This window comes from Mesorhizobium sp. PL10 (assembly GCF_053714315.1).
Genome location: NZ_JBSKBR010000007.1, coordinates 1 through 56,764 on the forward strand (window position 1 = coordinate 1; position 56,764 = coordinate 56,764).

Annotated in this window: 51 protein-coding genes and 1 pseudogene (1 of these 52 cut by a window edge); 16 read left to right on the forward strand and 36 right to left on the reverse strand. The window is 63.8% G+C overall.

Features of this window, described 5'->3' with window-relative positions; translation table 11 throughout:
• Together ACWGTO_RS12950 and msuE are read right to left on the reverse strand one after the other, a co-directional pair.
• A pseudogene (locus tag ACWGTO_RS12950) lies at positions 1-259 on the reverse strand (nitrilotriacetate monooxygenase); the annotation flags it as partial.
• Positions 260-308: 49 nt separating this feature from the next.
• The gene (msuE, locus tag ACWGTO_RS12955) at positions 309-866 is read right to left on the reverse strand and encodes an FMN reductase (RefSeq protein WP_454575228.1); all 558 of its coding nucleotides are present in this window, start codon (positions 864-866) and stop codon (positions 309-311) included.
• A 409-nt stretch (positions 867-1,275) separates the two neighbouring features.
• Here msuE and ACWGTO_RS12960 point away from each other — a divergent pair, with 409 nt between their 5' ends.
• Positions 1,276-2,295 carry an LLM class flavin-dependent oxidoreductase gene (locus ACWGTO_RS12960; RefSeq protein WP_454575229.1) on the forward strand — a complete coding sequence of 340 codons (1,020 nt, stop codon included), beginning with the start codon at positions 1,276-1,278 and terminating at the stop codon, positions 2,293-2,295.
• A gap of 96 nt (positions 2,296-2,391) precedes the next feature.
• On the opposite strand, the gene ACWGTO_RS12965 is transcribed toward ACWGTO_RS12960, so the two are convergent.
• The 5 genes from ACWGTO_RS12965 to ACWGTO_RS12985 form a co-directional block, all read right to left on the reverse strand.
• Positions 2,392-3,237, reverse strand: a complete 846-nt coding sequence (locus ACWGTO_RS12965) for a fumarylacetoacetate hydrolase family protein (protein ID WP_454575230.1) — start codon at positions 3,235-3,237, stop codon at positions 2,392-2,394.
• A 146-nt stretch (positions 3,238-3,383) separates the two neighbouring features.
• Positions 3,384-4,115 carry an SDR family oxidoreductase gene (locus ACWGTO_RS12970; RefSeq protein WP_454575231.1) on the reverse strand — a complete coding sequence of 244 codons (732 nt, stop codon included), beginning with the start codon at positions 4,113-4,115 and terminating at the stop codon, positions 3,384-3,386.
• 283 nt (positions 4,116-4,398) lie between these two features.
• Positions 4,399-6,774: an aldehyde dehydrogenase family protein gene (locus tag ACWGTO_RS12975; RefSeq protein WP_454575232.1), complete on the reverse strand. Its 2,376-nt coding sequence runs from the start codon at positions 6,772-6,774 to the stop codon at positions 4,399-4,401.
• Positions 6,775-6,841: 67 nt separating this feature from the next.
• Positions 6,842-7,891, reverse strand: a complete 1,050-nt coding sequence (gene deoC / locus ACWGTO_RS12980; RefSeq protein WP_454575233.1) for a deoxyribose-phosphate aldolase — start codon at positions 7,889-7,891, stop codon at positions 6,842-6,844.
• A 212-nt stretch (positions 7,892-8,103) separates the two neighbouring features.
• Complete coding sequence (locus tag ACWGTO_RS12985; RefSeq protein ID WP_454575234.1) at positions 8,104-8,931, reverse strand: ferredoxin--NADP reductase; 828 nt, start codon at positions 8,929-8,931, stop codon at positions 8,104-8,106.
• A gap of 221 nt (positions 8,932-9,152) precedes the next feature.
• Between ACWGTO_RS12985 and ACWGTO_RS12990 the strand changes: the two genes are divergently transcribed.
• Together ACWGTO_RS12990 and ACWGTO_RS12995 are read left to right on the forward strand one after the other, a co-directional pair.
• Entirely contained in the window at positions 9,153-11,237 is a 2,085-nt protein-coding gene (locus ACWGTO_RS12990; RefSeq protein WP_454575235.1) for a hydantoinase/oxoprolinase family protein, read from the forward strand.
• 1 nt (position 11,238) lies between these two features.
• A complete protein-coding gene (locus ACWGTO_RS12995; RefSeq protein ID WP_454575236.1) occupies positions 11,239-12,921 on the forward strand; it encodes a hydantoinase B/oxoprolinase family protein in 1,683 nt (560 codons plus the stop codon).
• A gap of 31 nt (positions 12,922-12,952) precedes the next feature.
• Here ACWGTO_RS12995 and ACWGTO_RS13000 read toward each other — a convergent pair whose 3' ends face one another.
• Positions 12,953-13,843 (reverse strand): SGNH/GDSL hydrolase family protein, encoded by an 891-nt coding sequence (locus ACWGTO_RS13000; protein ID WP_454575237.1) that lies wholly within the window; start codon positions 13,841-13,843, stop codon positions 12,953-12,955.
• A 200-nt stretch (positions 13,844-14,043) separates the two neighbouring features.
• Here ACWGTO_RS13000 and ACWGTO_RS13005 point away from each other — a divergent pair, with 200 nt between their 5' ends.
• Both ACWGTO_RS13005 and ACWGTO_RS13010 read left to right on the forward strand, forming a co-directional pair.
• Positions 14,044-14,814, forward strand: a complete 771-nt coding sequence (locus ACWGTO_RS13005) for an ABC transporter substrate-binding protein (RefSeq protein ID WP_454575238.1) — start codon at positions 14,044-14,046, stop codon at positions 14,812-14,814.
• A gap of 68 nt (positions 14,815-14,882) precedes the next feature.
• Positions 14,883-15,998: an aminomethyltransferase family protein gene (locus ACWGTO_RS13010; protein ID WP_454575239.1), complete on the forward strand. Its 1,116-nt coding sequence runs from the start codon at positions 14,883-14,885 to the stop codon at positions 15,996-15,998.
• Positions 15,999-16,001: 3 nt separating this feature from the next.
• Here ACWGTO_RS13010 and ACWGTO_RS13015 read toward each other — a convergent pair whose 3' ends face one another.
• From ACWGTO_RS13015 to ACWGTO_RS13040, 6 genes are read right to left on the reverse strand one after another with little or no spacing between them, the layout of a single operon-like run.
• Positions 16,002-16,463: a MarR family winged helix-turn-helix transcriptional regulator gene (locus tag ACWGTO_RS13015; RefSeq protein ID WP_454575240.1), complete on the reverse strand. Its 462-nt coding sequence runs from the start codon at positions 16,461-16,463 to the stop codon at positions 16,002-16,004.
• Complete coding sequence (locus ACWGTO_RS13020) at positions 16,460-17,044, reverse strand: amino acid synthesis family protein (RefSeq protein WP_454575241.1); 585 nt, start codon at positions 17,042-17,044, stop codon at positions 16,460-16,462. The genes ACWGTO_RS13015 and ACWGTO_RS13020 overlap by 4 nt, the downstream gene beginning before the upstream one ends.
• Entirely contained in the window at positions 17,037-17,921 is an 885-nt protein-coding gene (locus tag ACWGTO_RS13025; RefSeq protein ID WP_454575242.1) for a UPF0280 family protein, read from the reverse strand. The genes ACWGTO_RS13020 and ACWGTO_RS13025 overlap by 8 nt, the downstream gene beginning before the upstream one ends.
• Positions 17,921-19,462 (reverse strand): 6-hydroxynicotinate reductase, encoded by a 1,542-nt coding sequence (locus ACWGTO_RS13030; protein ID WP_454575243.1) that lies wholly within the window; start codon positions 19,460-19,462, stop codon positions 17,921-17,923. Before ACWGTO_RS13030 ends, ACWGTO_RS13025 begins: the two co-directional genes overlap by 1 nt.
• On the reverse strand, positions 19,459-22,278 hold the full coding sequence (locus ACWGTO_RS13035; RefSeq protein ID WP_454575244.1) for a molybdopterin-dependent oxidoreductase: 2,820 nt from the start codon (positions 22,276-22,278) through the stop codon (positions 19,459-19,461). Before ACWGTO_RS13035 ends, ACWGTO_RS13030 begins: the two co-directional genes overlap by 4 nt.
• Positions 22,275-23,138: an FAD binding domain-containing protein gene (locus ACWGTO_RS13040; protein ID WP_454575245.1), complete on the reverse strand. Its 864-nt coding sequence runs from the start codon at positions 23,136-23,138 to the stop codon at positions 22,275-22,277. Before ACWGTO_RS13040 ends, ACWGTO_RS13035 begins: the two co-directional genes overlap by 4 nt.
• A 253-nt stretch (positions 23,139-23,391) precedes the next feature.
• Between ACWGTO_RS13040 and pncA the strand changes: the two genes are divergently transcribed.
• Together pncA and ACWGTO_RS13050 are read left to right on the forward strand one after the other, a co-directional pair.
• A complete protein-coding gene (gene pncA / locus ACWGTO_RS13045) occupies positions 23,392-24,006 on the forward strand; it encodes a bifunctional nicotinamidase/pyrazinamidase (protein WP_454575246.1) in 615 nt (204 codons plus the stop codon).
• Between the two features lie 123 nt (positions 24,007-24,129).
• Positions 24,130-25,455: a sodium:proton antiporter gene (locus ACWGTO_RS13050; protein ID WP_454575500.1), complete on the forward strand. Its 1,326-nt coding sequence runs from the start codon at positions 24,130-24,132 to the stop codon at positions 25,453-25,455.
• A gap of 41 nt (positions 25,456-25,496) precedes the next feature.
• Here ACWGTO_RS13050 and ACWGTO_RS13055 read toward each other — a convergent pair whose 3' ends face one another.
• From ACWGTO_RS13055 to gcvA, 8 genes are all read right to left on the reverse strand, one after another.
• Positions 25,497-26,222, reverse strand: coding sequence for an ABC transporter ATP-binding protein (locus ACWGTO_RS13055; RefSeq protein WP_454575247.1), 726 nt, complete (start codon positions 26,220-26,222; stop codon positions 25,497-25,499).
• The gene (locus ACWGTO_RS13060; RefSeq protein ID WP_454575248.1) at positions 26,219-26,944 is read right to left on the reverse strand and encodes an ABC transporter ATP-binding protein; all 726 of its coding nucleotides are present in this window, start codon (positions 26,942-26,944) and stop codon (positions 26,219-26,221) included. The genes ACWGTO_RS13055 and ACWGTO_RS13060 overlap by 4 nt, the downstream gene beginning before the upstream one ends.
• Positions 26,941-27,903: a branched-chain amino acid ABC transporter permease gene (locus ACWGTO_RS13065; protein ID WP_454575249.1), complete on the reverse strand. Its 963-nt coding sequence runs from the start codon at positions 27,901-27,903 to the stop codon at positions 26,941-26,943. The genes ACWGTO_RS13060 and ACWGTO_RS13065 overlap by 4 nt, the downstream gene beginning before the upstream one ends.
• Entirely contained in the window at positions 27,900-28,781 is an 882-nt protein-coding gene (locus ACWGTO_RS13070) for a branched-chain amino acid ABC transporter permease (protein ID WP_454575250.1), read from the reverse strand. Before ACWGTO_RS13070 ends, ACWGTO_RS13065 begins: the two co-directional genes overlap by 4 nt.
• Positions 28,782-29,066: 285 nt before the next feature.
• Positions 29,067-30,371: an ABC transporter substrate-binding protein gene (locus ACWGTO_RS13075; RefSeq protein WP_454575251.1), complete on the reverse strand. Its 1,305-nt coding sequence runs from the start codon at positions 30,369-30,371 to the stop codon at positions 29,067-29,069.
• Between the two features lie 255 nt (positions 30,372-30,626).
• The gene (locus ACWGTO_RS13080; protein ID WP_454575252.1) at positions 30,627-32,063 is read right to left on the reverse strand and encodes a hypothetical protein; all 1,437 of its coding nucleotides are present in this window, start codon (positions 32,061-32,063) and stop codon (positions 30,627-30,629) included.
• A 189-nt stretch (positions 32,064-32,252) separates the two neighbouring features.
• Entirely contained in the window at positions 32,253-33,557 is a 1,305-nt protein-coding gene (gene pncB / locus ACWGTO_RS13085) for a nicotinate phosphoribosyltransferase (protein ID WP_454575253.1), read from the reverse strand.
• A gap of 196 nt (positions 33,558-33,753) precedes the next feature.
• On the reverse strand, positions 33,754-34,728 hold the full coding sequence (gene gcvA / locus ACWGTO_RS13090) for a transcriptional regulator GcvA (protein WP_454575254.1): 975 nt from the start codon (positions 34,726-34,728) through the stop codon (positions 33,754-33,756).
• A gap of 211 nt (positions 34,729-34,939) precedes the next feature.
• Here gcvA and speB point away from each other — a divergent pair, with 211 nt between their 5' ends.
• The 8 genes from speB (at position 34,940) to ACWGTO_RS13130 (ending at position 42,214) form a co-directional block, all read left to right on the forward strand.
• Positions 34,940-36,001 (forward strand): agmatinase, encoded by a 1,062-nt coding sequence (gene speB, locus ACWGTO_RS13095; protein ID WP_454575255.1) that lies wholly within the window; start codon positions 34,940-34,942, stop codon positions 35,999-36,001.
• Positions 36,002-36,082: 81 nt separating this feature from the next.
• Positions 36,083-36,883 (forward strand): transporter substrate-binding domain-containing protein, encoded by an 801-nt coding sequence (locus ACWGTO_RS13100; RefSeq protein WP_454575256.1) that lies wholly within the window; start codon positions 36,083-36,085, stop codon positions 36,881-36,883.
• A gap of 6 nt (positions 36,884-36,889) precedes the next feature.
• On the forward strand, positions 36,890-37,546 hold the full coding sequence (locus ACWGTO_RS13105) for an amino acid ABC transporter permease (RefSeq protein ID WP_454575257.1): 657 nt from the start codon (positions 36,890-36,892) through the stop codon (positions 37,544-37,546).
• Positions 37,543-38,190: an amino acid ABC transporter permease gene (locus ACWGTO_RS13110; protein WP_454575258.1), complete on the forward strand. Its 648-nt coding sequence runs from the start codon at positions 37,543-37,545 to the stop codon at positions 38,188-38,190. Before ACWGTO_RS13105 ends, ACWGTO_RS13110 begins: the two co-directional genes overlap by 4 nt.
• Before the next feature lie 68 nt (positions 38,191-38,258).
• Positions 38,259-39,347, forward strand: coding sequence for an ABC transporter substrate-binding protein (locus ACWGTO_RS13115; RefSeq protein ID WP_454575259.1), 1,089 nt, complete (start codon positions 38,259-38,261; stop codon positions 39,345-39,347).
• Positions 39,348-39,525: 178 nt separating this feature from the next.
• A complete protein-coding gene (locus ACWGTO_RS13120) occupies positions 39,526-40,563 on the forward strand; it encodes an ABC transporter ATP-binding protein (protein WP_454575260.1) in 1,038 nt (345 codons plus the stop codon).
• A complete protein-coding gene (locus tag ACWGTO_RS13125; RefSeq protein WP_454575261.1) occupies positions 40,560-41,414 on the forward strand; it encodes an ABC transporter permease in 855 nt (284 codons plus the stop codon). The genes ACWGTO_RS13120 and ACWGTO_RS13125 overlap by 4 nt, the downstream gene beginning before the upstream one ends.
• Positions 41,411-42,214: an ABC transporter permease gene (locus ACWGTO_RS13130; RefSeq protein WP_454575262.1), complete on the forward strand. Its 804-nt coding sequence runs from the start codon at positions 41,411-41,413 to the stop codon at positions 42,212-42,214. Before ACWGTO_RS13125 ends, ACWGTO_RS13130 begins: the two co-directional genes overlap by 4 nt.
• Before the next feature lie 49 nt (positions 42,215-42,263).
• On the opposite strand, the gene ACWGTO_RS13135 is transcribed toward ACWGTO_RS13130, so the two are convergent.
• The 11 genes from ACWGTO_RS13135 to ACWGTO_RS13185 form a co-directional block, all read right to left on the reverse strand.
• Positions 42,264-43,181: an NADP-dependent oxidoreductase gene (locus ACWGTO_RS13135; RefSeq protein ID WP_454575263.1), complete on the reverse strand. Its 918-nt coding sequence runs from the start codon at positions 43,179-43,181 to the stop codon at positions 42,264-42,266.
• A 120-nt stretch (positions 43,182-43,301) separates the two neighbouring features.
• Complete coding sequence (locus ACWGTO_RS13140) at positions 43,302-43,559, reverse strand: hypothetical protein (RefSeq protein ID WP_454575264.1); 258 nt, start codon at positions 43,557-43,559, stop codon at positions 43,302-43,304.
• A gap of 28 nt (positions 43,560-43,587) precedes the next feature.
• Positions 43,588-43,746 (reverse strand): DUF1127 domain-containing protein, encoded by a 159-nt coding sequence (locus ACWGTO_RS13145; RefSeq protein ID WP_454575265.1) that lies wholly within the window; start codon positions 43,744-43,746, stop codon positions 43,588-43,590.
• 127 nt (positions 43,747-43,873) lie between these two features.
• Entirely contained in the window at positions 43,874-44,170 is a 297-nt protein-coding gene (locus ACWGTO_RS13150) for a nickel-binding protein (protein ID WP_056595260.1), read from the reverse strand.
• 234 nt (positions 44,171-44,404) lie between these two features.
• Entirely contained in the window at positions 44,405-46,159 is a 1,755-nt protein-coding gene (locus tag ACWGTO_RS13155; RefSeq protein WP_454575266.1) for a winged helix-turn-helix domain-containing protein, read from the reverse strand.
• Between the two features lie 151 nt (positions 46,160-46,310).
• Positions 46,311-47,714, reverse strand: coding sequence for an MATE family efflux transporter (locus ACWGTO_RS13160; protein ID WP_454575267.1), 1,404 nt, complete (start codon positions 47,712-47,714; stop codon positions 46,311-46,313).
• A 189-nt stretch (positions 47,715-47,903) separates the two neighbouring features.
• Positions 47,904-48,665 carry an SDR family NAD(P)-dependent oxidoreductase gene (locus ACWGTO_RS13165; protein ID WP_454575501.1) on the reverse strand — a complete coding sequence of 254 codons (762 nt, stop codon included), beginning with the start codon at positions 48,663-48,665 and terminating at the stop codon, positions 47,904-47,906.
• A gap of 11 nt (positions 48,666-48,676) precedes the next feature.
• Positions 48,677-49,489: an ABC transporter permease gene (locus ACWGTO_RS13170; RefSeq protein WP_454575268.1), complete on the reverse strand. Its 813-nt coding sequence runs from the start codon at positions 49,487-49,489 to the stop codon at positions 48,677-48,679.
• Complete coding sequence (locus tag ACWGTO_RS13175) at positions 49,489-50,352, reverse strand: ABC transporter permease (protein WP_454575502.1); 864 nt, start codon at positions 50,350-50,352, stop codon at positions 49,489-49,491. The genes ACWGTO_RS13170 and ACWGTO_RS13175 overlap by 1 nt, the downstream gene beginning before the upstream one ends.
• A gap of 62 nt (positions 50,353-50,414) precedes the next feature.
• Positions 50,415-51,578 (reverse strand): ABC transporter substrate-binding protein, encoded by a 1,164-nt coding sequence (locus tag ACWGTO_RS13180; protein WP_454575269.1) that lies wholly within the window; start codon positions 51,576-51,578, stop codon positions 50,415-50,417.
• Complete coding sequence (locus tag ACWGTO_RS13185; RefSeq protein ID WP_454575270.1) at positions 51,559-52,695, reverse strand: ABC transporter ATP-binding protein; 1,137 nt, start codon at positions 52,693-52,695, stop codon at positions 51,559-51,561. Before ACWGTO_RS13185 ends, ACWGTO_RS13180 begins: the two co-directional genes overlap by 20 nt.
• A gap of 113 nt (positions 52,696-52,808) precedes the next feature.
• Between ACWGTO_RS13185 and ACWGTO_RS13190 the strand changes: the two genes are divergently transcribed.
• Entirely contained in the window at positions 52,809-53,618 is an 810-nt protein-coding gene (locus ACWGTO_RS13190) for a LuxR C-terminal-related transcriptional regulator (protein WP_454575271.1), read from the forward strand.
• A 102-nt stretch (positions 53,619-53,720) separates the two neighbouring features.
• Here the strand turns inward: ACWGTO_RS13190 and ACWGTO_RS13195 are convergent, their stop codons facing one another.
• The 3 genes in view from ACWGTO_RS13195 to ACWGTO_RS13205 are tightly spaced (at most 11 nt apart) and all read right to left on the reverse strand, a layout consistent with a single transcriptional unit that may run on beyond the window.
• Entirely contained in the window at positions 53,721-55,307 is a 1,587-nt protein-coding gene (locus ACWGTO_RS13195; RefSeq protein ID WP_454575272.1) for an FGGY-family carbohydrate kinase, read from the reverse strand.
• Positions 55,304-55,987, reverse strand: a complete 684-nt coding sequence (locus tag ACWGTO_RS13200) for an HAD family hydrolase (protein ID WP_454575273.1) — start codon at positions 55,985-55,987, stop codon at positions 55,304-55,306. Before ACWGTO_RS13200 ends, ACWGTO_RS13195 begins: the two co-directional genes overlap by 4 nt.
• Positions 55,988-55,998: 11 nt before the next feature.
• A protein-coding gene (locus ACWGTO_RS13205; RefSeq protein WP_454575274.1) for a mannitol dehydrogenase family protein crosses the window boundary here: on the reverse strand, positions 55,999-56,764 show its 3' portion. The gene runs 713 nt beyond the window's last position; 766 of the gene's 1,479 nt are visible here — the last part of the coding sequence; its start codon lies beyond the right edge, outside the window — the gene reads right to left on this strand; it ends in the stop codon at positions 55,999-56,001.

Here is a 56,764-nt window from a genome sequence, read left to right on the forward strand (position 1 = left end):
CCGGCTCGAAGCCGGCGATCTTGGCATTGCCGCCTTCGCGGGCGCCGAGGCCGACGGTCAGGTTGTCAGCCAGGAAGTAGGCGTCGAACAGGCCGCGCTCGGCGGTCAGCGCCAGTTGCTTGTGGAACTCGAAATTGGTGGCACCGTCGGCCGGCGCATCGGGATGGCGCCAGGCGGCGATATGCTGTCCGCCGCCGGGCAGGAAGGCGCCGAGCTTGATCTGCCGCGGCTTGCCCTGGGATTTGCTGGCTCTGGTCATGTGCAGGCGTCCTCTGGTCTGTGCGGGAAAGGGGATGTCGCGTTCCGGATCAGGCGGCCAGGTCGACCCTGTAGGGCACGCCGGCAACCCGGCATGCCTCGGCCACTGCCTGCCGGGCTCGCGCCTGGACGGCTTCGGACACCAGCACGCCATTGGCGAAATCCTTGTCCGAGGCGTAGATCGCGGTCGGCAAGGTCTGCGCCTCGAAGAAGCCGAACAGCGGCCGCAGCTGGTGTTCGACGACAAGCGAATGCCGCTCGCCGCCGCCGGTCGCTGCGAGGATGACCGGCTTGCCGCGCAACGATGTCGGGTCGAGCAGGTCGAAGAAGTGCTTGAACAGCCCGGTATAGCTGCCCTTGAAGGTCGGCGTGCCGACCACCAGCACATCGGCGTCGAGCAGCTGCTCGACGATGCTGCGCGCCAACGGATCGAGGTCGCCAAACTGTCTTGCGGGCGGAAAGGACGGGCCGAGGTCGTCGATGTCGAAAACAACAGAAGCCGCGCCGGCACGGCTCGCCACCTCACCGGCGATGTGGCTGACGAACGCCTTGGTCTTGGACGGACGGGTCAGGTTGCCAGACAAACCCACCACCAGCTTTTTTGACATCCGAGGCTCCTTCTCGCACAACTTGCTATCCGCATTAAGCCTACCGATTTTGTAGAATTAAATGAGCGAGAAGATTTCAAAACCGGGCGATGAAGCGAATGGAGTTTGCGGCAGAGCGTGTTTGATTGGTTCATTTGCGCCAAAAGACGCGAAGCGGCAGATGCTGGCCTAGGCCCAACCGCCCAGCGAAGAGAGGAGCCATGGCCAGTTTGGGAGTGTGCTTGAACGGTATTCAAGTCGTCACCAGCATGCCGACTGGCAGCTACACCAATCCTGGCGCCCTGCATGCCGTTGGGTATCATCGCGAAACCGTCAAGGGTCGGCGCCATTGACACTGCGTTGCGTGAGATTCGATTGAACCCGATCGCACGGGCGACGAAGTAGGGACCTGCAAGAACAGGATGCGCGCATGAAAAAGATCGGTTTTCTTTCCTTCGGCCATTGGTCGCCCTCATCGCAGTCGCAGACGCGCTCGGCCGCCGATGCGCTTTTGCAGTCGATCGACCTGGCGGTGGCGGCCGAGGAGTTGGGCGCGGACGGCGCCTATTTCCGGGTGCATCACTTTGCCCGCCAGCTCGCTTCGCCCTATCCGCTTCTGGCCGCGGTCGGCGCCCGCACCAGCCGCATCGAGATCGGCACCGCCGTCATCGACATGCGTTACGAGAATCCGCTGTATATGGCCGAGGATGCCGGTGCTGCCGACCTGATCGCTGGCGGCCGGCTGCAGCTCGGCATCAGCCGCGGCTCGCCTGAGCAGGTGATCGACGGCTGGCGCTACTTCGGCTACGTGCCGCAGGAAGGCCAGAGCGACGCGGATATGGCGCGCAGCCATGCCGAAGTGTTCCTGAACGTGCTGCGTGGCGAAGGCTTTGCGCAGCCCAATCCGCGGCCGATGTTTCCCAATCCGCCCGGAATGCTGCGCCTCGAACCGTTCTCGGACGGTCTGCGTGACCGCATCTGGTGGGGCGCCGCCACCAACGCCACCGCCGTATGGGCGGCCAAGCTCGGCATGAACCTGCAGAGCTCGACGCTGAAGTTCGACGAGAGCGGGCAGCCGCTTCACATCCAGCAGGCCGAACAGATCCGCGCCTTCCGCGCGGCGTGGAAGGAAGCCGGGCACGCGCGCGAGCCGCGCGTGTCGGTCAGCCGTAGCATCTTCGCGCTGGTCGATGACCGCGACCGCGCCTATTTCGGCGGCAACGCCTCAGAGGACCATTTCGGTTATATCGAGCCCGAGAAGCGGGCCGTTTTCGGACGTACCTACGCCGCCGAACCGGATGTGCTGGTCGACCAGTTGAAAGAGGACGAAGCGATCGCCGAGGCCGACACGCTGCTTCTAACCGTCCCCAACCAGCTGGGCGTGGAATATAACGCCCATGTCATCGAGGCGATCCTGAAGCACGTCGCGCCGGCTCTCGGCTGGCCCTAACAACCAATAGCCGTTGTTCAAGCAAATACGGCCGGGCAGTCATTAGCGATGACGGCCCGGCCGATTGGTTAATGCATCTCCTGAGAGATGACGCTGTTACACGTCTGCCTTGAAGGTCTGTTTCTGCTGACCTAGCCCTTCGATGCCCAGTTCCACCACGTCGCCCGCCTTCAAAAATGCCGGCGGCTTCATGCCGAGGCCGACGCCGGGCGGCGTGCCGGTGGAGATAATGTCGCCGGGGTGCAGCGACATGAACTGGCTGAGATAGGAGACGAGATAGGCAACGCCGTAGACCATGGTCTTGGTCGAGCCGTTCTGCATGGTCTTGCCGTTGACGGTCAGCCACATTTTCAGGTTCTGCGGGTCGGCCACTTCATCCTTGGTGACCAGCCACGGGCCGGTCGGGCCGAATGTGTCGCAGGACTTGCCCTTGGTCCACTGGCCCTGGCGCTCGGCCTGGAAGGCGCGCTCGGACACGTCATGGGCGACGGCATAGCCGGCGACATAGTCCAGCGCCTCGGCCTCGCTGACATATTTTGCTTTTCTGCCGATGATCACGGCGAGCTCGACCTCCCAGTCGGTCTTTTCCGAGCCGCGCGGGATCAGCACGTCGTCATCCGGGCCGACGATGGCCGAGCTGGCCTTCATGAAAATGATCGGCTCCGGCGGCACGGTGGCGCCGGTCTCGGCGGCGTGGTCGGAATAGTTCAGCCCGATGCAGATGAACTTGCCGGTGCCGGCAACGCAGGCGCCGAGCCGTGGCTTGCCCGACACCGCCGGCAGCGACTTCGGATCGAGCTTCGACAATGTCTCGAGCGACGCCGGATCGAGCGCCTTGCCGGCAATGTCGGAGACATGACCTGAAAGATCGCGGATCGTTCCATCCGCATCGAGCAGACCGGGGTGTTCATTGCCTATCTCGCCATAGCGCAGCAGTTTCATCTTGCTCTCCAAATTGCGGCCCAGGGCCGTTTTCAAACTCATTCTTGCCAAAGCGACGAGGAACTGGGGCGGACTCTGGCCATCGGATCCGACCTAGGGCAAGCCGCACTTTAGGACTGCTCGATACCGCGGATCGTGACTATTGCTCAGATCGACCAGCCGCCGTCGATATTGTAGGCCTGCCCCGACGTGTAGGTGGCGCCGGCGAGATAGACGGCAAGGTCGGCGATTTCCTCGGGCGTGCCGAGACGGCCCATTGGCTGGCGGGCGATGAAGGCGGCCCGCGCCGCGTCATAGTCGCCCTGCGCATGCATACGGTCCTGCAGCGACGGGCTTTCGACAGTGCCGGGGCAGATGGCGTTGCAGCGAATCCCCTTGGCCACATAGTCGGCGGCGATTGCCTTGGTGAGTCCGATCACGGCCGCCTTGGTGACGCCATAGGCGAAGCGGTTGGGAACGCCCTTGCCGGCGCCGGCAACCGAAGACATGTTGATGATCGAGCCGTCGCCGCGCTCGAGCATTCCGGGCAGCACGGCGCGAATGGTGCGGATCATGGCGCGGACATTGAGGTTGAAGGCGAAATCGAGGTCGGCGTCCTTCATCTCCAGGATCGAGCCTGAATGAACGAAGCCGGCGCAGTTGAACAGCACGTCGACGCGGCCGATTTCGGCGAAGCCCGATGTCACGGCATCATCATTGAGAACGTCGAGCTTGCGTGTCTTGATCCCGGATGACCTGGCGAGTTCGGCCAGCAGCGCCTCGTTGATGTCGGTGGCATGGACGATGGCGCCTGCCTTGGCGAAGGCCAGCGCGCTCGCCTTGCCGATGCCTTGCGCCGCCGCCGTGACGACAACGACCTTGCCCGCCAGATCCGCCATGCTTTTCTCCTCGCCTCTTGGTCAACCGGATTTACGGAAGGCTGACCGGGGCGTCCTGTGCCAGACAGGCGCGACTATGCGGCCTGCGCTATCCATCGGTCCACGAATATAAATGTTTTTTCTGGTTAAAGAACACTTGCCCGGGCGTCAAGCCCCGAACGTGATCACCTTCGTGACCGCCATGTAATGGATATCGCTTGCTCTGGCGCAACAACATGTATGACAACAGGACAATGAGTTACGCTGCCCTGTTTTGTTGAGGCACGAAGCGCCTCAGCGCCTATTAGTCGCCGTAAGGCACCCAGACGTTCTTGACCTCGATGGCGCGGCGCAGCAAGGCATCGCCGGCGGCCTCATCGGACGTCCAGTCGAGGCTGCGGCCATTGCCCGTCCAGACCCGCTTGAGATTGCCGATGGAGTCGGCTTCCGCCTTAGCGCAGGTGTCGGCGTCGGCGAAAACCCAGAGCCCGTCGACATCGTCGTGCTTGGCCAGCACGCCGGCAAGTTCCGCCGTGCGGCCAGTGACGATGTTGATGGCGCCGGCCGGAACGTCGGAATATTCGATCACCTGATAGAGATCGGTGGCGAGCAGCGGGTACTTTTCCGACGGCACTGCGACCACGGTGTTGCCCATGGCGAGTGCGGGCGCCACCAGCGAGATCAGGCCGAGCAGCGGCGCGCTGTCGGGTGCGACGATGCCGACGACACCGACCGGCTCGTGCAGAGCGAGCGTGACGGCGCGGGCGGGCGGCTGATGCACCCTGCCCTCCAACTTGTCGGCGAGGCCGGCATAGAGGAAGAGGCGCTCTATGGACTGTTCCACTTCTTCCCGCGCGGCCTTGGCGTGGGCGCCGGTGAGTTCGGCAAGCCGGGCGGCGAACTCATTGGCTCGGCCGGACAGATTTTCAGCCAGGTAATAGAGCACCTGGGAGCGGTTGTAGGCGGTCGCCTCCGGCCAGGCCTTGCAGGCGCGCGCCGCCGCAACGGCATCGCGGATGTCCTTGCGGCTGCCCAGCCCGACTTCGCCGGCGAGCTTGCCCTTGGCGGTGGCGACGGCAAGCGAATAATTGCCATCGGGCCGCACCTGCTTGCCGCCGATGAACAGCTTTGCCGTGCGATCGATGGCGCCGCCATCCGATTGCTCGATAGGCTGTGCCGAAGACGCCGCCGCTGGCTTGATCACCGGGCCAAGCGGCAGCTTTGCCGTGAGATATTCGAACATGCCCTCACGCCCGCCTTCACGGCCAAAGCCGCTTTCGCGGTAGCCGCCGAAGCCGCAGGCGGCGTCGAACATGTTGGTGCCGTTGACCCAGACGACGCCGGCCTTCAGCTGCGGCGCGACATGCAGCGCAAGGTTGATGTTCTCGCTCCACACCGAGGCGGCGAGACCATAGCGCGTGTTGTTGGCGAGCTCGATCGCTTCCTCGGTGTTGCGGAAGGTCATGGTCGCCAGAACCGGGCCGAACACTTCCTCCTGCGCCAGGATATTAGCCGGCGAAACGCCGGTGGCGAGCGTCGGCAGATGGAAATAGCCGGAGGAGGGCAGCACGGCATCCGGCTGCCAGCAGACGGCGCCCTGTTTTGCGCCTTCGGCGACCAAGCCTTCGACCCGGTCGAGCTGGGTGGCGTCGACCAGCGGGCCGATATCAGTGTTCTTGTCCAGCGGGCTGCCTACGCGCAGCCGGCTCATCCTGACCTTGACCTTGGCGATCAAGGCATCGGCGATGCCTTCCTGCACCAGTAGCCGCGACCCGGCGCAGCAGACCTGGCCCTGGTTGAACCAGATGCCGTCGACGAGGCCTTCCACGGCGCTGTCGAGATCGGCGTCCTCGAAGACGATGAAGGCCGACTTGCCGCCGAGTTCCAGTGACAGTTTCTTGCCCGATCCAGCCGTGGCTTTCCGAATGATCTTGCCGACCTCGGAGGAGCCGGTGAAGGCGATCTTCTGGATGCCGGGATGGTTGACGATCGCCGCGCCCGCTTCAGGCCCGCCCTGGACGATGTTGACGACGCCTTTGGGCACGCCGGCACGCTCGCAGATTTCGGCGAAAAGGATAGCGGTGAGCGGCGTGAACTCGGCCGGCTTCAGCACCACAGTGCAGCCGGCGGCAAGCGCCGGCGCAATCTTCCAGGCCAGCATCAAGAGCGGAAAATTCCACGGGATGATCTGGCCGACGACACCGACACCCTTGTGGCCGGGGAAATCCTTGTCCAGCGCCTGCGCCCAGCCGGCATGATGGATGAAATGGCGGATGGCCAGCGGCACGTCGATGTCGCGGCTTTCGCGGATCGGCTTGCCGTTGTCGATTGTCTCAAGCACCGCGAACAGGCGCTGATGCCGCTGCATGGCGCGGCCGATGGCGTAGAGCACTTTGGCGCGCTGGTAGCCAGAGGACGCCGACCATTTCGGCAGCGCCTTGGTCGCTGCGGCAACGGCCGCGTCGATATCAGCGGCGCCGGCATCCGACACCTTGGCCAGCAGCTTGCCGGATGACGGCTCGCTGGTGTCAAAGGTCTTGCCGCCCGCAGCGGCCTTCCAGGCACCGTCGATGAACAGCGCCTTGCCGAAGTCGCGCGCGGCGAGCCAGGCATCGGCCTCGTTGCGGGCTTCCGGCGCCGGGCCGTATTCCATGGCGTGATAGCGTTCAAGGATGTTCATGTGGTGCCTCCTTCACCCTCCCCCTTGTGGGGAGGGTCGATCGGCAAAGCCGATCGGGGTGGGGGTTTTACGCCATCGCGTGGCGATGATTGGCCGAATAGTGCCCCGTCAGATGATGCTCAAGCTGGCGCTCTATGTCGGTGAGCAGGCTGGAGGCGCCGATGCGGAACAGGTCCGGCTCCAGCCACGGCCGTCCGAGCTCCTCCTTCATCAGCACCAGCCAGTCGAGCGAAGCCTTGGCGGTGGAAATGCCGCCGGCCGGCTTGAAGCCGATGAGAAAGCCGGTCTCCTCGAAATAGGCCCTGATGGCGCGCACCATGGCCAGCCCAACGGGCAGCGTGGCGTTGACGCTCTCCTTGCCGGTCGAGGTCTTGATGAAGTCGGCGCCCGCCATCATCGCCACCATCGATGCCAGCATGACATTGCGCAGCGTGGCGAGATCGCCGGTGCCGAGGATGACCTTCAAATGCGCATCGCCGCAGGCTTCGCGCATCGAGACGATCTCGTTGTAGAGCTCCTGCCATTTGGCGCCGAAGACCAGGCCGCGCGGGATGACCACGTCGATCTCGTCGGCGCCGTCGCGAACCGATGCCTCGATCTCCTGCAGGCGCGTCGACAGCGGCGCGAGGCCATGCGGGAAGGCGGTGGAGACGGCGGCGACATGGATGCCGGTGCCGCGCACGGCGTCAACAGCCGTAGCGACAAAGGGATGATAGACGCAGACAGCCGCCGGACGGATCTTCTCGCCTTCAATGCCGAGGCCTTCGACAATGTCGCGGCGGAACGGGTTGATCGCCTTGGCGCAGAGCCGGCGCACGCGCTCTTCGGTGTCGTTGGAATTCAGCGTCGTCAAATCCATGCAGGAGACGGCGCGCAGCAGCCAGGCGGCCTGGTTGTCGGCCTTGATCGAGCGGCGCTTGGTCAGGCTGGCGACGCGGCGCTCCAGCGCCGAGCGGTTGACTGAGCGCACCGATTCCATGAAGCCCAGATCGAGCCGCATGCCGGTGTTGCGGGCAATGCCGTGCGACTGTGGGACAGGGGTGTTGGCTGCCGCCCGCGCCGGCAACGGCGTGACCTTGGACGCGCCGAGATCGGCTTCGCGGATTGTGCTGCTCATCTCCTGCCCTTTCGCTCGACGATTTTACGCCGTGTCGTTCCTCCCGAACCGCAGGGCGGTTTGGGCGACACACGCCGAAGATAGCCCGTGAATCGATGCTTCACGAGTCCTTCAAGCGGTCATAGCGGAAAAAGGCGACGAAAGCAGCTGAATTTTGACCACATGGTCAAAACGCGAATCCGACAGCGGAGGCGCCGAAGCGCCGGCTGATGTCAGCCGACGAAAGCGCGCTCGACGACGAAGGTCGAGGGATGGCTGAGCGAACCTTCGTGGAAGCCGAGGCTTTCAGCCAGTTCCTTGACGTCCTTCAGCATGTGCATCGAGCCGCAGATCATGATGCGGTCGGTTTCTGGATTGAGCTTCTCGATGCCAAGGTCGGCGTAGAACTTGCCGGAGCCGATCAGCGCCGTGATGCGGCCCATGCGCGCCGATTCTTCGCGGGTCGTCGAATTGTACAGGGTGACGCGACCGCCGGTCAGTTCGCCGATCAGCGGGTCGCTTTCCAGCGCCGCAACCAGCTCCTGGCCATAGGTCAGTTCGGCATTGTCGCGGCAGGTGTGGGTGAGGATCAGCTGATCGAACTTTTCATAAGTGTCGGGGTCGCGCAGCAGGCTGGCGAAGGGCGCAATGCCGGTGCCGGTCGAGATCATGAACAGGCGCTTTGCCGGGGTCAGCGCGTCGACGACCAGCGTGCCGGTCGACTTCTGGCGCATGATGACGGTGTCGCCGACCTGGATCTTCTGCAAATGCGAGGTCAGCGGACCGTCCGGCACCTTGATCGAGAAGAACTCCAGCTCTTCGTCCCAGGCCGGGCTTGCCACCGAGTAGGCGCGGTATACAGGCTTTTCGGCATTGGGCAGGCCGATCATGACGAACTCGCCGGAGCGGAAGCGCAGCGACTGCGGCCGGGTGATGCGGAACGAGAACAGGCGGTCGGTGTAGTGCCTCACCGAAACGACGGTTTCGGTATAGACATTGGCCGGAATCGGAAATTCCAGCGGACGGGCGCCGGCGGTGTTGAACGCGGTTGTTGTGTTCATCAAATCCAACCTTCTGGCCCTGCTCGGAAGCGTGAGCGCCAAACTCTCTCCTGCGCGCCCGGACCGTTCAGGTCCCGGCGTGCCCTACGTACACTCCAAAGCGGTAAGCTCTTGTGTCCGGAATTTATTAGTATACAAACGATATTTGCGTCAAGATAGCACGGTAAAACAGCTTTCCAAACTGCGGCATATTCGTAGTCTTGGCATTTCGGGTTTCGACAATGAAAGAGAATTTTTCGGTGCAGCAGCTGGATTCTCTGGGCGACGTCGTTGCAGGCATCGATGTCGGCGGAACCTTCACCGACCTCATTTTGATCGACGGCAAGGACGGTGGGCGAGTGCATATCGCCAAGACGCCGACCACGGTCGACAACCAGGCTTTCGGCGTGGTTTCAGCACTCGGCGCCACCGGCTTCGGCATCGACGGCATCGACCTCATCGTGCATGGCACGACCACCACCACCAATGCGGTGCTGGAACGCCGGCTGGCGAAAACCGGCATGATCACCACGCGCGGTTTTCGCGACGTGATCGAGCTGGGACGCCGCACCCGGCCGCAGCCATACGGCATGACGGGCACCTTCACCCCCGTAATTCCGCGCGATCTGCGGCTCGAAGTGTCGGAGCGCGTCGAGGCATCGGGCGCGGTGCGTACGCCACTCGACGAAGCCGAAATGCGCGACGCCGTGAAGACGCTGATCGCAGCCGGGTGTGAATCGCTGGTTATCCATTTCCTGCATTCCTATGCCAATCCCAGGCATGAGCGGCGGGCCGCCGAAATCGCCGCCGAATCCTGGCCGAACAGCTACATCACCACCGGCCATGCGCTGCTGTCGGAAGCGCGCGAATTCGAGCGCGGCGTCACCGCCGCGGTCAACGCCTCGGTACAGCCGATCCTCGAGCGTTATGTCGAGCGACTGCGCACGGAATTGGCCGCCAAAGGTTACGCCCGCGACTTCCTGATCATGAACGGCAATGGCGGCATGATCTCGGCCCGCTTCGTCACCCGCGAATCGGCCAAGACGGTAATGTCGGGCCCCGCCTCCGGCGTCATCGCCGCCGCCTATACGGGAAAGCGCGCCGGCTTCGAAAACCTCGTCACCTACGACATGGGCGGCACTTCGACCGACGTGGCGCTGATCCGCAATGCGGAGCCTGCTGTCTCCAACGAGATCGAGATCGAATATGCCATGCCGATCCATGTGCCGATGGTGGCGGTGCACACGGTCGGCGCCGGCGGCGGCTCGATCGCCCGCGTCGATGCGGCCGGCCTGATCCAGATCGGCCCGGAAAGTGCCGGCGCCAATCCCGGCCCGATCTGCTACGGCCGCGGTGGCCTGGAGCCGACCATCACCGACGCCAATCTGGTGCTCGGACGGCTGGCGCCGAAGAAGCTGCTGGCGGTCGAAAATCCGGTCACCGTCGAGCGCGTCACCGGCATTTTCGAGGACAGAATAGGCAAGGCCACCGGCTTGTCCGGCGTCGAGGCGGCGGGCGCAATCCTGCGGCTCGGCAACATGAAGATGGCCGGCGCCATCCGCATGGTCTCGGTGTCGCGTGGCCACGATCCGCGCGATTTCGCGCTGTTTGCCTTTGGCGGCGCCGGCCCGTTGCACGCCTCCGCGCTGGCGCGTGAACTCGGCCTGCCCCGGGTGCTTGTGCCGGCGCGTCCGGGCATCACCAACGCGCTCGGCTGCGTCGTCGCCGATCTGCGCCATGACTTCGTCAACACCGTAAACCAGCCGGTCGCCGTGCTCGATGAAGCCAGGCTTCGCGAGGTGCTGGAACGCCACCGTGGGGAAGGTGAGGAGCTGATCGGCAAAGAAGCGGTGAGGCCGGAAACGATCCGCGTCACCCATTCCGCCGACATGCAGTTTGTCGGCCAGACCCACATCATCAACGTGCCGCTGCCGTCTTCGTCGGTGACGCGGGATGAGCTGCAGGCGCTTTTCGAAAAGGCTTATTTCGCCCGCTTCAAGGTCGAATTGCCGGAAATCCGCGCCAATCTGGTCAATCTCAACACTTCGGTGACCGGCGTACGCCCGGCAATCGACCTTTCGCGCCTGATCGACCCGGCCGGGCGCGCGAAGACGCTGGACGAGGCGCGGCGCGAGATCAGGCCGGTCTGGTACGCCGGACGCTGGCACGACACGCCGGTCTATGCGCGCGAAAAACTGCCGCTCGATGCCGTCATCGAGGGGCCGGCGATTCTCGAACAGATGGACGCCACCACCGTGCTCGAACCCGGCGACCGCGCGCGCTCGGATGCCGACGGCAACATCATCATCGACATCGGCGAGGCCTGAGATGCAAAAGCTCGACGCCATCACGCTTTCGGTGCTGCAGGCGGCTCTGCAGCAGGTTTGCGACGAGATGGATTTGACGTTCTCGCGTGCCGCGTTCTCGCCGGTCATCGCCGAAGCCAATGACCGTTCCGACGGCATCTATTCCGCGGTCGATGGATCGCTGATTGCGCAAGGCAGCCAGGGTCTGCCGGTGTTCGTCGGCGTCATGCAATATTCGACCAAGACGGTGATCGAGATGATCGCCGACGGCCGCTGCCTGGCGCCGGAGCCGGGCGACATCTACATCGTCAACGATCCGTATCTCGGCGGCACCCATCTGATGGATGTGCGCTTCGCCATGCCCGTCTATCGCGGCGGAAAGATATTTTGCTGGCTATCGAATACCGGCCACTGGCCCGATATTGGCGGCTCGGTGCCAGGCGGTTTTTCAGCATCGGCCACTGCCGTCGAACAGGAAGGGCTGCGGCTGCCGCCGGTCAAGCTGTTCAAGAAGGGCGTTCTCGATCCCGAGATTTACGCCATCATCTGCTCCAACATCCGCGTTGCAGACCAGCGCATCGGCGATATCCGGGCGCAGGCCGCGGCGCTGCTGATCGGCCAGGATCGGCTCAATGGAATCCAGGATCGTTACGGCGACGAAACTGTTGTCGAGGCGATCGCCGAACTGCGCCGCCGCGCGGCGGAACAGATGCGCGCCAACATCTCAGCCATCCCCGACGGCACCTACAGCTCGAAGGCTTTTGTGGACTCGGACGGCGTGGTCAACGAGCCGCTGACCATTGCGCTCGCCTTGGAGAAGAAGGGCGACACGCTGACCTTCGATTTCGCCGGCTCATCGAAGCCCTGCGCAGGGCCGATGAACAGCGTGCTGGCGACGACATTGTCGTCGGTCTATCTCGCCATGCGCCATATCTTCCCTGACGTGCCGATCAGCGCCGGCGCCTTCGAGCCGCTGATCGTCAAACGGCCGGAGGGCACCTTCCTCGATGCGAAATACCCACGCCCGGTTTCCGGCTGTGCGGCTGAAGTCTCGCAGCGCATCGCGGAAGCGGTGTTCGCGGCGATGGTGCAGGCGCTGCCGGACAAGGTGACCGCGGCTCCGGCCGGCTCGAGTGGCAATTTCGCACTCGGCGGCAACGACCCGGCACGCGGGCGCGACTATGTGATGTACCAGATTTCCGGCGGCGGCTATGGTGGCAATTCAGGCCATGACGGGCTGACCAATGGCTGCTCGACCATCGGCATTTCGAAATCGCCGCCGGTCGAGATCATGGAGCAGGCGTTTCCCGTGCTCTACCGCCACTACGCCTTGCGCGAAGGCTCGGGCGGAGCCGGCAAGCAGCGCGGCGGTTTCGGCCTCGCCTATGAGGTCGAGATATTGCGCGGCGAGGCGCGTGCGTCCTTCGTCATGGACCATGGCCGTTTCGGCCCGCAGGGCGCGCTGGGCGGCAAGGACGGCGCCCCCAACACGGTGACCGTGTTCCGCGGCGGCGAAGAGCATGTGCCGCCGCATCTGTCCAAGGAGCAGGACATCGCGCTCAAGGCCGGCGACCGCGTACGCGTCGGCACGCCGGGCGGCGGCGGCTATGGCGATCCGCGTGGGCGCGACCCGAAACTGGTCGCCGAAGATGTCCGACTTGGCTATTATACAGAAGAGCAAGCCAAACACTTGTTCGGAGTCTGATACGCCAACGGTCCCGAGTTAGGCACCGTCGTCAAGTCTGCAACGTCGCCTTCAGCGCATCGGCGAATTTCTGCGCGATCTTCTTGAAACCGGCGGGATCGGGGTGAAGCTCGTTGGCCCAGTCGGCCGGCTTCAGCGTTCCCTGCGTATCGACCAGATGGAAATTGTTGCGCGGCTCGCCGGCCAGGCGCTTCACGACATCGCGGAACGCCGCCAGCGTGTCGTGAACGATGACCGTGCCTTTGGCGACCGACCAGTTGCAGAAATCGAGCGACGGTTTCAGCCATGGACCGACACAGGACGGATGCGCGCCGTTCGGGATGGGAAAATCATAGCAATGGCCGAAGATCGGCACACCAGGCGCGACGCGATCACGCAACGCAAACAAATCGAGATAGCAGGCCTCGACCATGCCGAGCGCCTTGGTGAAACGGTCCTTGTTCAGTCCGGCGGCATGGCCGTCATTGAAGTCGAGGAAGATGCAGAACTGGTCGCCGGCAATGTCATTGCCGCCGGCCGAAAACAGGATCGCGTCGGGCTTGCCGTCCAGCCAGTTCGCCTTGTTGCGCAGCGCCGAGATCATCCGCTGCTGCTTGGGCAATGACATCTCGTCGGTCGCGGCATCGCCATGATGGGCAAGGTTGAGGATGGTCGGCGGCATCGGGCCAATCCGGCGCAGCTGCGCGATCACATCGGTGTCGACAAACGGAAATCCGTTGCCGGTCAGCGGATAGTCGAACCAGGAATCCCCCTGCGCCAGCATGACCAGCGGGCGGTTGGCGACGGCCGCTTCGAGATTGCCTGCACTTTCCCTTGCGGTTTCGAGCCGCTCGATATTGGCCTGGTGGGCCTTGATGCGCTTGGCGATGTCTTCATCGATGCGCCGCTGCGCGGCTTCCTGCACGAATTCCTGCTGGTCCATCGAGGTCCTCCCATGGCCGCCACGGATGAAATGCCGTCTGCCTGCAGATATCCGCCGGAGCACATCAGCGATATGTAATTTAGATCACAGTCAGGCAGTCTTGGCATTGCCGCGCCGTGATCGCCGCCGACCATGTCGTTTCCGTCTCCGCCGCGCCCTGCAAAGGCCGTAGACTTCTGTTGTCAACGGGGAACAAAACAATGCGTCTTTTCGGTCGTTTCGTGCTTGCCGCTTCCGCCGCCCTGCTGCTTGCCACCGGTGCTGCCTCTGCCGAGAAACTCAGGATCGGCACCGAGGGCGCCTATCCGCCTTTCAACTATGCCAATTCGGATGGCACGCTGGGCGGTTTCGACATCGATCTCGGCAAGGCGCTGTGCGCCGAGATGAAGGCCGAGTGCGAATTCTCCGTGCAGGATTTCGATGGTTCCATTCCGGCGCTGCAGGCCGGCAAGTTCGACGCCATCATCAACATCACCATCACGCCGGAACGGGCCGAGAAGGTCGAGTTCACGCACAAATACTACCAGACGCCACCGGCCATCGCCGTCCCGAAGGATTCGACCATTGCCGGGACCTCGCCGGACGATCTCAAAGGCAAGGTGCTGGGCGTGCAGAGCGCCACCATCCACCAGAATTTCGCCGAGCAGAAATATTCAGGCTCGACCGTCAAGGCCTATCCGACCGGCGACGACGCCCGCACCGACATGGCCAATGGCCGCCTCGATGCGATGATGGACGGCTCGATCATCCTGACCGAGTGGCTGAAGAAGCCCGACGGCGCCTGCTGCAAATTGCTCGGCACGATGACCGCCGACCCTGCCATTCACGGCCCCGGCGTCGGCATCGCACTGCAGAAGGGCAACAAGGAACTGGCCGACAAGTTCAACGCCGCGATCGACGCGCTGCGCGCCAACGGCAAGTACAAGGAAATCAACGACAAATATTTCTCGTTCGACGTTTACGGCAGCTGAGATCGACGACAAACACCTTCGGCAGCGCAATCCGGCGCTGCCGTTTTCATGAATGACGGAGAGATTTCTTGGTCGAGCGACGCTCCCCTTTCTACAACAGCATCGTCGGCTTGGGCGCCACCATGGGCCGGGTCGGCGGCGAGTTCGTCTCGGCCAAATACTACTCCGGCATTGCCGACGAGCACCTGAACACGCGCAAGAACGTCGGCGTGCAGGACCTCAGCACCATGGGCAAGATGGACATCAAGGGGCCGGAGGCGGAAGCGCTGGTCAACCATGTCATCGTCAACGATGCCGCCGCGATGAAGCCGGGGCAGGTGCGCTATACGACCGTGTGCCGCGAGGATGGCGGCATCATGGACGACCTCACCGTGTTCCGGCTGGGACCGGAGCATTTCATGCTGGTGACCGGTTCGGTCAATCGACTGAAGATACTGCCCTGGCTGCAGCACCATGTTGAAGCGCGAAAAGCCTATGTCACCGACATCACCGCGGCGGTCGCGTTCCCGACCATACAGGGGCCGCGCTCGCGCGACCTTCTGAAAGCGATGATTTCCGATGCCGATCTCGATGGGCTGAAACGCTGGGCGTTCACGTCGGGGCACATCGGCGAGACGAAAGTGCTGATCTCGCGCACCGGCGTCACGGGCGAACTCGGCTTCGAACTGTTCGTGCCGGCCGACGAGGCCACTTCAGTCTGGAATACGCTGATGAAAACCGGCAGCGATTTCGGCATGAAACCCTATGGCGTGCTGGCAATGTTCACGCTCGGGCTGGAAAAGGCCTATCCGGCGCATGGCATCGACATGGATGAAAGCCGCACGCCCTTCAATGTCGGGCTCGACCGTTTCATCAAATTCGACAAGGGCGATTTCATCGGCCGCGAAGCGCTGATGAAGGTGCCAGACAAGGGATTGGACGACCGCTGGACCGGGCTGATCCTGGACGGCGACAAGCCTGCGGCGACGGACGCCCGGGTGACGGCCGATGGCGAGGATGCCGGCATCGTCACCTACAGCGATCACGGCTATTCGCTTGATAAGGTGCTGGCGACCGCGCATTTGCGGCTGCCGTTCACCGCTATCGGCACTGAGCTCAGCATCGATATCGATGGCAAGCCGACCCGTGCGGTGGTGGCGCCGATGCCGTTCTTCGACCCAGAAGGCGCTCGGCTGCGCGCCTGATATTTAGGCCAGCTTGGCCAACAGCCTCATAAAGGTCGCCGCTTCCTTGGCGGTCAGCGGCGCCAGTGTTTCCTGGGTGATGGCGCGCGCGAGCGGTATCAGCCGCTCGATCGCCTCGCGGCCCGCCGGCGTCAGATTGACCAGCAACCGTCGCTTGTCGACCTCGTGCTTGGTGAGATCGACAAGGCCGCGCGCCTTCAGCCGGTCGATGACGCCCTTGACCGTCGCCGCATCCATGGCGATCAGCGTGCCCAATTGGTTCTGCGAGGTCTCGCCGACATCGTGCAGCTTGGCGAGCGCTGCAAATTGCGGCGGCGTCAGGTCACCGATTTGCGATGCGAAGATCGAGACATGGCGCTGATGCGCCTTGCGCAGGATGAAGCCGACCTGCTCCTGCAGGCGGTAATCATGATCGTCAGGCTCGTCGGCCTCGACCAGCTTCAGAAGATTGTCGCCGCCGCTCATCGCAAGCCGTCCCAGGCCTTGATATCGCCAACCGCCAGGCCACCCATGCGGTCATGCACGCGCGGACCGCAGCTCATGGCGAGACAGAACAGGATTTCGTCGGCACGCGGCCCGTCGCTGATGCCGACTTCCATGGCGTCGAAATGGCTTCGCACATAGGCGGCGTTGGTGTGACCGAGCGGCACGTCCAGCCGTGAGCCGAAGGCGCCGACCTTGGTTGCCGACGGCACGATCGCCTTGGCGTCGCCGAGCCGGTCGCGCATGGCGTAGCCGCCAGGCACATGCCACAGCGCGCCATGCTCGAGCTCACCCGCCGAACCGACGATGGTGCCCTTGCCGTAGGCGTCGATCTGCTTGATGTCGCCACCCAATGCGGCGATGAGCTTGTCGGTGAGCAGCAGGCCAAGCGGCTTCAGATCGTCCATGGCGCTCTGCAGTTCTTCCACGTACCGGCCGGCAAACGGGTTCTTCACCAGCGCCACGGCCGCCGCGCGACGCCGCGGCGCGGCTGCGACCGGCCCGCCATCGTGAAAGATCTCCTCAGTCAAAACCGCGATCTTGCGGATCGGAAACTCAGGCATGGGCGACTTCCTTCCCTGGACTTTTGTTGGGCGCGGCAAGCGCCATGGAACCACTGATGCGGGTCTCACCGCCAAGAAACAGCGCCGATGCGGCAATCAGGCCGCGCCGGCGAAAATCTTCGGCGACAGCAAGGCCATTGTCCAGCGCCCGCTCCACGTCGCCAAGCGCAAGCGTGCCGACGGCTTGTGTCACCAGCCGCGCGCCGAGATCGCTGTCTGGCGCAAGGTCGTGCGCTGGAGTGCGCTTGATGGCGGGATTGCCGGGCAGGTCGACGGCGTTGGCGATGAGCGTCGCCGCCGCGTCGGCCTCGGCGCCGCTGCGCGCAAGCACGGTGACGGCATCGGCAATGCCCAGCGAAAACGAACGGCCGCGCCAACCGCTGGTGGCGACGCCGCGCACACCGTCTGCTGAACGAATGGTGATGCGGTCGGCCATGCCGTTGCCGGTGCCGGCGATCGCCAGGCTCATCGACTGGCCCTTGCTTATGTGGATAGCGCTGTCGCCGCCATTGTTGACATAGGCGCGGTCGAGTCTGCGATCCGCGAGTAGCGCGGCGAGCATTTCGTCGGCTACCGATCCTGCAACGGCGGCCATCGGCGTGATGAAGCATTCCGCGAGAGGCATGACGGCTGCTTCCATGCGCCGTGCCGTCGGCCCGGCGAAGCTGCGTGGCGCCAGGAAAAATGCCGGGAGCCGCAATTCGGGAAGCTCCTCGACCAACTCGATGAGGATCGTCTGGAAGCGCGCGACGGCTTGGTCGAAGGCGGCACGACACTCATCCGCCTCGCCGAAGGCCTCGACGATCAGGTCGATGGGCCCGTGGTTGAGATGCAGCCGCTTGCCGTCCTGCAGCCACTGGACTTGCGGACCTTGCATCAGGCTGCCCCGTTCGAACCAGCACGGCGCAACTGCGCCAGCGGTGGCCACGGGTTCTGAGCCTCGGCGCCTGTACCGCGGCGCGGATTGAGGTATTCGCCACCCTTGGCGACAATATCCTCGACGCTGCGTATCTCGGCCTCGTAGCCGCCCAGCCTGACATAGTCGTCGCGGCGCAGCGTGAATTCGATCGGCGCCACCAAAGCCGGGGTCGGCACATAGCCGAACGCGCTTTCCGGCACCCGTGTGACATCGACCATCAGAGTGATGCCGCCGCCCGGCCAGACATAGACCGGCGCGCCGCCGACGGTCACGTAGGTCTTCAGGCCTTGGACGGAGCGGGTGAGGTTGACCGGGTTTTCGGTGACACCGGCGCGCAGCGATCCGCCGGCGCCGCCGATGAACAGCACCGTGCAGAGCGCCGGCTCACAATTGTCCTCGATCAGCTCGACCGATTTCTGCAGCCGTTCCGGAAACGGCTTTTCCACAGGCTTCAGCTCGTCGTCGAGTTCGTAATAGGCGAACTGCTCGCCGGTGGTCGACACCATCAGCAGCGACAGGCCGGGGCGTGCGCCCTTCTTGGCGTTCCACTCGCCAAGGATCGACAGCGGGTCGGAAATCGAGGTGCCGCCCCAGCCGAGGCCGGGCTCGGAAACCTTGAAATAGCGGCCTGGCGTCGAGCGGCGGCCGATGATCTTGATGCCCGTATCCTGCCAGCCAAGCACCTTGCCGGCCTGATGCTCCGACACGACGCCGGTGATGTGATCGTCGACAACCACCACTTCGTCGACCAGGCCACGCCATTGTGTGGCGAACATGCCGATGGTGGCCGAGCCGCAGCCGACGCGCATGCGGTGTTCCTGCTTGCCGTCGATGACAGGTGGTTTGCCGGCTTCAACGATGATGGTGGCGCCGCCGTCAATGGTCAGTTCGACCGGCTTGCGGTTGCACAGATTGAGCATCGCGTCACAGGTTGCCCGGCCTTCGGCCTTTGAGCCGCCGGTCAAATGATGCACGCCGCCCAGCGACAGCATCTGCGAGCCATATTCGCCTGTGGTGACATGGCCGATCGCCTCGCCTTGCGAGCGCACGATTGCCGTCTCCGGGCCGAGATGGCGGTCGGTGTCGATCTTCACCTTGACGCCGCAATAGGAGAAGATGCCTTCGGTGACCACCGTCACCAGATCGACGCCCTCGACCTTCTGGCTGACGATAAACGGCGCCGGCTTGTAGTCGGGATAGGTGGTGCCAGCGCCTATTGCGGTGACGAAGCGGCGGCCGGTGTTGACGAGCTCGCCATCCCATTCTTCGCCCTCGGCGACGAAAGGCACGACGGAGCCGCCGGTCTCCGACGCGTGGTCCAAGATGGTCAGCGGGTCCATGCGCACGATGCGGCCGCCGACATTGCCGTAGCGGTCGCAGGCGCCGGTGCGGCCATCGGCGATGTAGCACATCACCGGACAGGCGTCGCAGCGGATCTTTTCCGCCACCTGCTTCTCGCCGGGATCGTGGGTTTCGAAGCGTTCGGCAAGCTCGCTCATCGGCGTGCCTCCTTGTCGCGGATGCCATTTTTTTGACGGATGCCAGCGCGGATGCGCGTCGGCGTCGCCGGAACCTTGGTGATGAGAATGCCGGTGGCATGGCGGATGGCATTGAGGATGGCGGGTGCGGTCGGGATCAGCACATGCTCACCCAGGCCCTTGGCGCCGAACGGCCCCTCGGGATCGGGAACCTCGATCAGGATGTGCTCGATCGGCGGCACGTCGCCGATCGTCGGGATAAGATAGTCGTGCAAATTCTCGGTGCGGCCGGGGATGTATTCCTCCATCAGCGCCATGCCGATGCCTTGCGCGATGCCGCCTTCGATCTGGCCTTCGACAAGCAGCGGGTTGATCGCCTTGCCGACATCGTGCGCGGCGGTGATTTTCAGCAGCTTGACGGTGCCGAGCTTGAGATCGACCTCGAGTTCGGCGATCTGCGCGCCGTAGCCATAGACGGCGTAAGGCTTGCCCTGGCCCTTGGCGTCGAGCGGCAGCGTCGGCGGATCGTAGGTCTCCTCGGCGCGAAAGACGAAACCGTCGGCATCGACATCGAGACCGGCGAGATCGATGCGGCGGGTGGCTTCGCCTTCGCGGATGACGATCGCCGGGCCATCCAGTTGCAAGGCTGCGTTCTCCGAGACATTGGCAAAGCGCAGGATTTTTTCGCGCAAGGCGCGGCCGGCCTTTTCGGCCGCCTTGCCGGTCACAAAAGTCTGGCGCGAAGCCGATGTTTTGCCGGCGTCGGGGCTGATCGCGGTGTCGGCGCTCTTCAGCTGGAATCTTTCCAGCGGCAGGCCGAGCGCGTCGGCGCAGATCTGGGTGATGACAGTGTTGGAACCCTGGCCGATATCGACGGCGCCCTGATGCAGGATGACGTCGCCCAATGGCGAGATACCGACCCGTATGGTTGACGGGTTGGGCAGCGAAGTGTTGCCGCAGCCATACCAGCACGACGCGATGCCGACGCCGCGCTTTTTGCTCGTATTGGAGGAATTGAATGTATCTGCGTCGGCCGTCGCGCGAGCCCAATGCGGCCGAAGCGAATCAAGGCACTCGAAAATACCGACGCCCGACTCCAGCCTCTGCCCGGTAACCGTTTCGGAGCCGTTCCGAAGGCAGTTTTTCAAGCGGAAATCGAGCCGGTCCATGCCCAGTTTGCCGGCGAGCTCGTCATAGAGCGTCTCCTGCATGATCGTCGCCTGCGGCACTCCGAAGCCGCGGAAGGCGCCGGAGATCGGCCCGTTTGTGTGGATGGCGCGGCCTTCGGCCCGGTAGTTCGGTGTCGCATAGGGGCCGGACGCATGCACCGGCACACGGTTGGCGACGGTCGGACCCCAGCTGGCATAGGCGCCGGTGTTGAAGTCACCTGCGAAAACCATGCCGGTGATATGGCCGTCGGCATCGGCCCCGATCGTCGCCTTCATCTCGGCAGGATGGCGTTTTGTGGTCGACATCATGGATTCGTTGCGGGTGTAGGCAAGCGCCGCCGGCCGGCCCGTCTTCAGCGCCACAAGCCCGACCAGCGGCTGCAGCGAGACGTCGAGCTTGGAGCCGAAACCGCCGCCGGTGGCGGTTGGCACGATGCGCACCTTGTCGACAGGCAGGCCGAGCACTTTCGCCGTGTCGTCGCGGTCCATGTAGGGCGCCTGGGTGCAGGCGACGACGACCAGCGTGTCGCCATCCATATAGGCATGGCCGGCTTCCGGCTCGATGTAGGCGTGCTCGACATAGGAGGTGTCGATGGCGCCGGACGCGGTGACGGCAGCGGCGGCAAGAGCCGCCTCGGGATCGCCGCGCTCGACAAAGCCCTTGGTCAAAAGATTGGCCGGGCGGTTGGCATGGATCAGCGTCGCACCGTCGCCCTGCGCTTCGCCGGGCTGCAAAAGATGCGGCAGTTCGGTCCAGCGGACCGGGAAATCCGACAAGTCGAGATCGAGCATCCCTTCGCGCTCGCCGGCGACCAACGCCACAGCCTCACCGCGCAGGCGCGCAAACCCTTCGGCCAGCGCCGGCTGGTCGGCAAACGGGCCGATGACGCCGAAACAGTTCTTGCCCGGAATATCGGCGGCGATGAAGACGCCTTCAATGCCGGGATGCCTCTTTGCCCAACCTTCCAGATCACCGAAGGCGAAGCTGGCGTGATAATGCGGCGAACGAACCACCAGCACGGCCAGCGCATCGGCAGGGAAGGAATCGCCGCCGAATTTTTCGGCGCCGGTGACTTTTGGCACGCCGTCGAGCCTAACCGGCGACGAGCCGATCGCGTGACCCGACTGCGGCATGCGGAAATCGAGGCCGGCTGCCTGCAAGGGGGCATCCATCACCGCCGCGATGATCTTTCTGTAGCCGGTGCAGCGGCAGAGGATGCCGCCAAGCGCATCCTGCACCTCGACCTCCGTCGGGTTCGGCTTTGTCTCCAGCAGCGCCGTTCCCGCGACCAGCAGCGCCGGCGTGCAAATGCCGCACTGCGCCGCGCCATGCGCCAGGAATGACGCCTGCAGCGCCGACAACCGGCCATTGGCAAGGCCCTCGACGGTCGTCACCGATGTTCCGGCGGCGGAGGCCACCGGCACCAGGCAGGCGCAGACGGCGTCGCCGTCGACCAGCACCGTGCAGGCGCCGCAGTCACCGGCGTCGCAGCCGACCTTGGTGCCGGTCAGCTGCAATTCGTCGCGCAAAACCTGCGACAGCCGGCGCAGCGGCGGCACATTGACCGAAACGGCGGCGCCATTGACCGCGAAAGCGATCTCCGCGCGCTCGAGGCCGAAACCCGGCACGAGGTCGGGCAGAACTTCCTCAGACCGAGCCTGGCTCATGCCGCCACCATGCTGTTGTCGTCCGTGAGGCCACAGGCCTGCAGCACGGCGCGGGCGACGATTTCGCGCGCCGCATCGAGCCGGTATTCGGCGCTGCCGCGCACATCGGCGATCGGCGACAGCTCGGCCATCGGCGCGGACAGGACCGCGTCGGCGAGTGTCTGGAGGGCAGGCCTGCCGCGCAGCGCAGCTTCGACATCGGAGAGCCGCTTGGCGACTGAGGAACAGGAGCCGACGGAAACGGCGGCTTGCGTGACTATGCCGTTCTCGACGACAAGGCGCGCCGCCACCATGGCGATGGAGATGACGAGGTAGCGCCGCGCGCCGAGCTTGACGAAAGCGGAGGTACCGGCGGCCGCATGCTTGGGGATGCGGATGGCGGTGACCATTTCGCCGGGTTGCAAGGCCGTGCGTCGGTTGCCGAGAATGAAATCTGGCAAGGGCAGATAACGTGTTGCGGCCGCCGAGCGCAGTTCGACCTCGGCGTCCAGCACCAGCAGACCCGGCACGCCGTCGGCGGCCGGCGAGGCGTTGCAGAGGTTGCCGGCGACAGTGGCGACATTCTGGATCTGCACGGAGCCTACTTCGCGCGCGGCCTGCTTCAGCGCATCGAACGCCGCCGGCAAGGGTTGGCGGACGAGATCGGTCCAGGTGGTGCGGGCGCCCAAAACCCAATGTGTCTCGGTCTCGACGATGCCGCGCAGGCAAGCCAGGCCGTTGATGTCGAGAACGTTGTCGCGGAACGGCTTGGCGCCTTGCGCCGGATAGAAATCGGTGCCGCCGGCAAGCACGCGCCAGGTACCCTCGCCCAGAAGAGCGAGCGCCTCGTCAAGCGTGGTGGGTTTCGCGTAACGGATCACGCCCTACCTTCCCAAAAGTGGGGTCTTCCCTAGACACCGCCAGTATTCGATCTGGCCAAATTCATTCGTATGCAAATGATATCAAGCTGGCGGGAATTGTCAAAGCCGGAGTTTGAGGGAAGCTGGCCGCCACGCATTTGTTATGCGGCCGGAGGTTGACGCAGGCCGCCATCTGGTCAAGTTTCTGCATCCGGTCGCATCCGCGGCGTTTTCACTCGATCCCCGCTCGAGACGAAGAAAGAGGAGAGGCGCCATGGCGGACGAAGCGCTTGTTGTCATCGACCTGCAGAACGACTTCTGCCCCGGCGGCGCGCTGGCGGTTGCCGGCGGCGACGAAATCGTGCCGCTGGTCAACGATCTGATCCGGCACGCCGAGCATGTCGTGCTGACGCAGGACTGGCACCCGGCCGGACATTCGAGCTTTGCCTCCAGCCATCCGGGGGCGCAGCCTTTCAGCGCGATCGAGATGCCTTATGGGCCGCAGACGCTGTGGCCCGACCATTGCATTCAGGGCAGCCTTGGTTCCGACTTCCATTCGGGACTCGCCTGGACCAAGACCGAACTGGTGATCCGCAAGGGATTTCGCCCTGACATCGACAGCTACTCCGCCTTCTTCGAGAACGACCACAAGACATCGACCGGACTCGCCGGCTACCTCAAGGAGCGCGGCATCGATACTGTGACCCTGGTCGGTCTGGCGACCGACTTCTGCGTCGCCTTTTCGGCGCTCGACGCGGTCAAGCAGGGTTTCAAGACGACGGTGCGCCTCGATGCCTGCCGCGGCATCGATCTCAACGGCTCGGTCGAGGCGATGCTGAAGCGCATGCGAGACGCGGGTGTGAGGCTCGAAGACAAGACCTCGGCCTAGATCGTGAGGCATCGGGAGAGCTCCATACAATCGCCGGCAGTTTTGGCGGCCTTGACCGTCACCATTTTGGTTTTTCCCGGACTGGCGCTTGCGGCTGAAAGCCACGAACTGCCTGGCGCTTCTATGTCGCTGTGGTGGGGGCTGCCGTTTGCCGGCCTGCTATTGTCGATCGCCACGGGACCGCTGCTGTTCCACCACGTCTGGGAACATCATTACGGCAAGATCGCTGCAGGCTGGGTGGCGCTGGTGGTGGTGCCGCTGATGGTTGCCTTCGGTATGCCTTCGGCGTCCGAGGCGGTGCTGCACACGCTGCTCACCGAATACATGTCGTTCATCATCCTTTTGTTTGCCCTCTACACGATTTCCGGCGGCATCCTTGTTGCCGGCAACATCCATGGCACGCCGCTGGTCAATGCCGGGCTGCTGCTCGTGGGGGCGATGCTAGCCTCGGTGATCGGCACGACCGGCGCCTCGATGATCCTGATCCGGCCGGTGCTGCGCGCCAATGACAACCGGCCGTTCAACGCCCATGTCGTCATCTTCTTCATTTTTCTGGTCTCCAACATTGGCGGCTCGCTGACACCCTTGGGCGACCCGCCATTGTTCGTCGGCTTCCTGCGCGGCGTCGACTTCTTCTGGACGACCACGAACCTCTGGCGCGAGACGCTATTTACCGGCGGGCTTGTGCTGCTTGTCTTCCTGGCCATCGATATCATTCTGCATCGCCGCGAAGAGGGTGCGCCAAAGATCAAGGATCCGACGCCGGATACGAAGGTGCGGATTCGCGGCCTGGCCAACCTGCCGCTGCTGGCCGGCGTCATCGGCGCGATCCTGTTGTCGGCGGCCTGGAAGCCGGGCATCAGCTTTTCCCTGGTGGGCGTGACCCTCGAGCTGCAGAACCTGGTGCGCGACGCAATCATCCTGGCGCTGGCTTTCCTGTCTCTGGCTGTCTCGCGCAAGGAGAACCGTCATGCCAATGGCTTCATCTGGGGGCCGATCGCCGAAGTGGCGAAACTGTTTGCCGGCATCTTCATCTGCATCGTGCCGGTCATCGCCATCCTTCGGGCCGGCCATGACGGGGCGCTGGCGCCGCTGGTCGCACTGGTCACCTCGCCGTCGGGTCAGCCCAATGATCTCGCTTATTTCTGGCTGACCGGCGGGCTGTCGTCCTTCCTCGACAATGCGCCGACCTATCTGGTGTTCTTCGAACTTGCCGGCGGCGATCCCAGCCACCTGATGACGGAGTTCGCCTCGACGCTGGCGGCGATTTCCGCCGGCGCCGTGTTCATGGGCGCCAACACCTATATCGGCAATGCGCCCAACTTCATGGTCTACGCCATCGCCAGGCATCGCGGCGTGAAAATGCCGGGCTTCTTCGGCTATATGGCGTGGTCGGGCCTGGTGCTGATCCCGACGTTTTTGATAGCGGGATTTCTTTTCTTTAGCTGAAGCGGCGCTGCGCCTTACCTCCCCTTGTGGGAGGGTAGAGCTCAGCCGACCCCAACATACCGCCTGACCGCCGACGGATCGGCCCGCAGTTCCTCTACATCGACGGTCTCGCGGTTGCGGCCGTTTTCGATGAAACAGACGCGGTCGGCGACCGACAGCACGGCATCGACGCGCTGCTCGACCAGGATGGTGGAGACACCCAGCTCCCGCAGCTGCACCACCGTTTCGCGGATCTTGGCGATCATCGACGGCATCAGCCCTTCGGTCGGCTCGTCGAGCAACAGCACCTGCGGCTCGATGCACAGCGCCCGCGCCATGGCCAGCATCTGCTGCTCGCCGCCGGACAGCGTGCCGGAGCGCTGCCGCAGCCGCTGGCGCAGCAATGGAAAAAGGTCGAGGACGTTTTCCCGCACGACCTTGCCCTTGCCACGCGTCATCAGGCCGATCTCGATGTTTTCCGCCACCGTCATCTCGGCGAACAGCCGCCTGCCCTGCGGCACATAGGCGACGCCGGCCTTCGGCACCTCATGCGCCGGCAGACCGGTCAATTCCTGGCCGGCGAGCCGGATCGAACCGGCCACCGCCGGCACCAGTCCCATGATCGCCTTCAGCGTCGTCGTCTTGCCGGCGCCGTTGCGACCGAACAGGCACAGCACCTCGCCCTTGTTGAGCACAAGGTCGAGGCCGTAGAGCACTTGCACCTCGCCGTAGAAGCAGTCGAGCCCGGAGAGGGTCAACACGCTTGTCCCTGTGACTGCTCCGGTCATGGCGCCGTCCCCAGATAGGCTTCCTGCACCTGTGTGTTGGCGCGGACCTGCTCGGGCGTGCCTTCGGCCAGGATCCTGCCGGCGTTGAAGACGGTGATGCGATCGGCCAGTTGCATGACGACCGGCATGTTGTGCTCGATCAAAAGCGCGGTGGCGCTTTTGGCGATCTCGCGCACCAGCTCGATGAAATTGTCGATCTCGCTGTCGGCCAGGCCTTGCGTCGGCTCGTCGAGGATCAGGAGCCGCGGCTTCAGCGCCAGGCCCATCGCCACTTCGAGCAGGCGCTGATGGCCGTAGGAGAGCTGGCCGGCCGGCATATGGGCGCGGTCGGCAAGGCCGGTGCGCTCGAGCGCGGCCATGACGCCGGTGCGCACCGCACCCTTCGAGCGCCCGTCGGTCAGCGTGCGCTGCACCGGCAGCGCGACATTGTCGTAGGCCGAGAGATTGGCAAAGACGCTGGTGATCTGGAATGTGTAGGCGATGCCCTGGCGCACCCGGAGATAGGCCGGCTGGCTGGTGATGTCGGCGCCGTCGAAGAGGATCATGCCGGAGGATGGCTGGATGCGGCCGCTGATCAGGCTGACGAAGGTGGTTTTCCCGGCTCCGTTGGGGCCGATGACGGCGCGGATCTCGCCCGGCATCAGCTGGAAGTCGACACCGTCGACGGCGCGCAGGCCGCCGAAATTGCGCGCCAGGTTCTTTGTCGTCAGCAGCGGCATCATGGCAGCCACCCGAGCAAGCGATGGCGGATGGTGCCCAGAATTCCTTTGGGGAAAAACAGCACCAGGAGGATGAGTGCGATGCCGACGATCAACAGGTAGGCGGAGGTGTAGCCGCTGGCGACGTCGATGACATAGTACATGAAGACCGTGCCGATCAGGCCCCCGAGCGTCGTGGCGGCGCCGCCGAGCAGCACCCAGAGCAGCGGCAGGATGGAATACTGAACCGAGGCAAAGCTCGAACCGACATAGCCGAACAGCAGCGCGTAGGCGGCACCCGAGGCCGCGCAGATGGCGCCGGAAACGACGACGGCGATGAGCTTGTTCGAAAAGGTGTCGTAGCCGAGCATTTTCGTGCGCTCCTCGTTCTCGCGCACGGCGACCAGTACGCGGCCGTAGCGGGAGCGGACGACGGCGAGCGTGATGAGCAGCACGACCGAGAACAGCGCCAGCGCGCTCATGTAGCGCACGGTCGGGTTGGTGAGGTCGAGCGATGTCGCGCCGAGGTTCAGAACCCGCGCCGGCTGCGGCACCACCAGGCCCTGGTCACCGCCGGTCCATGCGGCGAAATAGAGGATGGTAAGGTAGAAGACCTGCGCGAACATCATGGTGACGATCATGAAGGCAACGCCGGTGGTGCGCAGCGCCAGTAGGCCGATCACCAGCGCCAGAGCCGCGCCACAGGCAATGCCGCCCAGAAAAGCGAGCGGCACGCTCCAGCCGAGATGGATGACGGCAAGACCTGCGCCATAGAGGCCGGCGGCAAAGAACATGGCATGGCCGAGGCTGAGCAGGCCGACATAGCCGAACAGCATGTTGTAGCCCATGGCAAACGCCGCCAGCACCATGATGCGGGCGATAAGGCCGTGATGATAGTCCGGCAGGACGAAGCTCAGCGCAAAGAGCAGCGCGATGACGCCGAGGTGGAGTGCATAGGCTTTTGCCGGCGAAGCTTCGCTCATCGCGGCGCCTGCCCGAACAGGCCTTGCGGCCGAAACACCAGCACCATGGCGACCAGCAGCGTGGCGATGATCTTGGCCAAGGTCGGCGAGAAGAACACCGAGATGATGCCGTCGGAGAGGCCGATCAGCACGGCGGCGACGACGGTGCCGCGCAGCGAGCCGAGGCCGCCGATGATGACGACGATGAAGGAGAGCAGCAGCGGGTCCTGCCCCATCAGGTAGTGCGCCTGGCTGATCGGCACGATCAGCACGGCGGCGATCGCCGCCAGCATAGCGCCGAGGGCAAAGACGCCGGCATAGACGCGGTCGACCGGAATGCCGAACGCCTGCGCCGTCTCGCTGTCATACTGGGTGGCGCGCATGATGAGGCCGATTTTCGTGCGCGTCAGCACCAGCCATGTGGCGACCAGCAAGAGCGCCGAGGCGACGATGATCGACAGTTTGTAACCGGAATAGCCGAACCAGGGCAAAAGGATGCGGTAGCTGAAGGGTGGCTCCACCGGCCGCGCCTCCGGGCCGTAGAAGCTCAGCGCCAGCTGCTGAATGATGTAGAGCATGCCGATGGTGGCGACGATGGTGGCTTCCGGATTGTAATTGAGCCGGCGCAGCACCAGCCTTTCTGCCACCAGCGCAATGGCGCCGACAATCAGCGGCGCGATCACCAATGCCGCTAGGAAGCCGACCGTGGGATGGCCCGGGATGGCCGTCGAGATTGCCCAGGCGAGCACCGCGCCCAGCATGAAGAACTCGCCATGGGCGACATTGACGACGCGCATGACGCCGAACACCAGCGACAGGCCCAGCGCCGTCAGCGCCAGCACGGCGGAGGTGACGAGGCCTTCGAGGACGGCGAGGAGGAGATGGGGTCCAAAGTGCATGGGCTACACGCTGGTCGGTGCCAAGTGCACCCCTGCCGGGCTCGGCCCTTCGCTATCGCTCCGGGCGTTCGTCGCTCGGAAAGCCAAGCAATTGGCTTTCCGTCCGCTTCGCGGACCGCTCCTCACCCCCCGCATGGGGGGAGATTGGCAGTACGTGTGGCAGCGCCTTTTTGACGACGACTTTGGCGATTGGCGAAACCCTGGGCGACCTCCAATCTCCCCCCTTGCGGGGGAGATGTCCGGCAGGACAGAGGGCTGGGCTCCCACATTACAGGCGAGCAAAACCTACAGCGCCTGCGTCGTGTAATCCCCTTCGGCCTCGTAAAGCCCATCCTCGATCTTGGTCTTGTGGACGACCGTCAGCTTGCCGCCTTCGACCTTGGAGATGTTCTGGATGCCGAAGCACTGGTGGATCTTGCCGTTGAACGTCTTCGGTCCCTGCGGATGCTCCGGACCTTCGGCGAATTCGGTCAGCGCTTCGGTCGCCTCGACCAGCTTGGCGCGGTCTTCCGGGCCCTTGTAGCCGGCGTCTTCCATCGCCTTCTTGACGACGTAGAGCGTTTCCCAGCAGCCGAACATGTGCGAGGCGGTGGAGACATCCTTGGGGTCGCCGACGGCCGCACCATTGTCGTCGATGCCGACGGCGGCGCGATACGCCTTCTGCGCGGCGCTGTCGTCCGCCTGCGCGTAGCGCGGCGAGCCTTCCCAGAAATGGCTGCCGTCGAGGAATTCCAGCCCGGGGCTGTTGATGTCGGTGGCTTCGAGCGAATCCATGAAGCCGAAGAGTTGCGGCCGGTTGGAGCCATAGAACTCGCCGAGTTCCTTGACGAAGGTCAGCACTGCCGGGCCGACCATGACGTGGTAGATGACCTCGGTTTCGGCCGGGATCTGCGGGAAATATTTGGTGAAAGAGGATTCCGTCGGCGGGATGGCGATCTGGGCGATGACCTCGGCGCCTTGCGCCTTCAACGCCGGCGGCAGGTAGTCGCGGTGGTCGTAGCCGAAGGCGAAATCGGGGAAGATCTGCGTCACCTTCTTGCCGGCATTGGCGGCGATCCACGGCGCCATCGACTGGATCTGGCTCTTCACATCGGTGATGCCGGGCTGGAAGACGTAGCGGTTCAACTTGGTCGAGGCCACATGGTGGCCTTCGCTGACGACGAAATAGGGAATCTTGTTTTCACCTGCGGCCGGCGCGGAGCCGATCACGACATGCGAGAACAGCGTGCCGAAGACGATGTCGGTCTTGTGCTGGGTGGCGAACTTGCCGACCACTTCGGCGCCGCGGCCGGGATCGGTGCCGTCATCCTCGATCACCAATTCGACCGGGCGGCCGTTGATGCCGCCGGCATCGTTGATCGCCTTGACCGCGGCTGCGCTGGTCTTTTCGTACCAGCGGCTATAGGCGGCGCCGATGCCGGTGCGGTGCGACTGGAACCCGATCTTGATCGGCGCCGAGCTCTGCGCCTGCGAGTAACGGACGAAGCCGGGCGCGAGCGTCAGGCCGGCGCCGGCGGCGAGACCTTTTAGCGCCGTGCGGCGGCTAAGAGTGCTTTTGGAGAGATCGAAAAACCCATTCTTGTCAGTCACGGCAGTTCCCCTGTTTTTGAGTTTTGACTGTCTGTAACGAGGCAAGGCCACTCCCTTGCAAGAGGGGCAGAAATCGCATGTATACAAACTAAATCATCAAAGCCTCGACGTGGCAAGCGGGCTTTCCGCATCCAGCGCCGCGCGTCCAACAGGACGCGCAAAGGACGCTGGAGCATTTTTTGCTTTGCGCATGAACCTTTCCGAAAATCGAACCCGATTTTCGGGGTCATGCGCTGGCATGCCGGTCACCTTTTGTCATCCGGCAGTCGGCGTGGCAAGCAACCAGAGACCGAAGATGGTGTAGGCGATCATCAGCACGGCGAGCGGCAATTGACTGAGCGCGGTACGCGATGGAACCGGGTGCAGCCGCCAGGCCAGACCATGGGCGACGAGCACGGCCAACATATGGCCGGCAATGATGATGCCGGCCTGCACATTCCACAGCCACCAGGCGGCGCCGGCGCCGGCGACGATGCCGGCTTCGATCTGCATGTCGGCGGCGCCGAACAGGTTCCAGTCCAGTCCGAACGGGTCGGATAAAGCAGCCACTGCATACTGGCCGTCGACCAGCAGCGCCGTCAGATAATGCGCGACATGATAGGCGAGCGCGATCGGCACGATCGACCAGACCAGCAGGCCTGCCGCCTCGCCAAGCGCATGCCCGCTGCCGGCAAGGCGCTGGCCGAGGATGACGGCCAGCATGAATGCAGCCGCCAGCAGCACGAAAATGAGCACGAGGCCGAAGCTGCCGATACCGATCAGAGCGGTGCGGCCGGGATACTCCAGCGGATTGATGCCGAACAGACCGAGCCAGAAGAAGGTTTTCGACAGGCCATCGAAGGAGACAGACGAAAGGCTGAGCAGAAGGAAAGCGATGCCGCTGGCCGGCAGAGGCACGGCGGCGAGCAGTTTTGCGCCCGGCCAGCCAAGATTGAGGCGGCCTTCTTCGTCGCGCTCGACAGGCGCAAAGCGCGCCACCATGCCGAAGAACACCGTCAGGAATTCACCGCGTTGGCTCCAGCCGGGATAGCCGAAGGCGAGCATGGCGATGAAGGTGAAAAGCCAATAGAGGCCGGCGGCATAAGCCAGCCGTGCCGGGTCGTCAGGCGCCGGATCGATCAGTTCGAACCAGGCAAAGGCGAAGAACAGGATGACGGCCGGCCAGCTGCCGAGCCATGCAGGCAAACGCGATTTCGGCACCTCGGCATCGCGCTGACCAAGCAGGCGGGTCACGATCCGCCATGGGCCGTACCAGGGATTCAGCCATGACCAGAGACCGCCAAGCAGACCTTGCAAGAGGACGAGACCGACCCAGAGCAGTGTCCATACGACAAGAGGGAGCGGATTGGAGAGAGGGTCGCGGCTGCCGAACAGGCCGGCGGCGATGAGCGTTGCAAAGCCGGCAAGGGAAAGCAGGCTGACGATTGTGCGGGGGGCTCCGCTGCATGTGAAAAGTTGTAAGCGACGGCGCCAGAAACGGTCGAGAGCGTCGGGTGGCAGCAGGGCGAGGACGAGGAAACTGACGGCAACGGCGACAGCGCCGCCGGCGATGTAGTAGCCGGTGGGGAGGAGGAGGACGTGGCCGCGATCGGAGGCATGGGCGAAGGCGGAGGTGGGGAGGAGGAAAAATGAACAGGCGGCGTAGGTCAGCCGGCCGCGATCCTTCACACCCCCCTCTGTCCTGCCGGACATCTCCCCCGCAAGGGGGGAGATTGGATTTCGCGTAGGCTTTCGCCGATTTTCAACGGCGAAGAAAGAGGCGCGGCGCCCGACGCTGCCAATCTCCCCCCTTGCGGGGGAGATGTCCGGCAGGACAGAGGGGGGCGCGAAGGAACTCAGCCTATCCAACCTTGCCTACTCACATCGCGATGCCAGGGCGCCTCAAACCTTGACCAGTTGCCTCACCCGATCTTTCGCCCCGAAAATCCGCAAATACCGTTCGATCTCCTCGGGGTCGCCCGTCGCCTTGGCCGGATTGTCCGACAGCTTGACCGCCGGCCTGCCATTGGCCTCCGTGACCTTGCAGACGAGCGATATCGCATCGAGGCTGTTGGTTTCGGTCGGCGCGCAGCCTTCGAAATCGTTGGTGAGGTTGGTGCCCCAGCCGAAGGACATGCGCACCTTGCCCTGGAAGTGCTTGTAGGTCTCCTCGATGGTCTCGACCTCGAGCCCGTCGGAGAAGATCAACAGCTTCTGCCTGGGGTCCTTGCCCTTCTCGCGCCACCAGTCGATGATTTTTTCTCCGCCTTCGATCGGCGGCGCGCTGTCGGGGCGGAAGCCGGTCCAGTCGGCAACCCAGTCCGGCGCATCGCGCAGGAAGGATGCGGTGCCGAAGGCGTCGGGCAGGACGATCAACAGGTTGCCGCCATAATAACGCTGCCAGTCCTGCAGCACCTTATAGGGCGACTGCTTCAATTCCTTTTCGGTCTTGGCGAGTGCTGCAAACACCATCGGCAGTTCATGCGCGTTGGTGCCGAGCGCTTCGAGGTCGTTGTCCATGGCCAGCAGCACGTTGGAGGTGCCGGTGAAGGCCTCGCCGATGCCTTCCTTGAGCGCCTCGACGCACCAGCGCTGCCACAGGAAGGAGTGCCGGCGGCGGGTGCCGAAATCAGAGATGCGGATGCCGGGCAGCGCCTTCAGGCGCTCGGTCTTGGCCCACATCTTGGCCTTGGCGCGGGCATAGAGCACGTCGAGCGCAAACGGGCCGAAGGCGCGCATCGCCGCGCGGGAACGAAGCTCATTGATGATGGCCAGCGCCGGGATTTCCCACAGGGTAGTGTACATCCAGGGGCCGCTGAAGGAGAGCTCGTACTGGCCGTCGCGTTTGGACAGCTCGTATTCGGGCAGCCGGAAACCTTCCAGCCAGGCGAGGAATTCCGGCTCGAAGATCTGCTTGCGGCCATAGAAATTATTACCACCGAGCCAGATCATCTCCTTCTTGGAGAAGCGCAGCGTGCGGGCATGGTCGAGCTGGTCGCGCAGTTCGCCTTCGTCGATCTCATCGGCAAGGCGCACCGAGGTGGTGCGGTTGATCAGCGAGAAGGTGGTGTCGACCTTGGGATACATCCCCCAGATCATCTGCAGCATCAAAAGCTTGTAGAAATCAGTGTCGAGCAGGCTTCGGACGATCGGATCCAGCTTCCAGGTGTGGTTGTAGACGCGCCGCGCTATATCGGTCTTTGCCATGTCTGTCGCCGCCTTCGCTGCTGGCTCTAGCTTTTGTCTTACGCAATTCCGGACGGAAAACCGCCAGGCACTTTTCCTGGAATTGCTCTTGGCCAAATGCCTCTTAGCATTGAATTTTTGAACGCGCTTCCCGCTTTCCGGGCTGGTCCGACAAAAAGAGGACGCTGCGGCAGTATTGTTGTGGTGCTTACGGCTCTTAGGATGCGGCCTTGGCGCCAATTACTTTCAGCGCCGGGCGCTTCCTGCGGCTGCCTATGCGACCGGCCACCGGCGCATCGGCGCGGCTGTCGGCCTGTTCCTTCTCGGCGAACAGCCAGTCGACGAACAATCGCACGATCGGCGCCGAGCGCATCTCGTTGCGGCAAACGACATAGAAATCGTCGACCGCCGGCACCGACAGGCTGAACGGCGCCACCAACAGGCCCCTGGCGAGCAACATGCTGGCGGTGACGGAATCGCCAAGCGCCACGCCATGACCATGCACCGCGGCCTCGATGGCCGTGCGCGCATCGCCGAGATGGTGCCGGCGGCCACGCTCGAGGTCCAACCCGTCGGCGGCGGCCAGCCAGGTGTGCCACTCGCGGCCGTCATCGCCATGCAGGATGACATGGTCGGCAAGATCCCGGCAGATGCGGATCGGCCGGTTGTTGATCAGCGTCGGGCTGACCACCGGGAACAGTTCGAGGCCCGACCATTTGCGCATCCAGCAATCGGTCCAGCTGCCGTCGCCATAGAGCACGCAGACATCGACCTGCGGGGCGCGAATATCCTTGGGGTCGTTGGAAGGGATGAGCGTCAGCCTGATATCGGGATATTGCGCCATGAAGCTGCCGAGCCGCGGCGTCATCCACAGAAGCAGCAGCGCCGGCACACAGGAGACCGACAGCGTGCCGGCGCTGGCCGGCCTGGTCATGCGCTGCGTGGCGGCGGCGATACCGTCAAAGGCGGTCGACACCGCCGGCAGCAGTTCGGCGCCGTGCGGTGTGAGCTTTACCCGCTGTCCGGTGCGCTCGAACAGCTTGACGCCGAGCGATTGCTCGAGCGCCTTGATCTGGTGGCTTATCGCGCCATGGGTGACATTGAGCTCGGCCGCCGCCTTGGTCAGCGAGGCGTGCCGCGCCGTCGCCTCGAAGGCGCGCAAGGGATTTAAGGGGGGCAGACGCTTGGCCATGAGCACCGGATACTCTGTGAGATTTTCTCACAATCAGCACCGTAACAATATCAATTGATTTTTCAAAGCGGCTGCCGGACACTTTGTCCCAGAACAGCATCAATGACGTGAAATCTGCAGGCAGCCAGCGGGAAAGCGACCCGGCCGGATGATGGTCAGTTCGCAGATATCGCCACGGCCGCATGCACCAGCCCGGCAGGAGGAGACCGACATGGGTTACGATCGTGGCAAGCTCGACGCGCTGCGCCGCAAATATGGCGAGAGCCATGGCGGCGAGATGTTCGACCCTAAATTCCGCAAGGTTGCCGACAAGATCTTCTCCAAGAGCGGTACCAGGCTGGCGCCCTATTCCGGCATCCCCACCTTCCTCGCCGCACCCTACCGCGAAATCGCGGCCGACAATCCGGATTTCGGCGATTTGCAGGTGGCGATCATCGGCGTGCCGATGGATCTCGGCGTCACCAACCGTCCCGGCTCCCGCTTCGGGCCGAGGGCGTTGCGCGCCATCGAGCGCATCGGGCCCTACAATCATGTGCTGGAATGCGCGCCGACACATGAGCTGCGAGTCGCCGACATTGGCGATACGCCGTTCCGCAGCCGCTACCGGCTGGAGATCAGCCATGAGGACATTGAGAAGCGCACCAACCAGATCGTCGATGCCGGCGTGCTGCCGCTCTCGGTCGGCGGCGACCACTCGATAAGCCACCCGATCCTGAAGGCGGTCGGCAAGAAGGCGCCGGTTGGCATGATCCATATCGACGCCCATTGCGACACCAGCGGGCTGTTCGACATGACCAAGTTCCACCATGGCGGCCCGTTCCGCAACGCGGTGCTGGACGGCGTGCTCGACCCGACCCGCACCATCCAGATCGGCATCAGGGGTTCGGCCGAATATCTGTGGGAGTTCACCTACGAATCCGGCATGACGGTCGTGCATGCCGAAGAGGTGACCGGGCTTGGCATCCCCGCCATCATCGAGAAGGCGCGCAAGATTGTCGGCGACGGCCCGACCTACATCTCCTTCGATGTCGACAGCGTCGATCCGGCCTTCGCGCCGGGCACCGGCACACCGGAAGTCGGCGGCCTGACGACGCGTGAGGTTCTCGAACTGCTGCGCGGCTTCAAGGGCCTCAACATTGTCGGCGGCGACGTCGTCGAGGTGGCGCCGCAATATGACGCCACTACCAACACCGCCCACGTCGGCGCGCAGGTCCTGTTCGAGATCCTGGGCCTGATGGTGTTCAGCCCGGCTATCACCGGCAAGGGGGCCTGACCGACTTTACATGCGAAGGCGGCCGCCGCGCTGGAGCCGGCGGCCGTTTCAAACAAACAAGCATCCAGAAGGGGAATACCAATGACACTTCACATGAGACTCAAATCTTCCGTAGCCGCCGCGCTGATGCTCGCCGGCCTCGGCCTCGCCTCCCAGGCTCATGCCGACGCCGTCGACGACATCACCAAGGCCGGCGCTATCAATGTCGGCATCTTCTCCGACTTCCCGCCCTTCTCCTCGGCCAGCGCCGATATGAGCATCAAGGGCTATGACGTGGACGTGGCGCAGGCAATCGCCGATGCCTTGAAGGTGAAGCTCAATCTGGTCAGCGTCACCGGTCAGAACCGCATCCCCTATCTCACCGACAAGCGCGTCGATATCCTGATGAGCGTCGGCTATTCCAAGGAGCGTGAGGAGGTGATCGATTTCGCCGCCGCCTACGCGCCCTATTACATCGCCGTCATCGGTCCGGCAGCGCTCTCCGTCAAAGGCAAGGAAGACCTTGCCGACAAGTCGATCGCCGTCAACCGCGGCACGCTGGAGGATACCTCGCTGACCGAAGCTGCGCCGGCATCGGCCGACATCAAGCGCTTCGACAACTACAACTCCGTCATCCAGGCCTTCATCTCCGGCCAGACCCAGCTGATGGTGGTGGGCAACGATGTCGGCGCCCAGGTGTTGGCCAAGCAGGATGCGCTGAAGCCGGAGCAGAAGTTCCAGCTTTTAACCTCGCCCTCGCATATCGGCCTCAACAAAAAAGAGGACCGGCTGAAGACGGCGGTCAATGATGCGGTCGCCAAGATGCTGGCTGACGGCAAGCTCGACGAGAGCTCGAAGGCCTGGCTGAAGACGCCGCTCAATCCCGACAACCTCAAGGATTGAGTTTCCGTGGCCTTTGCCTGGCTTCCAGCTGCTCTGGGCGACATCACGCGCGGCGCGCTCACGACGATCCTATTGATCGTCGTGACCACGCTCGTGGGCACGCTGCTGAGCATCCTGGGCGCTGCCGGTCGGCGCAACGGCCCGGTATTCGTGAAGCGCGCCATCGCGGTCTATGTCGAGGTGATGCGCAACACGCCTTTCCTGGTGCAGCTGTTCTTCATCTTCTTCGGTCTGCCCAGCCTCGGCATAAGGCTCGATCCGATCCTGGCCGCCATGCTGGCAATGACGCTCAACATGGCGGCCTACACGATTGAAATTGTCGGCGCCGGCCTCGATGCCGTTCCCGGCGGACAGACGGAAGCCGCTCTTTCACTGGGGCTTCGGCCACGCCAGGTGTTCATCAAGATCGTGCTGCCGCAGGCGCTGAAGGTTATCTATCCGGCGCTCACCAGCCAGATCGTCATCATGATGCTGGAATCGGCCGTGGTGTCGCAGATCGCGGTGCGCGAGCTGACCTATGAGGCCGACATGCTGCAGGCGCGCACCTTCCGATCCTTCGAGACCTATTTTGTCGTGACGCTGGTTTATCTCTTGATGTCGATGGCCTTGCGCCGGCTGCTGGTCACAGGCGGGCGCGGCGTCCTGGGAGCCGGCGTGTCATGATCGAATTCACCTTCTGGGATATCGTGCGCAACCTTGTGCTCGCCGCGCGCTGGACGGTGCTGTTGTCGCTGGCCGCCTTCGTCGGCGGGGCGCTGGTCGGGCTGATCGTGCTGTTCTTCCGCATCGCTCAGAATAAATGGAGCCGGCGCATCGCTTCCGGCTACATCGCGCTGTTCCAGGGCACGCCGCTGTTGATGCAGCTGTTCCTGATGTTCTTCGGCCTGCCGATGCTGGGCCTGCGCATCGAGCCGTGGACGGCCGCCGTGCTCGGCCTCACTTTCTTCGCCAGCGCCTATCTGGCCGAGATCTGGCGCAGCGGCGTCGACGCGCTGCCGCGCGGGCAGTGGGATGCCGGCGCCAGCCTTGGTCTGCACCGCCTGCAGGAGCTCAGGTTGATCATCCTGCCGCAGGCGTTCTCGATCACAAGGGCGCCGATCGTCGGCTTCCTGGTGCAATTGATCAAATCGACGGCGCTGACCTCGATCATCGGCTTCGAGGAGCTGGTCAGGACCTCCAACGCCATCAACAACGCCACCTTCGAACCGTTCAAGGTCTACGGGCTGGTGGCGCTGATCTTCTTCGTCATGTGCTTTCCACTGACGCAATACGCCCGTACGCTCGAACAACGAGCGGCGGCCCACTGACGCCAGACGGCGACAGTCGTGTGAAGGGAACCTGCCGGACAGACCGGCATCAACTGAGGAGAAATCGGATGAACAGACTGATCGGAAAATCCATGACACGGCGCGGCGTACTTGGCGCGAGCCTCGCAACAGCCGGCGTGCTTGCCATGCCGTCCATCCTGCGGGCGCAGGACAAGTCGCTGAAGGTCGGCGTCTATGGCGGCTATTTCAAGAAATCCTTCGACGAGAACGTCTTCCCCGACTTCACCAAGGCAACCGGCATTGCCGTGGAATCGGTCGCTGAGCCGACCGGCGAAGCCTGGCTGGTGCAGCTGGAACAGGCGGCCAAGGCCGGTCAGGCGCCGGCTGACCTTTCGATGATGTCGCAGACTTCTACGCTGAAGGGCCAGTCGACGGAATTGTGGACGCCGCTCGATACGTCGAAGTTCAAGCACTATGGCGACCTGCTACCGCGCTTCATCAACAAATATCCGGATGGCCGCGTCGCCGGCATCGGCGCGGTCGCCTGGTGGATCACGCTGGTCTCCAACACGGACGTCTACAAGGATGCGCCGACGTCGTGGGACGCGCTGTGGGACAAGGCCAATGAGGACAAGCTCGGCCTGCTGGCGCTTGCCTCCAACTCGTTCCTGCTCGAAGTGACGGCCAAGACCTTCATGGGCGGCACCAACGCGCTTGACACCGAGGACGGGCTGAACAAGGCGTTCGAGAAGCTCGCCGAGCTCAAGCCGAATGTGCGCCTGTGGTATCGCGACGAAGCGCAGTTCGAGCAGGCGCTGAAGTCGGGCGAAATCCCGATGGGCCAGTATTATCACGACGTCACCGGGCTGGCGGCCGCTGACGGCTTCCATGTCCGCTCGACCTTCCCGAAGGAAGGCGGCATCCAGGATTCCGGCAATTGGGTGCTGTCGCGCGCCTCGACCAAGGTCGACGAGGCGCATGTCTTTATCGACTATATGAGCCAGCCCTCGATGCAGGGCGTCATGTCGCGCAAGGTCGGCACCACGCCGACGCTGAAGAAGGAAGTGCTCGACCTCAAGCCGGAAGAGTTCGCTGCGGTGTCGTCGGACATCGATCCGATCATCCCGCGCTACGACCTCTATACGTCGAAGGCCGACTGGATCAACCAGAAGTGGACAGAGCTGATCGTTGGCTGATCAGCCCGATCCGCTTGAAAACTGACTGGCCGCCGGATTCTTCCGGCGGCCCCGCTAGAAGCAGGTCACCGCTTCATGGAAACGGCGGCCTACTTCCTGTTTTTAAGCAATTCCGGACGGAAAACCGTTACACACTTTTCCTGGAATTGCTCCAGCGGACAGCCTGAGAGGGATGAGCATGCCCGGACTAGACATCAACGCCATTACCAAGACATTCGGCAATTTCGCCGCCGTCGACAATGTCCAGCTCAACGTGCCGCACGGCACGTTCGTCTGCCTGCTCGGCCCGTCGGGCTGCGGCAAGACCACGCTGCTGCGCATGATTGCCGGGCTTGAGGAGCCGACCAGCGGCGCCATCGTGCTTGACGGTGAGGACATCACGCCGCTGCCGACGCACAAGCGCAATCTCGGCATGGTGTTCCAGTCGCTGGCGCTGTTTCCGCATCTTTCCGTCGGCGACAACATCGCCTATGCGCTGCGCATTCGCGGCGCCTCGAAGGAGGAGCAGAAGAAACGCGTCGACGAGCTGCTGAGCCTGATCCATCTGCCCGGCTTTGCCGACCGTCCGGTGGCAAAGCTGTCGGGCGGCCAGCGCCAGCGCGTGGCGATTGCGCGGGCACTCGCCTTGTCGCCGAAACTATTCCTGCTCGACGAGCCGCTGTCGGCGCTCGACGCCAAGCTGCGCGAGGCCATGCAGGTGGAACTGCGCCAGTTGCAGCAGCGGCTCGGCATCACCACCATCGTCGTCACCCACGACCAGCGCGAGGCCATGACCATGGCCGACCTCGTCGTCGTCATGGGCCATGGCAAGATCCTGCAGGCGGCGCCGCCGATCGAGATCTACCGCAAGCCGGCCGACGCCTTCGTCGCAGACTTCATCGGCATCACCAATTTGCTGCCGGCCGAGGTCGACAGCACCGGGCGCACCACCATTTTGGGCACCGCCATTCCGGGCCTTGCCATGCCGGCGGGTCAGACCAAGGCTTCGGTGTCAGTCCGCCCCGAGGACGTGCATCTCGGCAGCCCCGGCGGCTCGGCCATTACCGGCGAGGTCAGTTTCGTGCGCGATCTCGGCGGCACCATCGAGACCTTCGTCGATGTTGGCGGCACCAGCATCATTGCGGTGACGACGCCGCGCGAGCGCCATGACGTGCCGGTCGGCGCCAAGGTCGGCGTCACGCTACCGCCGGCCAGTTGCGTGGTGCTTGGCGCATGAGACGCGAAGCTCCGAAGTCGGTAGCCGACTACACGCCGCTGTTCTTTCCGGCGCTGATGCTGATTATCTTCTTCGTCGTCCCGTTCTCGACGATGATCGCGGTGAGCTTTTTCAAACGCAATCCTTCCGGCTTCTACACACCGGATTTCGTGTTCGACAATTACGCCCGCTTCCTGTCGGTGTTCTTCGGCGGCGTGCTCGGCTTTTCGCTGATGCTGGCGGTGCTGGTCGCCGTCTGCTGCGTCACTATTGCCTTCCCGTTCACCTATCTTTTGACCCGCCGGCCGCGCCGCGTGCAGACGCTGTGGCTGGTCGGCCTGTTGTCGGTGCTGTCGCTGTCGGAAGTCATCATCGGCTTTGCCTGGTCGACGCTGTTTTCGCGCACCGCCGGGATCACCAACCTGTTCGTGGCGATCGGGCTGATGGACAAGCCGGTGGCGCTGCTGCCGACCTTCGGCGCGGTGCTGACCGGCATGGTCTACCAGGCGCTGCCCTACACCATCCTGGTGCTCTACCCCGCTCTCGTGCGCCTCGACCCGACTTTGCTAGAAGCCGCGCGCACGCTCGGCGCGTCGCCGGTGCGGGCCTTCTTCAACGTCGTCGCGCCGGCGCTGCGCAATACCATCGTGGCGACGCTGATCATGGTTTTCGTCTTTGCGCTCGGCTCCTACCTGCTGCCGCAGATCCTCGGACGGCCGCAGCACTGGACGCTGTCGGTGCTGATCACCGACCAGGCGATCTACCAGTCCAACATGCCATTTGCCGCGGCAATGGCGGTGTTCCTGGTGCTGATCTCGCTGGCGCTGGTTGGACTGACGCTGCTCGTCGGACGCCGGGAGAACGCCCTATGACCGCGACCTTGCTGCGCCGTGTCTATTTCACCATCGTCGCCCTGTTCCTGGCGGCGCCGCTGATCGTGGTGGCGGGGGTATCGATTAATTCGCGCCAGGAGCTCACCTTCCCGCCAGTTGGCTTCTCGCTCGGCTGGTATGCCCAGATCTTCACCGATCATGAATGGCGGCTGGCGCTGGTCCATTCGGTGACGCTGGCCGTCTGCTCGGCGGCGATTGCCGTCGCGGTGGCGCTGCCGCTGGCCTGGTTCCTGTGGCGGCGCATCGCGCCATGGGCAAACATCTTTCAGGTGCTGGGGCTGGCGCCCTTCATCCTGCCGCCGGTCATCACCGCGCTCGGCTTCCTCTCCTTCTGGGCGACGGTCGGGCTGTTTGGTCAGTTCTTCACCGCCATCATCAGCCACGCCATCTTCTTCGTGACGCTGCCGCTGGTGACGTTGTCGCTGGGCTTTGCCTCGATCGACCGCTCGCTGGTCGAGGCCGCGGCCACCATGGGCGCCGACGACCGCACGGTGCTGAAGACCGTGGTGCTGCCGCTGATCCTGCCCTATCTCGTCTCCGGCTATGCGTTTGCCTTCGTGCTGTCGCTCAACGAATACATCGTCGCCTACATGACGATCGGCTTCACCACCGAGACGCTGCCGATCAAGATCTTCAACGCCCTGCGCTACGGCTACACGCCGACCATGGCCGCGGTGTCGGTGTTCTTCGTCGCTGTGGCGGCACTGGTGTTCGGCTCGATCGCCAGGTTCGGCGATATACGCAGGCTGCTCGGCGCGATGTCGTCGGACGGCAACTGATTGCATCCATGCAATAGCAACCGGCCGCGTGCATCGACAGACATGTCGTTCACGAACGAATGCGGATGATTGTCTTCCCCGAGCGTCGCTCGGTCGGGTTGAACGCGGAAACTGCATCGTCCAGGGTCGAGATGTGGCCGATGTTTGTCCGCAGTCGTCCGTCCCGCACCCGCTGGACAATCTCACTTAGTTGAGCGCGATCGGACTCGACAACAAAGTCGATCGCCAGGCCATTGGCGGGCCGCGCTTCGGGCGGCCCGACGACGGTCACCAGTGTTCCTCCGGCTCGAATCAGAGCCGCGGATCGCTTCTGGATGTCGCCGCCGATGACATCGAACACCAGATCGACGCCGCCGACGTCTTCCAGGACGTCGTTCTCGAGATCGACGAACTCGTTCGCGCCGAAGTCGAGCGCCTTCTGCCGGTCGGCAGAGCGTCCGGTGCCAATGACGTAGGCGCCGGCCTCTCGTGCGAGTTGCGTCACCATAGATCCGACCGCGCCGGCCGCACCATGTGCAAGGATGCTCTGCCCCGCCTTAAGGCGGCCGTGGTCAAACAGTCCCTGCCATGCGGTCAGGCCGGAGATCGGCAGACTAGCGCCCACCGTGAAGTCCACGTCGCCTGGCAATGGCGCAAGGTTTCGTGCTTCCATGGCCACATACTCCGCGAGTGTGCCGTCGCGATACCAGTCCGCAAGGCCGAAGACCCGCTGTCCCACCGACAGCCCCGTGGTGCCATAGCCAAGGGAGGTGACCACTCCGGCCAGCTCGTGCCCCGGGATCGATGGCGTCCGGTCGCGGTCGACACGGTCAGTCCAGGTCGAGGGCCACGCCAGCTCAGTCGGGACGAATCCCGACGCATGAACCCGAACGACAACGTCGTTTATCGCTGCCTGTGGCTCGGGTCGCTGCCCATGCTTCATCCCTGCCGTTCCCGCAGCTTGGTCCGTTACTACGATTGCCTTCATCGGAATTGCCTCCTCATTCATTGGGCACCTAGCGATGGCTGGTAGATATGTCCGGCTCGGGTCATGAACAGGAGCAAGATTGGCAGAAATGGTGATACCGTTGCGCCATGGACGCAGTGCCTATCCAGCTCGACCGCGCCAAAAGACGCCGCCGGCCGGCGCGTAGCGCGCCTTCAAAATGCGGCCGATCTGGACCAGATTCAGAAGCACAAAGAAAACGTTCCAGCCGACGACGTTCATGAGCGGCGCCGGCTGGCTATAGAAATACACGGCAAGGCAGATTGCAGCCGCGGTGGTGAGAATCCTCAGCCGCAAAATGTCCAGCGTGAAGTAGGCGATCACATACATGATGTTCGCCATGTTTATCAGAAGTTCCATGTCCCTGGTTTCCAATTGGGGTGGGCACTCAAATGAGACGGTCCTTGAAGTGTTCCCGAACGGCATAGGAGATCGCACCGCGGCGGATGCCTATGTCCTTCAGGATGTGGTCAGGCAGTTCCTGCAAGGCCCTCTCGGCCCTGCGTGCTCTCAGCCCGATCGAAACGCGCTTTAGGTAGTGAAACATTGGTTTCTCCAATCGTGGGGAATCGCAGCGCATGGAACGTGCCTCCCGCTCCAAACGCCGTGTTGTTCATGCTTGCTGGTTGGATGACGCTGCCCCGCTGGTTGCGCGAGGCAGCGACTGGAGGTCGTCAGGCGGCCGCCGTCATCGGATCATTGCGAATGATGACCGTGTCGGCGACCGGGTAGAATTCCTCACCGGGCATGCCGACGCGCTTGGCGTGATCCCGGATGGCCTCGCCGTCCTTGGCCTCGTAGATGCAGAAGGTGCCGATGCGCCCGTCGGGTTCGTGCACGACATAGCTGCGGATCCAGCTGACCGTGCCCGACATCTGTTCCTTGGCGACCTTTGCCGATTTGGCGCCGGCGGCTTCGAGTTCCTGCAACGATGCCCAGGCGCTGGGGCGGCGGATAACAAACAGGTTCATGATCTTTCCCTTTCGATTTCGCGCAAGCTTTTCACCGGCGCTGCTGGTCGCCAGGCGTGTCTGCCTGGCTGGGGAAAATTACCGTCGAGAGGACTGATCGTCCTTATCGGCACCTGATCTCTGGCTGATCTTTCACTGCCACTGCCGATAGGCTCGATCAGCAGCCCGTCCTGTCAAAGGAGGCATGGGTCAGAGGGTGAGTTCTTGCGTAGAGCCATCGACAAGCGGCTGGGTTTAGCGCGTAAAGCTGTGGCGAAGCGATGCGGCTTCCTCTTCCAGGCGCCGCGATCCCAGCTGGCGGGCCGCTCTCTCTGCCGCGCTTATCTCCACCTTCGCCCCGCTGACGTCGCCCGAACGCAACAAGGCACTGGCGAGCCGCAGCCGAACCCTTGCCGCGTGATAATCGACGCCTGCACTGGTCCAGAGCTGCCGGGCCAACAGCAGAAGCCGATTTCCGTTTGGGTCGCCTGGTTCGCAAAGCGCCGCCTTGGTTTCGGCTATCAATGCCTGCGTTGCCGGTTGCCGCCAGCGGTCTGGCTGGGCATCGATTTCGGCGAGATAGATTGCCGCCTGGGCAGAGCGCCCGCCGCGCGCTGCAATGCAGGCTGCGTTCACCAGCAGGTTTCCGCGCCGCTGCAGATGGAACCACGACATCCCTTGCAGAGCCCGATCGAGCGCGGCAAGCGCTCCGTCCAGATCGCCTGTTTCGAACAACAACACAGCATTGCCCGGCTCCGCGTCCCAGCCCATCGCATAAGCCTGGTCGTAGTCGGCGCGCGCCGATGCAAGGTCGCCGATCATGGCAAAGATATCGCCGCGGACGCGGAAGCCTTCGCCGAGCGACCAGGATTCCTCGGCGGAGAGTTTGGGAAGCGCTTCGTTTATGCAGCTCAGGGCTTCAGGCAATATCTGCTGCGCCGCGACCACTTCGGCACGATGAAGGTCACACGCGCCCGAGGTCTGCGCAAAACTTGCGGTGCACCAGCTTTCGAAGCCTTCGCTCCACTGGCGAGCACGGGGCCAATCGGCGTATGTCCTGCAGCTCCACAGGATATTGCAGTAAACCAGACTACCGGTGATCGGGTCGACCTGGCTCGACAGGGCGATAGCCGCCGCATGGTTTTGCTGCTCGCTGCCCTCCTCGATCTTGCCCAGGGCGAGATTGAAAAATCCCTTGTATGTCAAAGTCAGAGCCCGAAGGCCGGGATCGTCGCAATTTTCAGCTATCGCGTAAGCGGCTGACGCCAGTTGCAGCGCTTCCTCGAGCCGCCCGCCAGAGGATGCCAGGCGCGACCTCATCCACAGCAGATAGGCTTGCGTAGCATCGTCTGGCGACTGAGACAGAAGCGATGCAGCACGTTCCAGCCATCCGTCTGCGACGGCCCCCGATCCCCGCTCAGCCTGGATCTTTGCGAGTGTGACAGCGGATCTGGCGGCGCGGGCGAGGTCGCCGGCCTCGACATGAGCCGCAACAGCGCGCGCCAGCACAGGGATCGCCTCGGTCGGCCGCCCGCCACATTCGACGACCAGAGCCCAGAGATCGACGTCAGCAGGAGAGAGATGGCCATTGTCCGCCAAATGCGCGAACAATTTTGCGGCCGCGCTCCAGTCGCGCGAGGCTGCCAGCCTGCGAGCCTCAGCAATATCGTCGGCCCCTTTTAACGAGGCAGGCTGGACATATCCCAGTCCCGGCTCATCGATGGCGAAGCGATAGCCATGGCGAACGTAGCTGTGTATCGCGTCCTGCAGGCGGCCGGCTGCAAGCGCCTTTCGCGTGAGGCTGACGACGCGCTGAAGCGATGCTTCAGTTACGATGACATCCGGCCAAAGAGCGTCCATCAATTCGTCTTTGGGGACGACCCGGCCGGCGTTGCGCACCAGGTACACCAGCAGGTCGAAGACAAGCGGCTGGATCTTCTGCGCAACGCCGCCCAGCGACAGTTTGCGTGCCGCTTCATCAAGTTCGAATGGTCCAAATGCGTGTTGCATCGCCCCTTCCCGATGCGACAATCTACCTTATCAGTTTCGACTATGGGAGAGGCTGGCCCTAAAGCCGGCAGGCGTAGGTTGGGGTCAGTAGCCAAGGGCGGCTCCAGCGATAGCTCAAAAACCCCAAAACTGGACGGTCCGCTTTTTGTTTTCAGTGGCTGAAGACGAGCGCCGGCGCGATGCGGTCGCGCCTGAGCCAGCGCGCGAGCAGCAGCACCGCCACCACCGCCAGACCCGACGCCAGGCCGATCCAGATGCCGACGCCGTGCAAGCCGAAATGGAAGGCAAGCAGCACGCCGAGCGGCAGGCCGATGCCCCAATAGCCTATCGCGGCATAGATCATCGGCACCTTGGTGTCGTGCAGGCCGCGCAGCATGCCGGCGGCAACGGCCTGGGCGCCGTCAAAGATCTGGAACAGCGCGGCAAAGGCCAGGAACGACACGGCAAGCGCGATCACTCGGGCATTGACCGGATCGGTCATGTCGATGAAGGCGCTGATCAGCAGATGCGGCCACAGAACCATCACCAGACCCATCAGCGCCATGAACGACACGCCGATGACGAAGGCGGTCCAGCCGGCGCGCGAAACACCTGCCGGATTGCCGGCGCCATGGGCCAGGCCGACGCGCACGGTGACCGCCTGGTTGAGGCCGAGCGGCACCATGAAGGAGATCGAGGCGATCTGGATGGCGATGGCGTGCGCGGCCAGCGAATCCGCATCGATCAGGCCCATCAGCAGAGCTGCCGCGTTGAAGATCGTCACCTCGAAGGCGAGGATGCCGGCGATCGGCAGGCCGAGCCGCAGCAGCCCCTTGAAGCGCGGCCAGTCGGACCGCCAGAAGCGGCCGAACAGGCGGTAGCGGCGGAACTTCTTCTCAAGCATCACCACAGCGGCCAGGCCGCAGAACATCAGCGTGCTCGACAGCGTGGTGGCAAGCCCCGAGCCGGCAATGCCCATCGAGGTGACGCCGAGATTGCCGAACATGAACACCCAGTTGAAGAAGGCGTTGAAGGCGACGGCGACGAAAACGATGACCAGCGCCCAGCCCGGCCGCTCCAGCGCCGAGATGAAGGAGCGCAGCACGATATAGCCGTAGAAGGGCAGCACCGCCCATTCGAGCCAACGCAGATAGATACCGGCCTGGTGAGCCAGCGCCGGTTCCTGGCCCATGGCCAGCAGGATTGCCTCGCCATGCCACAGGAAGATCCAGATCGGGATGGCGATCAGGATCGCCAGCCACAGGCCCTGGCGAACGGTGCGGCGCAGGTCGCGCACCGAATGGCGGCGGCGGCCGAGCTCTGTCGCGATCATCGGCGAGGTCGCCAGCATCAGGCCGAGGCCGAAGATCAGCGGCATGAAGTAGAGGTTGGCGCCGAGCGCGCCGCTGGCCAGCGTGTCCGCGCCCAGGCGCCCCATCATCATGACGTCCGTGGCTGTCATCGCCGTCTGGCCAAGATTGGTCAGCACCATCGGCCAGGCGAGCGCCAGCGTCGCCCTGATTTCCTGACGCCAAAGATTTTCCGGCGCATGAGCGCCGGCTTCGATCGCAGACATTGTCCTGCTCTTTCCGATTGCGGCGCGTCGGCAATTGGCCGGAAGCCGCACTTCCAAACGGCAAAACCTTCGGTTTCGCGGCGTTTGCGTCGTCTAATTGGACGAAATGCGACAGTATGGCAAGGGAGGACGGACGGGCAGCGATTGAGCCAGGGAGGTGAGGCTCTCCCATGCGGCCGGCATTTTCGCTCAGCCGATGCTCTCACCGCCGTCGATGACCAGCGCCTGGCCGGTCATGAAGGATGAGCGGTCGGAGACGAGGAACAGGATCGCTTCGGCGATCTCTTCGGCGCTGGCCCAGCGCCCCATCGGGATCTTGGTGCGGACGTAGGTCTCGATCGCCTCACGGCCGCCCATCTGGGCGATGAACGGCTCGTTGAAGGGCGTGTCGACCCAGCCGGGGCAGAGCGCGTTGACGCGCACATTGTGGCGGGCATAGTCGAGCGACATCTGCCTGGTCATCGCCACCACCGCATGTTTGGAGGTGGCATAGGCGATCATCTCGCGATCGTAGAACACGCCGGAATTCGAGGCCGTGTTGAGGATGACGCCACCCCCTTGCGCGACCATCGCCGGCATGACCAGCCGCGCGGCCAGAAACTGCGCCCGTACATTGATGCGCCAGGACGCATCCATGCCATCGACTTCGACTTCGGTCAGCGCCCCGCCGACCTGGATGCCGGCGTGATTGTGCAGGATGTCGATGCGGCCATATTTGCCGAGCGTGGCCGTGATGAGCTGTCCTACCGCCGCGTCGTCAGAGACGTCGGTGACAATCGCCTCGGCCTGCCCGCCTGCCGCGAGGATGTCGGCGGCCGTCGTCTCGCCGCTGGCCAGATCCCGGTCTGCTATGACCAGCAGCGCGCCTTCCCTGGCCATGATCATGGCGCCGGCGCGGCCGATGCCGGAACCGGCGCCCGTCACCACGGCGATGCGGTCTTTGAGGATCATGAATGCGTCTTTCAGCTGGATGGCATGCGCTGGCGCAGCTGCCATTGGGCAAGCACCACGAGCAGGATCGAGGCGACGAGCACGATGGTGGCGATGGCATTGATTTCCGGCGTGACGCCGCGCCGGATCGAGGCAAAGACATAGATCGGCAGCGTCGTCTGCGCGCCGGCGACGAAGAAGGCGACGATGAAATCGTCGAAGGAGAAGGTGAAGGCGAGCAGGAAGCCGGCGACCACCGCAGGCATGATCTGCGGCAGCACAATCGAACGGAACGTCGTCAGCGGCGTGGCGTAGAGATCGCTCGAGGCCTCGACCAGATTGCGGTCGAGGCTGGCAAGCCGCGTGCCGACAATCATCGTCACCAGCGCCATCGAGAACAGGCCGTGCGCGGCAATGATCGATCCATAGCCGAGAGACAGGCGCGGCGGCTGGTCGTCCGGCCAGATCGAGGCCAGGAACGGGTTGAGCACGCCAAACAGCTGGACCAGCGCCACCAGCGTCGAGATGCCTATGACGACGCCCGGAACGACGATTGCGGCACCCATCAGCGCGTCGAAGACGGCACGGGTTCTGAGCCCGACCCGTGCCAGGCCGAGCGCTGCTGCCGTGCCGCACACCGCCGCCAGAAGCGCGCTGGTGGTGGCGATGAACAGGCTGTTCTTCAGCGCCTCGACCAGGAACGGATTCGACAGCGCCGTGCCGTACCACTGCACCGAGAAGCCGGTGAACTCACTGGCGTGACGGCCGGCGTTGAAGGAGAACAGCACGACCAGCGCGATCGGCAGATAGAGGAAGGCGAAGACGGCGGTGACGAAGGCGCGCATCAGATCAGATCCACCTGACGGGCGCCCGACACCCGTGTCGAAATGCGGTTGGCGGCAATCAGCACCACCACCGAAACCGCCACCAGCGTGATGGCGATGGCCGATCCGAACGGCCAGTTGCGCGACTGCAGGAACAGGTCGACCAGCGCGTTGCCGATGAAGAACACCTTGCCGCCGCCAAGCAGCGTCGGGATCAAATATTCGCCGAGCAGAAGGATCATGACCAGCGAGAAGCCGGTCATCACGCCCGGCAGCGACAACTTCAGGGTAACACCCAGAAAAGTCGAGAGCGGCGTCGCGCCGAGATCGGCGGAGGCTTCCAGCAGCCGCCGGTCGAGCCGCTCGAGACTGACATAGATCGGCAGGATCATCAGCGGCAGATAGCCGTAGACGATGCCGAGCAGGACGGCGCCCGGCGTGTTGATCAGCCTGACATCCTCGATGCCGATAAACGCGAGCAGCGCCGGGATGCCGCGTCCGCCCAGAATGTACATCCAGGCATAGGTGCGCATCAGAAGGCTGGTCCAGAACGGAATGACGACGAGCGCCAGCAGGATCAGCCGCCAGCGCTGCGGTGCCTTCAAGGCAAGGTAGTAGGCGACCGGGTAGGCAACGAGCAGACAGGCGAGCGCGCCCACCGGCGCCAGCATCATCGTGTTCCAGAAGGCGGTCGCCCGCGCCGGAAGGTTAGCGTATTGCGCCAGCGTGAAGGCGGCCTGATAGCCGCCTTCCGGCGCCCGCTCGCCGAGGCTGAATACTGCAATTGCGATGAACGGCAATACCAGAAACACCACCAGCCACGCTGTTGCCGGTGCGAGCAGCAGCGCTGTCAGGACATTATGCCGAAATCTGTTGCCGTGCATGGAAACCGCCCCGATGCCGGCGGACATGTGCCCGCCGGTTGCTTGTCTCATTCAGGCCGGCTTCAAGCCGACTTGAATCGCGCCATCAGCTCGGCGCGGCCGGGATCGGTCAGCGTCGCCGCCGCACCGAATTCCAAGGGGGTCAAAAGGTCGGCCGCCGGATAGAGGATGGGATTGTCGAGCACTTCCTTGGGCAGCAGCTTGTTGACCCGCGCATCGGTCGAGGGCGCGCCGTTGGCCAGATGCTCCTTCACCGCGACCTCAGGGGTCATCAGATAATTGAGCAAGGCATAGCCGGCCGGCTTGTTCGGCGCGTCCTTCGGGATGGCGTAGAAGTCGGTCCAGATCTCACCGCCCTCCTTGCCCAGCACATAGGCGATCTCCGGGATATCGCGATGCAGCTGCGCGCCGTCATTCGTCCAGCACATGGTCATCCAGGCATCGCCCGCCCGCATTCCCGGCTGGTAGTCGGACGAGACCGCAAACAGATGCGGCTTGACCTTGAGCAGCAGTTCTTCCGCCTTGGCGAGTTCGTCCGGCTTCAGCGAGTTGAAGGAATAGCCGTAATATTTCAGCGCGTTGCCGATGGTGGTCAGCTGGTAGTCGTGGACCATGGTGCGGCCATCGCCTTCGGCCATGGCGACATCCCAGAACTCCTTCCAGCTCGTCATCGGTTTCGTCAGCTTCTTGGTGTTGACGGCAAAGCCGGTCGTGCCCCAGTTCTTCGGAACCGCGTAGGTCGTGCCGTCGATCGTGCCTTCCGAGGTGAAGCGTGGGTCTTCCTGGGAGCCGTCGAAATTCGGCAGCTTCGCCATATCGAGCGGATCGATGATGCCGAGCTTCTTGTAGGTCGAGATCGTGTAATTGGTCGGCACGAAGAGGCTCCAGCCCGAGGCGCCGGCCTGCAGCTTGGCCAGCATCTCCTCATTGGAGCCGAACACGTTGACCTCGACGGCGACGCCGGTGTCCTTCTTGAAATTCTCGAAGGTCTGCGGGTCGTGATAGTTCGGCCAGGTGGCGATCGACATGCGGTCGCCGAGGTTTTCGGCGGCGAAGGCCGACGTCGGCATGATGCCGATCTCGCGCGCCATCACCGCGGTTGCGATGCCCAGGCCGGTGAGGCCAAGGAAGTCGCGGCGGCCGATCGAGCCGCGCTTCAACCGCATCAGCTGGTCGACGAAGTTCTCAGGGCTTATCGGCAGTCCGTCACGATATGATTTCGACATTTTTTGCTACCCTCTGGTTGGTCCCGTTGTTCTTGGTCTCCGGAAACGCCAGCGGCGTCCCGGAGGCAAAGCCGATGGCGACGGGTTCACCCGGCTTGAAGAGATTGCCATGGCCGATCACATGGTCGGCCTTGGCCAGCAGCGTTCCGATGCCCTGCACCTCGATCGCGTATTCCGCGGTCGAGCCCAAAAAGATCCGGTTGCGCACGATGCCCTTGAATGGGCTGCCTTCCGGGGCGCCGAGGCTGAGCGATTCAGGCCGCAGGCTGACCGAAACGCTCTCGCCCTGCTGCAAGGCGGTTCGCTTGCGCGCGGCAATGACGGTTCCGTCCGCCAGCGCCACGTTGATCAGGTCGCCTGTATGCCCGGCGACCTTGCCGCTCAACAGATTGGTCTTGCCGACGAAGTTGGCGACGAACAGGTCGGCCGGCTCGTCATAGATCTCGCTCGGTTGGCCGAGCTGGACGATGCGGCCGCCGTTCATGACGCAGACGAAGTCGCTCATCGACAGCGCCTCCTCCTGGTCGTGGGTGACCAGCACGAAGGTGATGCCGATCTCACGCTGCAGGTTTTGCAGTTCGATCTGCATGTCGGTGCGCAGTTTCTTGTCGAGCGCGGCCAGCGGCTCATCGAGCAAAAGCACCGCCGGCTTGTTCACCAGCGCGCGCGCCAGCGCCACGCGCTGCTGCTGGCCGCCGGATAGTTCGTGGATCTTGCGGCCGCCATAGCCGGCGAGCCGCACCATTTCGAGCGCCTCGCCGGCGCGGCGGCCGATTTCCTGCGACGACAGGCGCGGCCGTGCCTGGCGCAGCCCGTAGGACACGTTGGCTTCCACATCGAGGTGCGGAAACAGCGCGTATTGCTGAAACACCATGTTGACCGGCCGGCGATAGGGCGGCGTGCCGGCCATGTCCCGGCCGCGGATGAACACCTGGCCTTCGCTCGGCTGCTCGAAGCCGCCGATCATGCGCAGGCATGTCGTCTTGCCGCAGCCGGACGGTCCGAGAAGGGCGACAAAGGCGGACGGAGGGACCGTCAGATCGATGCCGCTGACAGCGGTCACGGCGCCGTAGCGCTTGGTGACGCCGCGAAACTCGATGTCTGGCACTGCGGTCAAAGTGCTGGCTCCAGCAACAGGGCTATTTCCGGACGCTACCAGAGCCAATGGCGGCTAGTATATACCTCGCAGGTGGTATATCTAGTCTATTTTCTCGTTTAAGGGGGTATGGTTTGAGTGCGTCCCGCAGCGACGAATACAGCCAACTCGCTGCGCTTGTCGCGGCAACGCGAGAAGCCAGCGGCGACCTGTTCGGCCAGGCAATGGTCGGCTGGCTGCGACAGCACGTCCACTTCGACCACTGCGTGATCTTCGGTTATCGCGGCGCCTCACGACCGCTGCTGCTGTTCGAAACCTTCTCGCCGGCCGAGAGCCATGTCTTTGTCACGCTCTATCAAGAAGGGCCTTATCTGCTCGACCCGTTTCATCACGCGGCGGTGGAGCGCAAGGAGGGGTTCTGGCGCATGCGCGAACTGGCGCCCGACCGTTTCTATGCCAGCGAGTATTTTCGCACCTACTACAGCCAGACAAGGCTCGCCGAGGAGGTCGGCTTCTTCGTGCCATTGCCCGGCAAGGATGCGCTGGTGCTGTCGCTGATGCGGTTGCAGGCCTCGGGGCCCTTCGGCACCGCCGATGCCAGGCTGCTGCGCGACATGGCGCCGGCGGTGATCGGTTTCGCCCGGTTGCGCTGGCCAGCTCTTGCGGGCGACGAGCCGGACGAAGCGGAACAGGACGAGACGATCGCCGCAGTCAACGAGTTCGACCGCGCGCACATCTGGGAGAGCCTGTCGCTGACGCCGCGCGAAAAGCATGTCGTCGATCTGGTGCTGCAGGGGCATTCCACCGAGTCGATCGCGAGAGCCATGCGCATCGTGCCGGGAACCGTGAAGGTCCACCGCCGCAACATCCACCGCAAACTCGGCATCAAATCCCAGGCCGGACTGTTCGCCCGTTTCATCGAGATCATCGAGAGCCGGCGTTGAAATCGCTGACGTGACGAGAGTATTTGTTTTTACGCAATTCCCAAGGGAAAGCGCTACGCGCTTTTCCCGGGAAAACCGTTTCACACTTTTCCTGGAATTGCTCTAGCTGATCGCGTCGAGCGCCTGCCGCTGGCGGTGCATTTCGAGGAAAATCTTGTAGTCGCGGTCGAAGCGGCCTGATGCGGCCGGGTTCGAGGCGCGTGTTCTGCCGCCTTGCTGCATGGCGACGCAAGCGGCATTCAGATCAGGGAATAGGCCTGCGGCGGTGGCGGCGACCATGCCGGTGCCGAGCAGCACCGCTTCATCGGCCAGCGGCTCGATGACAGCGCAGCCGGTGGCGTCGGCATAGAGCTCCATCAAAAGCGGGTTCTTGGTGTGGCCGCCGGTGACGTGCAGCGTGTCGATCAAATAGCCGTTCTCGTTCAGCGCCTCCAGCACATGGCGCACGCCGAGCGCGATGCCGACGGCGGTGCGCCAGTAGAGCTTGCACAGGCTGTCGAAGGAGGCGTCCAGCGTCAGCCCACTGACCACGCCAACGGCATGCGGATCGGCAAGCGGCGACCGGTTGCCGTGGAAGTCGGGCAGCACATGCAGCCTGGCGGCGAGCTTGTCGCCCTCGGTGGCGCGCAATTCGGCAACGCGCCTGGCGATCTTCGCATGCATGGCCGCATCCGGCTCGCCGCCGGCGCCATGCCAGCGGATGATGTGGTCGAGCAGCGCGCCGGTTGCCGACTGCCCACCTTCCGACAGCCACAGTTTTGGCAGCGCCGCACCGTAATAGGGGCCCCAGACGCCGGCGAAAGGCTGCGGGTCGGGCGACATCGCCATGACGCAGGACGACGTGCCGGCGATCAGCGCCAGATGCCGGCCGATATTCTGTTCGTCGCCGGCAAAGCCGCCGAGCACGCCGAGCGCGCCGGCATAGGCGTCGATGACGCCGGCGCCGACCCGGCAGTTCTCGGTCAGGCCAAGCTCCGCTGCCGCTTCTGCCGAGAGCGTGCCGATGTCGGCGCCAACCGCACTCGCCCTCTCCGGCAGGTTGCCGTGCTCGAACAGATCGCCGAGCCCGACGGTCTCGAAAAAGTCGCGCCGCCAGCCGGTCTGCTCATGCGCCAGATAGGTCCATTTGGCGGTCAGCGTGCATTGCGAGCGCGCCAGCGAACCGGTCGCCTTCCAGGTCAGGAAATCGGTGAGGTCGAATAGATAGCCGGCTTCATGCCACGTGCCGGGCAGATTGCGCTTCAGCCACATCAGCTTCGGCGTCGCCATTTCCGGCGACATGACGCCGCCTATATAGTCGAGCACGGCGTGGCCGCTTGCCGTACATTCGTCGGCTTCGGCGATGGCGCGATGGTCGAGCCAGACGATGGTGTCCCAGCGCCGCTCGCCGGTCACCGACACACTGAGCTGGCCGCCGTCCCTGTTCAGCACCACCAGCGAACAGGTGGCGTCGAACGAGATGCCGACAATATCCTGCGGCGCCACACCCGCCTTTTCGCGTGCCGCCCGCACGGCAATGCACACCGCCGACCAGATGTCCTGCGAATTGTGCTCGGCGTGGTCGGCCTTCGGCTGGTGCATCACGATCGGATGCTCGGCGCGGCCGAGCAAGGTGCCTGACGTGTCGAGAATGCCCGCGCGGGCGCTCCCGGTGCCGACATCGACCGCGCAAACGAAGCTTTTCGTCAAGATGCTTTTACTCTCGCTCCCAGGCCTGCAATCAGATCGGGCAATTGCAGCATGTCAGCGAATATAAAGTCCGGTTCACTCGACGCAAGCCGCGCTTTCAAGGCCGGGTTGCCGGCGTGCGAACCGCCGGTGAAGGCAAATACGCGCATGCCGGCGGCGCGCGCAGCCGCGATGCCGGCCGGGCTGTCCTCGACGACGATGCAATTGCCAGGATGCGCGCCCATGGCGGCGGCTGCATGCAGAAAAAGATCCGGCGCCGGCTTGCCGCGCGCGACCATGGCGGCGCTGAACAGATGCGGTTCGAGCAGGCCGAGAAGCCCGGTGACGTCGAGCGCATAGCGGATGCGGTCGAGCGTGCCGGAGGAAGCGACGCAGCAGGGTACGCCCAGCTTCGGCAGGATTTCCCTGATGCCGGGGATCGGCTTCAGCTCCTCGCGGAATTTGCGCATCAGTTCGACGCGCATGTCGGTCAGATGGCTGTCGCTGATGTCGATCGCGAAATCGCGGCCGAGAATTTCGCGCACGCTCTTCATGCTCTTGCCGAGGAAGTGCTCATAGGCGGCATCTTCGCTGACCGAGCCGCCGGCAGCCGCGATCATGCCGAGCAAGGCCGAGACCGACAGCGCCTCGCTGTCGACCAGCACGCCGTCACAGTCGAAGATGACCAGTTCGGGCGTCATTGCGGCTCGCGTCAGAGCTTGCCGGCGATGTAGCGCGTCAGCGTCGCGCGCGCGCCATTCGCCCACAAGACGTTGAGCGCATGGGCAAAGGCCTCGGCGAAAGGTGCTGCGCGGCCAACATCGCCATAGATGTCCTCCATCGCAAGCCAGGCGCCGGGCTTGTCCTTCGCCGCGCTGGCGGTTGCCTGCAACCGGTCCCAGCTCGGGTCGTTGGCTTCGATGACGGCGCCGCTGTCGGTCGTGCCGAAGCAATAGCGACACCACAGCGCCGATTCCAGCGCCAGACCGGCAACGCCTTTGCCGGCCTTCAGCCGGTCGGCGATGGTCGGGATGATGAATTTCGGCTGCCGGTTGGAACCGTCGAGGCAAAGCCGGCGAATGGTGTCGCCGATCTTGGGGTTGGAGAAGCGGTGCTCGATGAGTTGATAGTAGTCTTCCAGAACGGTGTCCGGCACCGGCGGCACGGTCGGAATGATCTCATCCTGTTCGAGTTTGGCGAGAAAGCCGCGCACCAGCGGCTCCTGCATCGCCTCATGGACGAAATGGATGTCCATCAGTCCCGCGGGATAGGCGATCGTGGCATGGCCGCCATTGAGGATGCGGATCTTCATCAGTTCGTAGGGCGCGACGTCTTTGACGAATTGCACGCCGACCTTTTCCAGCGGCGGGCGACCGTCGGTGAAATGATCCTCCAGTACCCATTGCTTGAACGGCTCGCAGAACACCGGCCAATTGTCTTCAAGGCCGAATTCCGTCGCCAGAATGCCGCGCTCGCGA

Bases quoted from the DNA above. Each gene is read 5' to 3' on its own strand.
- ACWGTO_RS12965 (WP_454575230.1), bottom strand. From the start codon at position 3,237: ATGAAACTGCTGCGCTATGGCGAGATAGGCAATGAACACCCCGGTCTG.
- msuE (WP_454575228.1), bottom strand. From the start codon at position 866: ATGTCAAAAAAGCTGGTGGTGGGTTTGTCTGGCAACCTGACCCGTCCG.
- ACWGTO_RS13050 (WP_454575500.1), top strand. From the start codon at position 24,130: ATGTCGCTGTGGTGGGGGCTGCCGTTTGCCGGCCTGCTATTGTCGATC.
- ACWGTO_RS13165 (WP_454575501.1), bottom strand. From the start codon at position 48,665: ATGATCCTCAAAGACCGCATCGCCGTGGTGACGGGCGCCGGTTCCGGC.
- ACWGTO_RS13025 (WP_454575242.1), bottom strand. From the start codon at position 17,921: ATGCAAGGTCCGCAAGTCCAGTGGCTGCAGGACGGCAAGCGGCTGCAT.
- ACWGTO_RS12960 (WP_454575229.1), top strand. From the start codon at position 1,276: ATGAAAAAGATCGGTTTTCTTTCCTTCGGCCATTGGTCGCCCTCATCG.
- ACWGTO_RS13070 (WP_454575250.1), bottom strand. From the start codon at position 28,781: ATGCACTTTGGACCCCATCTCCTCCTCGCCGTCCTCGAAGGCCTCGTC.
- ACWGTO_RS13150 (WP_056595260.1), bottom strand. From the start codon at position 44,170: ATGAACCTGTTTGTTATCCGCCGCCCCAGCGCCTGGGCATCGTTGCAG.
- ACWGTO_RS13135 (WP_454575263.1), bottom strand. From the start codon at position 43,181: ATGAAGGCAATCGTAGTAACGGACCAAGCTGCGGGAACGGCAGGGATG.
- pncB (WP_454575253.1), bottom strand. From the start codon at position 33,557: ATGGCAAAGACCGATATAGCGCGGCGCGTCTACAACCACACCTGGAAG.
- ACWGTO_RS13140 (WP_454575264.1), bottom strand. From the start codon at position 43,559: ATGGAACTTCTGATAAACATGGCGAACATCATGTATGTGATCGCCTAC.
- ACWGTO_RS13100 (WP_454575256.1), top strand. From the start codon at position 36,083: ATGACACTTCACATGAGACTCAAATCTTCCGTAGCCGCCGCGCTGATG.
- ACWGTO_RS13060 (WP_454575248.1), bottom strand. From the start codon at position 26,944: ATGATGCCGCTGCTGACGACAAAGAACCTGGCGCGCAATTTCGGCGGC.
- ACWGTO_RS13175 (WP_454575502.1), bottom strand. From the start codon at position 50,352: ATGCACGGCAACAGATTTCGGCATAATGTCCTGACAGCGCTGCTGCTC.
- ACWGTO_RS12985 (WP_454575234.1), bottom strand. From the start codon at position 8,931: ATGAACACAACAACCGCGTTCAACACCGCCGGCGCCCGTCCGCTGGAA.
- ACWGTO_RS13115 (WP_454575259.1), top strand. From the start codon at position 38,259: ATGAACAGACTGATCGGAAAATCCATGACACGGCGCGGCGTACTTGGC.
- ACWGTO_RS12995 (WP_454575236.1), top strand. From the start codon at position 11,239: ATGCAAAAGCTCGACGCCATCACGCTTTCGGTGCTGCAGGCGGCTCTG.
- ACWGTO_RS13020 (WP_454575241.1), bottom strand. From the start codon at position 17,044: ATGCCTGAGTTTCCGATCCGCAAGATCGCGGTTTTGACTGAGGAGATC.
- deoC (WP_454575233.1), bottom strand. From the start codon at position 7,891: ATGAGCAGCACAATCCGCGAAGCCGATCTCGGCGCGTCCAAGGTCACG.
- gcvA (WP_454575254.1), bottom strand. From the start codon at position 34,728: ATGGCCAAGCGTCTGCCCCCCTTAAATCCCTTGCGCGCCTTCGAGGCG.
- ACWGTO_RS12990 (WP_454575235.1), top strand. From the start codon at position 9,153: ATGAAAGAGAATTTTTCGGTGCAGCAGCTGGATTCTCTGGGCGACGTC.
- ACWGTO_RS13130 (WP_454575262.1), top strand. From the start codon at position 41,411: ATGACCGCGACCTTGCTGCGCCGTGTCTATTTCACCATCGTCGCCCTG.
- ACWGTO_RS13160 (WP_454575267.1), bottom strand. From the start codon at position 47,714: ATGTCTGCGATCGAAGCCGGCGCTCATGCGCCGGAAAATCTTTGGCGT.
- ACWGTO_RS13065 (WP_454575249.1), bottom strand. From the start codon at position 27,903: ATGAGCGAAGCTTCGCCGGCAAAAGCCTATGCACTCCACCTCGGCGTC.
- ACWGTO_RS13180 (WP_454575269.1), bottom strand. From the start codon at position 51,578: ATGTCGAAATCATATCGTGACGGACTGCCGATAAGCCCTGAGAACTTC.
- pncA (WP_454575246.1), top strand. From the start codon at position 23,392: ATGGCGGACGAAGCGCTTGTTGTCATCGACCTGCAGAACGACTTCTGC.
- ACWGTO_RS13110 (WP_454575258.1), top strand. From the start codon at position 37,543: ATGATCGAATTCACCTTCTGGGATATCGTGCGCAACCTTGTGCTCGCC.
- ACWGTO_RS13080 (WP_454575252.1), bottom strand. From the start codon at position 32,063: ATGTCCGGCAGGACAGAGGGGGGTGTGAAGGATCGCGGCCGGCTGACC.
- ACWGTO_RS13015 (WP_454575240.1), bottom strand. From the start codon at position 16,463: ATGAGCGGCGGCGACAATCTTCTGAAGCTGGTCGAGGCCGACGAGCCT.
- ACWGTO_RS13035 (WP_454575244.1), bottom strand. From the start codon at position 22,278: ATGAGCCAGGCTCGGTCTGAGGAAGTTCTGCCCGACCTCGTGCCGGGT.
- ACWGTO_RS13125 (WP_454575261.1), top strand. From the start codon at position 40,560: ATGAGACGCGAAGCTCCGAAGTCGGTAGCCGACTACACGCCGCTGTTC.
- ACWGTO_RS13200 (WP_454575273.1), bottom strand. From the start codon at position 55,987: ATGACGCCCGAACTGGTCATCTTCGACTGTGACGGCGTGCTGGTCGAC.
- ACWGTO_RS13170 (WP_454575268.1), bottom strand. From the start codon at position 49,489: ATGCGCGCCTTCGTCACCGCCGTCTTCGCCTTCCTCTATCTGCCGATC.
- ACWGTO_RS13030 (WP_454575243.1), bottom strand. From the start codon at position 19,462: ATGAGCGAGCTTGCCGAACGCTTCGAAACCCACGATCCCGGCGAGAAG.
- ACWGTO_RS12975 (WP_454575232.1), bottom strand. From the start codon at position 6,774: ATGAACATCCTTGAACGCTATCACGCCATGGAATACGGCCCGGCGCCG.
- ACWGTO_RS13005 (WP_454575238.1), top strand. From the start codon at position 14,044: ATGCGTCTTTTCGGTCGTTTCGTGCTTGCCGCTTCCGCCGCCCTGCTG.
- ACWGTO_RS13145 (WP_454575265.1), bottom strand. From the start codon at position 43,746: ATGTTTCACTACCTAAAGCGCGTTTCGATCGGGCTGAGAGCACGCAGG.
- ACWGTO_RS12970 (WP_454575231.1), bottom strand. From the start codon at position 4,115: ATGGCGGATCTGGCGGGCAAGGTCGTTGTCGTCACGGCGGCGGCGCAA.
- ACWGTO_RS13155 (WP_454575266.1), bottom strand. From the start codon at position 46,159: ATGCAACACGCATTTGGACCATTCGAACTTGATGAAGCGGCACGCAAA.
- ACWGTO_RS13120 (WP_454575260.1), top strand. From the start codon at position 39,526: ATGCCCGGACTAGACATCAACGCCATTACCAAGACATTCGGCAATTTC.
- ACWGTO_RS13000 (WP_454575237.1), bottom strand. From the start codon at position 13,843: ATGGACCAGCAGGAATTCGTGCAGGAAGCCGCGCAGCGGCGCATCGAT.
- ACWGTO_RS13055 (WP_454575247.1), bottom strand. From the start codon at position 26,222: ATGACCGGAGCAGTCACAGGGACAAGCGTGTTGACCCTCTCCGGGCTC.
- speB (WP_454575255.1), top strand. From the start codon at position 34,940: ATGGGTTACGATCGTGGCAAGCTCGACGCGCTGCGCCGCAAATATGGC.